This window comes from Cupriavidus cauae (assembly GCF_026210475.1).
GTDB lineage: Bacteria > Pseudomonadota > Gammaproteobacteria > Burkholderiales > Burkholderiaceae > Cupriavidus > Cupriavidus cauae.
This window is the reverse complement of sequence record NZ_CP080294.1, coordinates 684,732-741,675: the sequence shown is the minus strand read 5'-3', so window position 1 is coordinate 741,675 and position 56,944 is coordinate 684,732. Positions and strand designations below refer to the sequence as shown.

Below are 56,944 nucleotides of genomic sequence, written 5' to 3'. Positions count from 1 at the left end.
ATCACCGGCGGCAACGTGGTGCCGGTGGCGATCGTCGGGCAGAAGCGCGCCAAGGAATTGCCCAATGTGCCGACGGTCAAGGAAGCGGGTCTGGACGTGCCCGTGATGCCTGGCTGGTACGCCTTGCTCGGGCCGGCCAATATGGATGCCAAGGTGGTGGCTCGGCTGAATGCGTCCGTGCAGGCCTTCCTGTCGGATCCGCAGGTCAAGAGCAAGCTGGCGTCGCTCTATCTGGAGCCGCTGGCAGGGTCGGCCGAGGCGATCAAGCAGCGCGCCGTGACGGACGCCAAGGTGTGGGGCGAATTCATCAAGCGGCGCGGGATTCAGAACTCGTGACGGTCGGACAGCTCAAGGACGGCCATTCAAGGGGGCCATTCAAGGGCTATTCGAGGGGCTATTCAAGGGGTTATTTGAGCCCGCAGCCCGGCGGCGTCGAATAAGGTCGCTGTCGCCCCCCGCACGCGGGGGCCCGGTGACCTGACTTCGCACACCGCCGAACTTCCGCAGGGCCGGGGAAGACCAGCCTGTCGGGCGGCAGCGCCATACCGCTAACTCTGCAACTCCGGCACGTTGCCGGCTTCCTCGTGCACGGTCAGGCGATCGTCGACATCCTGTACGCCGGCGATGGCCCGCACGGCCGCGATCAGTGCCTCGTGTTCGGCCGACAGGATGTGTCCGCTCAACCAGACTCGCCCGCCGACCACGGCCACGTCGATCGCGCCGGGGTGGCCCACGAGACGGCCCATTTCCGCGCGAACGCGCTCGGCGATGGTGTTGTCATCGGCCGCGTGCTTGCCCAGGCCGGTCGCGCTACGTACCTTCGCCGCGATGCCCTGCATCCGGTCGGTGATCCGTTTTGCCTGCTTCTCCGCGAGATCCTGCATGTCGTGGCGGCTTGCCTCGGCCTTGTCGCGCAGCTCCGCGCGGCGCCGGCGGCCCGACTGCGGATCGAACAGGTACATGATCGCCGCGCCAACCGCCGCCGCGACCGCAAATGGCAGCAGGCCCGGCTTGCTGCCGTGCGTGTCGCGCTGCATGCCTTCCCGCCGCTCCTCGTGCATTCCGTCGTTCATTTGCGCCTCCTTGAGAACAATGGCTACACCCCCCGCCCGGCGGCGGGGAAGCGCTTAAAGCGGGGAGCATCAGGTGTGCCAGTTCGACGGTGCGGAAGGGGAGCCGGCGTGGTGGGCGAAAGCGGCGTGCGAGCTCGCAGATAAAGCGATCCGGCGCCCCGGCGGGGAGGTGAAATTTACCGATGGGGAAATCAGTGTTGCAGAGACGCCTGCAGAGGGGCCTGCAGAGGAAGCCTGCAGAGCGGGCCTGCAGAGGGGGCCTGCAGAGGGGGCCTGCAGAGGGGGGCTGCAGAGGGGGCCTGCAGAGGGGGCCTGCAGAAGGGCTGGTAGAAGGGCTGGCAAGAGGGCCGGCAGAAGCGCTGACAGAAGCGCTGGCAGAAGGATTTGCAGAGAGGCTTTAGGGACGCGGCTTCGCCGCGATTCGACGTGGTGCCGCCTTTTCCGCCTCATTGACCCCGTCGTTCTCCAATACTTCGGCCACGCGCGTCTTCAACATCGGCACCACCTCTTCACCGAACCACGCGTTCCGCTGGAACCACGCCACATTGCGCGGCGAGGGATGCGGCAGCGGAACATATCGCGGCCCATATTCCGCCCACGCCATCACGGTCTCGGTCAGCGACGGCTTGTTCGCGGCGCCGAGAAAATACCGCTGCGCATGGAGGCCGACGAGCAGCGTCAGCTCGATGTGCTCCAGCCCGGCCAGAATCCGGTCCATCCACATCGGCGCGCACTCCGGCCGCGGCGGCTTGTCGCCACTGGCAGCGCGGCCGGGATAGCAGAGGCCCATCGGCACGATGGCAAATCGGGTCGGGTCGTAGAACGTCTCGGCATCGACGCCCAGCCACTCACGCAGCCGCTTGCCGCTGGCGTCGTTCCATGGGATGCCAGTCTGGTGGACCTTCGTCCCCGGCGCCTGGCCGACGATCAGGATGCGGGATTGCGGCGAGGCCTGCAGTACAGGGCGGGCGCCGAGCGGCAAATCCGGTTCGCAGGCCCTGCAGGCCCGGACCTCGGAGAGCAGTGTGTCGAGATTGGTGATGCGTTGTGCCTTCATATCAAAGGAAGCTGCGCGGCGGTAGTTGCCGTAGAGGCGGTGGCTTCGGGGCCATCCAGCCTGGTTGCGCGACACTATCAATGTCGCGATAATCGGTTTTCGCGACACTACGCCCGCCTTTAATGTCGCGATTTACCCAATCCCGACATTAAGCGATGCCAAGACCCATCCCAACCCGGCAATACGAAGTCGTCCTGGACGTGGTGGCGCGCCACCCAGAAGGCGTCGGCATTGAGCAGATCGATGCGAGCCTGCACGAGGTTGCGACCAAGCGGACCCTGCAGCGGTGGTTGAACGATCTGATCTCGCAAGGATACCTGCGCCGCGAGCGGGCCGGCCGTGCGACGCGGTATCGGTTGGCGACGCTGGTCACCGCTGCGGGCAGCGTCAAGCTGGAGGTAAGGACCACCGGGCGGGACGGTCTTCGGGTGCCCCTGACCGCCGAGGCGGAATCGGTTCAGGCCCATGTACTGCAACCGCTGTCGCAGCGCAATCCGGTCGGCTACAACCTGGCGTTCCTCGACGGCTACCGTCCCAATCGAACGTTTTATCTTCCGGAGTCGATACGCGCGGAGCTGAAGGCGCAGGGCAGCGTGATCGATGCCCATGAGCCCGCCGGCACTTACGCGCGGCAAATCGCGAGCCGCTTGCTGATCGACCTGTCGTGGAACTCCAGTCGCCTGGAAGGCAACACGTATTCGTTGCTGGAAACCGAGCATCTGCTGTCCGTCGGCGAAGCCGCGGAAGGCAAGGACGCACTCGAAGCGCAGATGATCCTGAACCACAAGGAGGCCATCGAGTTCCTGTTGGCGGGCGCCGAGGACATCCAGTTCAACCGCTATACGATCCAGAATCTGCACGCGCTGCTTTCGGAGAACCTGCTGCCGGATCCCGGTGCCAGCGGGCGGCTGCGCACCATTGCCGTCGGCATCGGGCAAACGTCGTTCACGCCGTTGGACGGCCCGCAGCGGATAGCAGAATGCTTCGACCGCGTGCTGCTGACGGCGGCTGCCATCGAGGACCCGTTCGAGCAGGCGTTTTTCGCCATGGTCCATTTGCCTTATCTGCAGCCGTTCGAGGACGTCAATAAACGGGTCTCGCGGCTGGCCGCCAATATTCCGCTGATCCGGCAGAATCTGTGTCCGCTGTCCTTCGTCGACGTTCCGCAGCAGGTCTATATCAGCGCCATGCTGGCCGTCTATGAATTGAATCGAGTCGAGTTGCTGCGCGACGTGTTCGTATGGGCTTACCAGCGCTCATGCGCGCGCTACTCCGCTGTCCGCCAGTCGGTCGGGGAGCCCGACCCGTTCCGCATGCGATATCGAATCCAGATCGGCGAGACCGTTGCGCAGGTGGTGCGCATGCGGATGAACAAGGTCCAGGCCGTGGCCTTTATCCGAAGCCGCGCAGAGCAGTTGGCGGAGCAGGATCGCTCCCGCTTTGTCGAGGTTGTCGAAACGCAATTGATGACCTTGCATCTTGGCAGCATTGCGCGGTTCCGCTTGCGCCCGAGCGAATTCGAGAAATGGGCCGAAGTCTGGCAGTGAAATAACGCGCGGTCAGGCAATTCCCGAGCAGTTTCCGGGAAGTTTCCGGCAACCCGATATTGCAGGTTTTACAATCCGCGATATCGAGTGGCCGCGATGATTCCCCACGTAACAGGTTTCCAGCGACGGCATGCTTCTTGCCCCGCCCCGGTCATCAGCGAACCACCAAAAGGCCCGCATGAAGCCACGGCAAGACGGTCGCAAGGGAGGCAAGGCAATGAAACGCATCGGCGAGACCGCCCGGTTGCGCGACACTCTGGAATCGGCCGACGACAGGACGGCGGCCAGCGGGGCCGTGCCGGTGCCGCCGGCCGAAGCGCTGACCGGCGAGGTCTGGCGCAAGGGTGCGCGTGTCACGTTGCCCGTCAGGCAATTGCGGCCCACGCAAATGACGGTTGGCCTGTATCACGTCCAGAGCAAGATGGACGTCACCCTGCGCCATCAGGGCCGCAAGCAGATCGAGCTGATGGAGCGGCATCGCATCCATGTCGTGATCGGGCCCGGCCCGGCCTTCTACGTCATCGACCACCATCACTGGGCGCGCGCCTGGTATGAGCTCGGCATCGAAAGCGCGCCGGTGGTGATCAAGCACAACTGGAGCGCGCTGCCGCCCGATCGCTTCTGGCTCGAGATGGAGGCCCGGCATCTGGTCCATCCCTACGATCAATACGGCGAGCGGCAGGGGCTCGCCGCCCTGCCGCATTCGCTGGCCGAGATGCGCGACGATCCGTACCGCAGCCTGGAGGCCTTCGCCCAATTGGCCGGCGGCTACGACAAGGTCAAGCAGGCCTATCCCGATTTCCGCTGGGCCGATTTCTTCCGTCGCCACGTCGACGGGCGCCTGGATACCGTGCCCGGTTTCGCGCTGGCGCTCGCGCATGCCGTCAAGCTGGCGCGCAGCAGCAAGGCGCGCGGCTTGCCGGGTCATCTCGATGACCGGGAGGATGGCAAGTCTCGCGGCAAGGCTGGCGGCAAGGCGAAGCTCGGTTCCATCGGCAAGGACAAGGGCACCAAGTCCAGCAAGTCCGGCGGCTCCGGCAAGTCCGGCAAGTCCGACGGAAAGGCGTGATGACGGCGCGCGCGCAGGCGAGCACGATCGCGCCGGCGGCGGCCTTGCCCGAGCGCCTCGATGGGCTGCCCTGGTCGCGCTGGCACTGGCGCGTGGTGATCGCGCTCGGCGTGGCATGGGTGCTCGACGGTCTGGAGGTCACGCTGGTCGGCTCGCTCGGCGGCGTGCTGCAGCGGCCCGATACGCTGGGGCTGTCGGCCGCGCAATTCGGCTGGTCGGGTTCGATCTATATCGCCGGCGCGGTGCTCGGCGCGCTGATCTTCGGCCGCCTGACCGATCGCCTTGGCCGCAAGCGGCTGTTCCTGCTGACGCTGGCGGTCTATATGGGCGCGACGCTGGCGACCGCCTTCTCGCCGAACTTCGCGGTCTTTGCGCTATGCCGCTTCGTCACCTGCCTGGGTATCGGCGGCGAATACGCGGCGATCAATTCGGCGATCGACGAACTGGTGCCGGCACGCGTGCGCGGCCGCGTCAGCCTCGCGATCAATGGCAGCTTCTGGCTGGGCGCGGCACTCGGTGCGGGCCTGAGCCTGGTGCTGCTGGACCCGCGCGTGCTCGGTCCCGAACTGGGCTGGCGCGCGGGCTTCGCGCTGGGCGCGATCCTGGCCGTGGCGATCCTGCTGGTGCGGCGCGACGTGCCGGAGAGCCCGCGCTGGCTGCTGACGCATGGCCGCCCGGAAGAGGCGCTGCGGATCGTCGAGCGGATCGAGGCCGAGGTCTACGGGCATTCGGCGCATACCGCCCGCGACGACACCGTGCTGCGACAAATGCCGCGCACCGCGGGACAGGCGACGCCGTGGCGCGAGGTCGCCGACGTGATGCTGCATCGCTATCGGAGACGCACCGTGGTCGCGCTGGCGCTGATGATCTCGCAGGCCTTCTTCTACAACGCGATCTTCTTCACCTACGCGCTGGTGCTGACGCGCTTCTACGCCGTGCCCGATGCCCGCGTGGCGCTCTATCTGTTTCCCTTCGCGCTCGGCAACGTGCTTGGCCCATTGATCCTTGGCCCGCTGTTCGACCAGGTCGGCCGGCGCAGGATGATCGGCCTGACCTATTGCCTGTCCGGCGTGGGGCTGGCGCTGACCGGCTGGGCCTTCGTGCAGGGCTGGGTCGAGGCGCGCGGCTTGGCGCTGTGCTGGTCGGCGGTATTCTTCCTCGCGTCGGCCGCGGCAAGCTCCGCGTATCTGACGGTCAGCGAGGTCTTCCCGCTGGAAATCCGCGCACTGGCCATCTCGATCTTCTTTGCGATCGGCACCGGCGCCGGTGGATTCGTGGCGCCGGCGCTGTTCGGCATGCTGGTCGAAACGGGCAGCCGGGAAGCGGTGGCGATCGGTTATGCGATCGGCGCGGCGCTGGTGATCATCGCCGGTCTGCTGGCGTGGCGATACGCGGTCGACGCCGAACGCAAGCCGCTGGAGGCGGTGGCGGCGCCGCTGCGGCCGTATCGCGACTGAGCACGACTGAGTGCGACTGAGTGCGACTAAACGCGCCGGCACGCCGCCGCCACCATCACCAGCCGTTGTGCGCCGCGCCGCTATCCACGCGCCGGTGCGCGGCAAAGCGTTGCAGCAGGAAATCGACCAGCGCGCGCGTCTTCGCCGACAGGTGGCTGCGCGTCGGGAACACGATGTAGATATCGGCGTTCGGCAGGCTCCATTCCTTCAGCACCGGCTGCAGCTCTCCGCTGCGCAATAGCGGCGCCACATCCCATTCCGAACGCACCAGGATGCCATGCCCTTCGCGCGCCCAGCCCAGCGCCGATTCCCCGTCGTTGGTGCTCAGTGGGCCGCGCACCTTTACGGTCTCCTGCCGCGTGCCGCTGCGCAAATGCCAGGTGCCGAACGTCTCGTCGCTCTCGCGAATGAAGATGCACTGATGCCGCGTCAAGTCCTGCGGCGTGGCCGGCGTGCCGGCGGCCTTCAGATACGCAGGGGTGGCGCACAGCAGGCGGCGATTGTTTGCCAGCAGCCGCGCAGTCAGCCGCGCGTCCGGCAACTCGCCGAAGCGGATCGACGCATCGAAGCCCTGTTCGACCAGATTGACCGGGCGGTCGCTCAGATGCAGCTGCACCTCGACGCGCGGATGCAGCCGCGCGAAGGCGGACAGTGCAGGCGCGATATACCGCCGGCCGAAGCCAAGCGTCGCGCTGATCCGCAGCAGACCGTGCGGCGTCGCGCCGCTGCCCGCCACGGTGCGCTCCAGCGCCTCCAGTTCGGCGAGCACGCGCGCGCCTTCGACCAGATAGGTCTCGCCCTCGGGCGTCAGGCTGAGCCGGCGCGTGGTCCGTTGCAGCAGGCGCACGCCGAGGCGCCGCTCGAGCGCGGCCAGGCGCTTGCTGACCGCGGGGGGCGTGACGCCGAGTTGCTGCGCGGCGGCGGCCAGGCTGCCGTGCTTGTTGACGGTGGCGAAGAAGGCGAGATCGGAGAAGCCGTCCATGAAGGGTGGATCTGGTGGAGGGGGAGCCGAGCGACCGACGGGAGTGGTGATTCGTGAATCGCAGTTAATCAAGCATGATCCGGCCGGAAATTATGCTGGTTTTCATCAATGATACGATGCCTTCCACAACAAGACCAACAACGAAACCAATAACGAAATCAACAACGAACCCCCGAGTGGACGGAGACAACGATGAAACTGCAACTCCTTTGCGCCGGCCTGACGCTGGCTTTCGGTAGCACGGTCGTCGCCGCGGGCGCGTATGCGCAGGGCTATCCCGAGCGGCCGATCAAGCTGGTGGTGCCCTACGCGCCGGGCGGCAGCGCCGATATCGCGGCGCGGCTCGTCGCCGACGAATGGGCCAAGGCGCTCGGCGGCACCATCGTGATCGAGAACAAGGGCGGCGCCGGCGGCAATATCGGCGTCGATGCGGTCGCCAAGGCGGCCGGCGATGGCTACACGATCGGCCTGCAGACGGTGTCGCTGGCGATCAATCCGTCGCTGTTCGCGAAGATGCCGTACGACACGCAGAAGGACCTGGCGCCGATCGGCATGGTGGCGAGCTCCCAGCATGTGCTGGTGGTCAACAACCAGCTGCCGGCCAAGGACCTGAAGGGGCTGCTGTCGATGCTGAAGGCCCAGCCCGGCAAGTACACCTATGGATCGGCGGGCCCGGGCAGCACCTTCCACATGGCGGCCGAGTTGTTCAAGAGCGTGGCCAATGTGCCGATCGAACATATCCCGTATCGCGGTGGCGGTCCGGCGCTGATGGACACCATCGCCGGCCAGGTCAACATGAGCTTCCCGGTGCTGTCCGCCGCGCAGCAGCAGGTGCAGGCCGGCAAGCTGCGCGCGATCGGCGTGACCGGACCCAAGCGCTCGCCGCTGATGCCCGATGTGCCCACCATCGACGAGGCGGGCCTGCCGGGCTATGCCTTCGAGACGTGGTTCATGGTGTTCGCCCCGGCCGGCACGCCGCAGCCGGTGATTGCCAAGCTGAACGCCGCGCTCAATACCGCGTTGAACGCGCCGGCACTGAAGGCCCGCATGGTGCGCGAGGGCTTCGATCCGATGCCGTCCACGCCGGAGCAGGCCCGCGCCCGCCTCGCCAAGGAAATGCCGCTGTGGGCCAGGCTGATCAAGGAGCGCGGCATCTCGGCGGAGTAAGCCATAAGCCAGGCACATTGCCCGCGACAGGCGCCGCGGAACATCGCGGCATGACATATCGCCTCATTCGGAACCCTGCATGATTCCCCGCACGCTATATCGCAAGCTGGTCGATTCGCATACGGTCGCCAGACTGGACGACGACAACGTCCTGCTGTTCTGCGATCTGCATCTGATGAACGAGTACACCAGCCCGCAGGCCTTCGCCGGCCTGCACGAGCAGGGCCGGCCGGTGCTGATGCCGGGGCAGAACGTCGCCGTGGTCAGCCATATCATCCCGACGCATCCCGGCGCGATCCGCGTGATTGCCGACCCTGCGTCGGCCCTGCAGGCGAGCAACCTGAAGGCCAACTGCGACCGGCACGGGATTGCGCTGTTCGATACCAACGACAGGCTGCAGGGCATCGAGCATGTGGTCGCGCCCGAGCACGGCATGATCCGGCCCGGCATGGTGGTGATCTGCGGCGACAGCCATACCACCACCTATGGCGCGCTGGGTGCGCTCGGCTTCGGCATCGGCACCTCGGAGGTCGAGCATGTGCTGGCGACGCAGACGCTGGTCTACCGGCTGGCAAAGGACATGCGGATTCGCGTCGACGGCACGCTGCCGGCTGGCACCACGGCCAAGGACCTGGTACTGATGATCATCGGCCGGATCGGCGCGCAGGGCGCGCGCGGCTATGTGGTCGAGTTCTGCGGCAGCGCGATCGAATCGCTCAGCGTCGAGGCCCGCTTCACGCTGTGCAATATGGCGGTCGAGGCCGGCGCGCGCGGCGCGCTGATCGCGCCCGACGCCACCGCCATCGAGTACGTGCTGCAACGCGCGCCGGATATCGATGAGGAACTGCAGCCGCAGGCGCTTGCCGCCTGGCGCGCACTGCGCAGCGATGCCGACGCGGCCTTCGACGTCGAACACCGTTTTGATGCCAGCGACGTGGCGCCCCATGTCACCTGGGGCACCAGCCCGGATCAGGTCGTGCCGGTGGGCGGACGGATCCCCGATCCGCTGGAACAACCGGAGGGCCCCGCACGCCGCAGCACCGAGCAGGCGCTGTCCTATACGCGTCTGGAGCCCCGCGCGCCGATCGCCGGCACGCCGATCCAGCACGTATTCATCGGCTCCTGCACCAACGCCCGCATCGAGGACTTGCGTGCGGTGGCCCAGGTGGTGCGCGGCCGGCGCGTGGCGGACGGCGTACGCGCGATGGTGGTGCCCGGCTCGGGCGCGGTCAAGGCGCAGGCCGAGGCCGAGGGCATCGCCGCGCTGCTGATCGACGCCGGCTTCGAATGGCGGCAGCCGGGCTGCTCGATGTGCCTGGCGATGAACGACGACGTGCTGGAGGCCGGCGTGCGCTGCGCCTCGACCACCAACCGCAATTTCGAAGGCCGGCAGGGCAGGGGGGCGATCACCCATCTGATGAGCCCTGCGATGGCGGCCGCCGCCGCCGTGACTGGCCGCATCACCGATGTACGCGCACTGGAGCGCCACCATGACTGAAACGCTTCGTATCGACGGCAAGGCCGCGGCGATCCGCATCGAGAACCTGGACACCGACCAGATCATGCCGAAGCAGTTCCTGCGCGGCATCGACAAATCGGGGCTGGCGCAAGGGCTGCTGTACGACCTGCGCTTCGACGCGAAGGGCGAGCCGCGCGCCGACTTCGTGCTCAATCGCCCGCAATACGCCGGCACGTCGATCCTGATCGGCGGCTCCAACTTCGGTTGCGGCTCGAGCCGCGAGCATGCGGTCTGGGGTTTGCAGCAGTACGGCATCCGCGCGGTGATCGCGCCGAGCTTCGGCGAGATCTTCTATTCGAACGCGATGAACAACAGGCTGCTGCTGGTGATGCTGTCGCCGGAGCAGGTCGCCGCGCTGATGGAGATCGTCGAGGCCAGCGACGGTGGTCCGGTCGGCATCGACATCGAAGCGATGCGGCTGCACGCCGAGGGCCTCGATGCCGGCTTTACGCTGTCGGCGCGCCATCGCGAGATGTTCCTGCAGGGGCTGGACATCATCGGCCTGTCGCTGGCGTATCGGCAGCAAATCGAGGCCTTCGCCGAGCGGCGCTGGGCCGCCGAGCCTTGGACGCGCGACATCGCCGCGGTGACGCGCCGACGGCTCGGCGGTAGCGCCGGGTAAGCATCGATTGCCTGCCGCCTGCCTATACTCAATGCAGCCCGCCGGCCTTGACCGGTGTCGCGCCGGCGGCGCCTGGGCGGACCTCGATCCGCCATTTCATGCAGGCAGCGTCAGGAGGCAGCAATGGGACGCAAATATATCGATTGCCGGGAAATTCCCAGCGACACCAAGTGCACGGTGGCGATCAGCGCCGACAGCGAGGAAGAACTGCTGGAGGCCGCGGTGCAGCATGCGGTGGAGGTCCATCATCATGACGATTCGCCGCAGCTGCGCGAGCAGCTGAAGGCAGCCTTCAAGGAAGGCGCGCCGCCGGCATGATGGGCGCCGGCAGCGCCGATGGCGATCACGATGACCCGCCGGCTTCGAGCCGGCGGTTTCGTTTCTGCCGGCGCGACGTTGCGCGCGGCCGGTCTCTCAGGCCGGGGTCGCGGCGAGCGCGGCGTTTTCGCGCTTGAGCGTTTCGCGGGCGCTGGCGACGGCCCGCCGCCGCGCCGCCAGTTCCGCGGCGGCCGCGTCGAGCTCTGCCTGCATCGTGACGAGACGCGCGCGCACCAGCGTGGGCGACGGACCGCCGGCGGCCATGCGGGCGCGGACACCCTGCACCGGGTCCAGGCAGCGCTGCACCGCCTCTTCGCTCAGGCCGATCGCGCGGCCGATCTGCTGGCGCGCGGCGATGTCCACCATGTCGCTGGTGATGCGGTCGGCGGGCAGTTGCGCGTCCAGCGCCTGGCGCACCACGGCGCCGACGATATGGTGCGCCTCGCGGAATGACAGATCGGCCTCGCGCACCAGCGCATCGGCAAGATCGGTGGCCGCGGAGAAGTCCCGGCGCGCGCGCAGCAGCATATTGTCGCGCAGCGGCGTGGCCGAGCCGATCACCAGCGTCAGCAGCCGGGCGCTGCGCAAGCATTCGTCGGCGCATTCCCAGAAGCTGCGCATGCTCTCGCGGTTGCCGTCGCCGGTATGCGAGAAGTTGGTGCCCTTGACCGTCGACAACGCGGCGGTCAGCAGGCCGGTCAGATGCGCGCCCTTGCCCTTCAGGTATTCGAGCACGACCGGGTTCTTTTTCTGCGGCATGATGCTCGACGTCCCGGCCACGCTGTCGGGGAAGTCGATCAGGCCGAATTCCGGCGTCGACCAGACGAAATAGTCCTGTGCGATGCGGCTCCAGCCGACGGCGGCGATCGTCATCGCCGACATCATCTCCCAGGCGAAATCGCGCGATGCCACCGCGTCGAGCCCGTTGGCGACGCAGCGCGAGAACCCGAGCAACCGTGCGGTTTCCTCGCGCTGGATCGGGAAGGCGGTACCCGCGAGCGCACCGGCACCGAGCGGGCAGGCATCGAGCGCATCGAGTGCGCGCAGCAGCCGTTCGGCATCGCGGGCAAAGGCGTCGGCCAGACCGACGAGGTAATAGCCGTAGGTGATCGGCTGCGCCGCCTGCAGATGCGTGTAGCCCGGCATCACCGTGTCGGCGTGCTGCCGCGCCATCGTCAGCGTGGTCGCGCGCAAGGCCTGGATGGCCTCGAGCAGCGCCAGCCCGGCATCGCGGGCGCGCAGCCGATCATGCGTGGCGAGGATGTCGTTGCGGCTGCGTGCCACATGGAGCCGGCCGCCGGCGTCGGCGCCCGCGGTCTGCATCAGCTGCGCTTCGTAGTTGAAGTAGGCGTCTTCGCGCGCCGGGTCGAGCGGCACCGCGTCGGGGCCTGCGCGTTCGATCTCCTCCAACGCCCGCGCGATCCGCGCCGCCATCGCGCGCGGCACCAGCCCGGCGGCATGCAGCATCAGCAGATGGGCCTGGTTGATGTCGGTGAGATAAGAGAAACCGCTGGCGAAATCGCGGTTCAGCCGTGGCAGGTAGATCAGCTCGCACACTTCGGGAGCGGTGGCCTGCTGCAGGCGGCGGCTGACTTTGGAAGCGGTGTGGTTTGCGGTGCTGTTGGTGGCGCAGCTGGCGCTGTTGGCGCCGTAGGTGGTATCGATTGCGTTCGTGTCCATATGGCCCGGGGGGGATAGGGGAATTGGCATTGCGTTGTGGGCCAGTATGGAAATCGTCCTCCATATCGTCAAATCACAATCTGCGGTTGGCGCATACCAATTTGATATACCATCGCCACGCGCCTTCTCCACCACGACACGATGAACTTCAAGCAGATCGAAACCTTCCGCGCGGTGATGCTGGCGCGCTCGATGACCATCGCCGCGGAGCAACTCCATACCTCCCAACCGAACGTCAGCCGCGTGATCGCGCAGCTCGAGCGCGAGGCCGGCTTTCGCCTGTTCGAGCGCATTGCGGGCCGGCTGGTGCCGACCGTCGAGGGCGAGGCGCTGTTTCGTGATGTCGAGCGTGCCTTCGTCGGCCTGGATACGCTGCGCGATTCGGCGCGTGCGATCCGGCAGCTCGGCACGGGCGCACTGCGCATCGGCGCGGTGCCATCGATCGCGATGAGCGTGATGTCGCCTGCGATCCGCGAATTCCGCAAGCGGCATCCGGACGTCGCGATCTCCGTCCATACCAGCGATTCGCCGACGGTCGCCAAATGGACCGCGACGCGGTTCTGCGATTTCGGCCTGGTGTCCTACGTGGTCGATACGGCGGGCGTCGAGGCGACTTTGCTGCGCGATGTGCCGGGCGTCTGCATCGTGCCGGCCGATCACCGCCTCGCGCGCAAGCGCCGCATCGTGGCCAGCGATCTCGATGGCGAGACCTTTATCTCGCTGACCCATGGCGACGGCACGCGCGCCGCCATCGACGCCGCCTTCGTCCCCGATCGCCGCAAGCTGACGCTGGAGACGCCATACGCCGCGACGATCTGCACGATGGTCAGCATGGGTCTGGGCGTCAGCGTGGTGAATCCGGTGGTGATCCGGAGCCTGCGGATTGCCGGCGTCAAGGCGCTGCCGTTCGAGCCGGCGATCGTCTTCAACAGCTACGTGCTGCGCGCCCGGCAGCATCCGGAGCCGGCGCTGGCGCGGGCGTTTCTCGATTGCCTGCGGCGGGCGATCGGCTGAGTGCAAGACCGGCAGACGCCGCGGTCGCTACAATGACCCACGGTGATCCCACCGCCATCCGACCAACGCAACGGAATTCACGCCATGCCAAAACATATCGGCATCGTTGGCTGCTCCGCCGAGGGCGCCGCGCTGTGCTATCGGACCATTTGCGCCGAAGGCGCGCAGTTTCTCGGGCCGCACGGGCATCCCGAGATCTCGATGCATACGCCTTCGCTGGCCGACTATGTTGCCTGCCTGGATCGCGGCGACCTGCGCGGTGTCGGCGAGCTGATGCTCGATTCCGCCAACAAGCTGGCGCGGGCCGGCGCCGATTTCCTGATCTGTCCGGACAACACGATCCACCAGGGGTTCGAACATGTCGCGCCGCATTCTCCGCTGCCGTGGCTGCATATCGCCGAGGTGGTCGCGGACGAAGCGGCTCGGCGTGGTTATCGCAAGGTTGGCGTGACCGGTACCCGGTGGCTCGTCGACAGCGAGGTCTATCCGGAAAAACTGGCGGCGCGGGGCATCGAGGCGGTACGACCTGGTTTGCAGGAGCGCGCGGAAATCGGCCGGCTGATCATGGACGAGCTGGTCCGCGGCGTCCTGCGAACGGAAACCACCGCGTACTTCCAGAGCGTGATTGCAGGTCTGAAGGCACAGGGCTGCGAGGCGGTGGTGCTCGGCTGCACCGAGATTCCACTGATCATCAGCGATGCCAATTCGCCGCTGCCGACGCTCGACTCGACGCGGCTGTTGGCCGCGCTGCGTTGCGGCTCGCGGTGGAGCCGGACAAATGAAGCCCCATGTTGTGGCGTTCATGCCACAAATCTGCCGTCGCAGCGCGGGGTATTTGCAGCGGACTTGTTGCGTCGCAGCAGATGGTATATAGTCGAGTCTGTCTCCTCCACCACCTCGGTGGATTCCAGCCGCGCGAAACTTCGCGCGGTTTTTTTTCGCCCCCTACGAAGGCGGCGAGCCGTGCCTGGTCGGGTCGGTTTCCCCGGCGATTTCCGCATATCGTAAGACGCGCCGCGAGAATGGCGGCTTGCGGGCGTCACGCTGCACCACACCGGCGATCCGCCCGCACCATCGCGCGGCAAGCCCGCACCACCCCGGCGAATACACGGTCCCGGCCGTCAATTTATTGCGTTGCAACATCGAATCTCATAGAGTGGCTGAAACGTCGATTTCCGCTGCCCGATGCGTGTTGTATTCGCTGTGACCCGTCCTGTTTCCGCCGTCGCCGCCGCCATCCTCGCCACCGTTCGCGAGACGGCCATGAAAGCCCGCGCCGGGGGCCTGTGCCGCCGCGGCGCGGTCTATGGCGCGTCCTTCCTCGCCCTTGCCACGATGGGTTGGCTGGGCGCCGACCAGGGCCTGCTATGGTCGGCCACCGCTTCGATCTGGACTTGCCTTGCCGATCCGGGCGGCACCGCGCGAGACCGGTTGCCTCCGCTTGCCGCGGTGGGCGTCGGCGGGGCGCTCGCGAGCGCGCTCGGAGGAGCATTGGCCGGCAGCCCGATCGCCGCGTTACTGGTGCTGGTCTCGGCCGGCCTCGCCGCCGGCATGGTCGAACTGCGCGGCACGGCCGCTGCGTTGTCGGCCAAGTTGCTCTACGTGGTGTTGATCGCCGCCTGCCTGCAACCGGTTGGCGAGGCGAGCGCCGCCACATGGGCACTGGAACTGGGACGGGACTATCTGCTTGGTGGCGTGTTTGCCTGCGCGCTCTCGCTGGCGCTGCTGCCCTCGGCACGCGATACGCGGCCGCGGCCGCAGATGGTGGCGATCTTCGCGGCGCTGGAAGCGCTGGCCCGCACGCTCGCCGAAGCGACGCCACTCGCCGACGACCGCGACGCCAGTACGCAAAGCGATGCGCAGACCGACATCGGCAAGCGGCGCGTTCGCGAACGAATCGAGCAGGCGCGCGAACTGATCGCGACGCAACGTAGCTGGTTCGATCCGGCCACGTTGCTGCATTACCGTTATCTGATCGCGATGGCCGAGGCGGTGTTCGCCCTGCTGATCGTCGCTTCCGATCTGCGCGGCAGGCGCGGCCACGAACGGCTGCCGCTGCGCCACCTGCATCGCTGCCTCGACGATCTGCGCGAGCAGATCGAGCAGGGCCTGGCCCGCCATGCGGCCGATCTGCCCGCGCTGACGCGGTCGATGTATCTGCAGCTCAAGCGCCTGCACGGCCAGGTCGCCAATGCCAGCGCACCGCCGCTGTATCACGCCGCGCTGGCATCGCTGGCGCGCTTTCCCGACTTTGCCGCATGGCGCGCGTCTTTCCATTGGCCGCGCCGCTCGCTATGGATCGGCCTGCGCGCGTGGGGAACGACGCTGGCCGAGCTCGGTGCGCGCGATGCGCGCGTGACGCGCCACGCGGCCCGGCTGGCACTGGCCGGCGGCCTCAGCCTGCTGCCCGGTCTGGTCTGGCAGCTCGATCATGGCTACTGGGTCGCGGTGACCGTGATCATGGTGCTGAGCCCGCAGCTGCAGACCACGCGCCGTATTTCGCTGCAGCGCTTCGCCGGCTCGTTGGGCGGCGCGCTGCTGGCCTGCCTGGTGGGGCTGCTGCATCCCACCGCCCCAGTCGCGCTGGCGATCAGCGCGGTGTCGCTGTCCGCTGCCTATGTGGCCCGCCTTGCCGGCAGCCCGGGCCTGTTCGCACTGATGCTGACGCCGGCGGTGATCCTGTTTTCGTGGATCGGCGAACCTGCTTCCGACAGCAGCCACGTCGCGATGCTGCGCGGCGCCGATACCGCCTTCGGCTGCCTGATCGCGCTGGCGAGCTATCTGGTGCTCGCCCCGCGCGCCGAGCTGTCACGCGCCCGCCGCCGCGCGCGGGAAGCGGTGGCCATCCATGCGATCTATCTGCGGGCGGCCTTTGCGCAGGCACTGTCCGATGCCGAACTGGAACCGTCCGAGACGCGGCTGGAAGCGCTGCGCGTGGCCGCGGGCCGCGCATCGGTGCGCGCGGAACAGGCGCTCGAGCAGGCCGGCGCCGAACTGGGCCCGGCCATCGTGGCGGAATTCGCGCGGCTGCATGTGACCGTGCGGAAGATGGCGGCGCTGGCCGGCGTGATTCGCGCGGAGGCGGTCTGCAGCGAAGCGCCGGTACCGGCGAGCGCCGACACGCGGCGTTGGCTTGCGCAGGTGCAGGACGAACTGGCGACGCTGGCGGCGAGGCCAGGGGAGGCTGCAGCGACCGACATCGCCGTGAAGAGCGAAGACACCAAGCACGACGGCACCCATCAAGCCGCACCGCCATGGCGCGACCGCTTCCTGCTCGAACAGGGGGTGCTCGCCCGCCGCTATGCCGCGCAGGCGCACGCCGGCGTGACGGCGATCGCCACGATGGTTCCCGCGCGCGGCGGCCGCTGGCGCCGCGTCCTGGCGGCCGGCTGAACGGCTCATGAACGGCTCATGAACGGCTCATGAACGGCTCATGAACGGCTTCCTGGCCGGCATCGACCGGTTTCCGAGCGGCTTCCTGCCCAACCAGCAAAAAAGCCCGACGGCAGGTCGCCGTCGGGCTTCGGGAATTGCCGGCGTGAGGCCGGCATCGGACGCTATGGCGTACGCTTACGCGCCGATCGGCTTGCCGTCCTTGTGGCGAACCACGATGGTCGACGAGCGCGCCGGCAGGCTGGCGCTGGGCCATGCGCCGTTCGGGTGCTGGATGTTGATGAAGAACGTCGTCAGGTCCGGCGTGTAGGCGATGCCGGTGATCTCGCAGCCGTGCGGGCCCACCAGGAAGCGCTTGCACTCGCGGGTCTGCTGGTCGACGTAGTGCATCGAGTTGGCACCGAAGATGTCGGTCGTGCTGCTGCCGGTGCCGGCATCGGTCTGCACCCACAGGCGGCCCTTCGGATCGACGCGGATGCCGTCCGGGCTCGAGAAGGTGTCGCCGACGATGTTGCCCTTCAGGTTGTCCGCGGCCAGCGACGGGTCGCCGGCCAGCAGGAAGATTTCCCAGGTGAAGGTGGTCGCCAGCGGCGAGTCGCCCTGTTCCTTCCAGCGGATGATGTGGCCGTGCGGGTTGGTGGCGCGCGGGTTGGCCGCATCGGTGACGCGGCGGCCGCCGTTGTTGGTCAGCGTGCAGTAGACGGTCTTGTCCAGGCCCACGGTGATCCATTCCGGACGGTCCATCAGCGTGCCGCCGGCGACGCGGGCCGCGGCCTTGGTCTTGATCAGCACGTCGGCCTGGGTGTTGAAGTCCACCGTCGTCGGCGCCGGCGGCGTGGTCGACTGGGTGTAGTTGCCCGGATCGCTGGCGCCGGTGACCAGGCCGTTCTTGCCTTGGGTCAGCTCGACCCACTGGCCCGAGCCGTCGGCGTTGAACTTGGCCACGTACAGCGTGCCCTGGTCGAGCAGGTTGGCGTTGGCGGCGCGGTTGTTCGGATCGAAGGCATTGCTCGGGATGAACTTGTAGATGCAGCCCGGGGTGCCGTCGTCGCCCATGTAGAACGCCACGCGGTTGCTGGCGTCCGTCATGTACGCGGTGTTCTCGTGGTCGAAGCGGCCCATCGCGGTGCGCTTGGTCGGCGCGCCCAGCTGGTTCAGCGGGTCGATCTCGACCACCCAGCCGTAGCCTTCTTCCGGGTTCGACTGGTCGAGGTAGTTGTCGGTGGTCTCTTCGCAGGTCAGGTACGTGCCCCACGGCGTGGCGCCGCTCGAGCAGTTGTTCAGCGTGCCGACCACGCTGCCGCCGAGCGCGGCGGCAGCCGGGCCGCCCACCTTGTAGATGGTGTTGCCGGTATAGCGCTTGTTGTAGCGCGAGTCGCGCTTGACGCGCCACTTGCCGTCGACGAATTCGATTTCGATGATCGACACGCCGACCGACGACAGCGCGATGCGCTTCTGCTCGGCCGTGGCCGTGGCTTCGTCGTAGCTGGTCGGAAACAGGATGGCCGAATCCATCGCTTCGTGATTGATCGCCAGCAGGCCGCCCTTCTGCGGGTCGACGCCGGGGATCTCGAAGAAGTGCATGCCGTCGTGGTTGCCGCCGGCCTGGCGCTCGGTTTCCGCCGAGCTCTGGAATGAGCCGCTATAGCCGACCGAGCCGATTTCGACCGGATCGCCGGCGGAGAACAGGACCTCGTACGAGTAGTTCTCGGGCAGCGTCACCGTGTCGGCGGTGACCTTGTCCGCCACCGGGTTGAAGCCGATGCTGTAGTCCAGCGGCTGGCTCGGGGTCGGGCCGGGGGCCGGAGCCGGGGCCGGCGCGGGATCGTCGTCGCCACCGCAGGCAGCCAGCAGGCCGGTCGAACCGAAGACCGACAGCAGCGACAGGCTCAGGCCGCCGCGCAGGACCTTGCGACGGGGCGGGTTGGCGGCGACGATCTCTTCGAGCGTCTGGCCGGGAACGGTGATGTAGCCTTCAGCCGCACGGCGCGGCTCGCGCGCTTTATCGGTGATGTAAGACATGACGGGGGGACCTCCCTTTGTTGGTTTGAATGCCGGGCATCGCATCGCGGCCCTATCGAGGTCTTATCGAAGCCTTATCGAAGCGATATCGAGGGCAATCGAAGACATTTCGCGGCCGCATCGTGCCAATGCGATGAATGCAGCGGCAAGTGCAAATTGACGGCGAGGTGGATGCTAGGGGCGGTCCGTGACGTCGCGATGAAAAGATGTCTGATGCAATGGCATCAAGTGCGGCGGAAGGCGCGGCCGGCGGCCTTGGCGACGAAACTTCATCGGAATTTCATCGGCGTGTCATCGCGCCGTCATGCCGGCGTGTTTCAGCCGGCCTTGCGGAAGGTCAGGTTCAGGCGAAGCGTCCCCAGCAGCGGATGGTCGCCGTCGGCCAGTGGCGCGATGCCGTGATAGAAGAGCCGGCTCGGCCCGCCCCAGACGACGATATCGCCGTGCGCCACGCGGATGCGGGCGGGACGGTCGGCGCGTCGCGCGCCGCCGAACAGAAACACCGCCGGCAGTCCCAGCGAGACGGAAACGATCGGCGCATGCAGATCGCGCTCGTTGCGGTCCTGATGCAGCGACAGCCGCGTGCCGGGCGTATAGCGGTTGATCAGGCAGGCATCCGGTACAAAGCCGGGATACCCGGCCGCCGCCGCGGCCTCGCGCGCCAGTTCGACGAAGACCGCCGGCATCGCGGGCCAGGGCCGGCCGCTGTCCGGGTCGTTGGGGTCATAGCGATAGCCGCGCTCGTCCGACACCCAGCCGAGCGTGCCGCAATTGGTCATCGCCACCGACATGCGAAAGCCGCCGGGCGTGACCAGATGACGGAAGGGGGCTTGGGCGTGGACCTGTTCGATCGCCTGACGCAGCGCCGGCGCACGCGACAGCGCGAAGCCGCGCAGCACCACGGCACCCGGCCCGATCGCTTCGCTGTGTTCCCCGCCCCGGCTGTGAGGCTCGGGCAGGTTGTCGAACAGGTCGAAGGTCATGGGGGGACGGCGCGTGTCGATTCACTGGGAGAGGGAATGATACGCCGGCGGGTGGAGTCGCCCGCAGGTTGACTCCCCTCCCCCGCCCGCGGGAGAGGGGTTGGGGGAGAGGGAGCCCACCCAGCTGACTATCCGCCTGCTCAGGCGAACGTATCGACCTCACCCAGCGCCACGCGACGCGGCGCCGCCGGTGCCGTCGCCGTCTGGGCCGCGCCAGGCTGCTGGAACTCCGTCACGCCCTGGGCGAAACCCTGGCCGCGATGCTGCGGGGCCTGCTGTTGCCCCTGGCCCGGCTGGCCGGCGAACTGCTCGGCGCCGACCGAGGTCTGGCCGAGCTGGATGCCGCTGTCGGCCATCGCATGGCGCAGTTGGGGCAGGGCGGCTTCGACCGCCGCGCGCACGCTGGCGTGCGGCGAGACGAACTGGGCCTGGGCCTGGTCGTTGACCACATTGAGCACGACCTTCAGCGGACCAAGGTCGGGCGGGTTCAGTTGCAGTTCGGCGGTGTGGTTGCCCTGCGTGGTCAGGCGGACCATCTGCTGGCCCAGGGCCTGCGGCCACTGCGGATCGCCGACGCGCGGGGCCAGCGGCAGCGTGACTGCGGCTTGCGCGCCCGATTGCGCACCGAGCGTGGTGGCGGTGCCGTGCGCCAGCGGCGTGGCACCCTCGATCGGCGCGGCCACCGCGCCGTTGTCTTCACCCGGTGCCTTGGCGGCGGCCGACGCGGCCTGCAGGGCGGCCTGCAACGCGGCCGTCGGCGATACGGTGGTGCTGCTCGCCGCCGCAGCGGGCTGCTGTGCAGGGGCAGCGAACTGGCTGGCGGCGCCGTCGCGGCCGCCGGCAGCGCCGTCCTGCTTGCCGCCGGTGTCGGCGGATGCCTGCCCTTGCGCGGCGGTCAGCGCGGACCTGGCAGCCGCGTCGAACGACACGGCGGGCTTGCCGGCATCCGCATCGGCCGGCGTGGCGGGCTTGGCCGCGGCCGCGTCCGGCGCGGTGGTGGTCGTTGCCAGCGCCGCGCGTTGCGACGCGATGGTGTTCAGGGTGTCCTCGGCCACCGACGATGCAGCTTCTGGTGCGGGGGCCGCAGCCGGCAACTGGCCGGCGATGGCAGCGTTCGCCGCGACAGGCGTGGCCGTGCCAGCCGCCGGGCCCGTGCCGGCCGCGGCCGCAGCCGCCGCACCAGCCGGACCAGCCGCGGGCGCGGCCGGCAGCATCGCCCCCAGCAGCGTCGCGGCGGCCGCGGCTGCGGCGTTGTCGTGGGTGCCGGTCTCGTCGTCGGCCAGATCGGTGCTGTCCTTCCGGCCTTCGGCGGCGCCCTCGGCCTTGCCGGTGCTCCCCTGCGTCTTGCCGGCATCGGCGCCGGCGTCGGCCGGGTCCGCCTTCTTGCCGGTCTCGGCAGCGTTCTTGCCTGCGCTGTCGGCCGTTTTGCCGCTTTTGGCCGGCTGCTGCTGTTGGCTGGCCGCGCTCGCTTCGCCGGCCTGCGTCTGGCGTGCGCGCGCCAGGGCATCGCCGAACTCGCTCGCGCCCGAAGCGGGCTGCGGGTTGCGCGGAGCGTTGGCGGGTGCGGCGCCGCCGCTGACGATTTGGCTGATGTCGATCATCTGTACTTGCTGGCTTATTGGTTGTGTCCGCTGCCTACCTGCTGCCGGGACAGGCGCGCGGCGTACTCATCGGTGGCCCGCTGCTCGCGGCGCGCGGCAATCTGCTGCTCGCGCGACTCCGCACGCGCAATCAGCGTGTCGAACGAGTTCAGGCGCTGCTTCTGCTTCTGCCAGTTGGCGCGGCCGGCCAGCAGCTGCGATTCGGCCTTGGCGAGCGCCTCCGTCTGCTGGCGGATCGCGGCGTCGAGCGAATCGAGGAACTGGGAGAAGTCGTGCCAGCGCGCCGACGGCATGCCGTTCTGCATCAGGGCCTGCATGCGCGCGCGGTATTCCTGCCGGTACTGGGTCAGCGCGGCGAGCTGCTGCTCGGCCTGCGTGCGCTGGCCCTGCAGCCGTCCGAGTTCGCGCGCGGCGGTGTCGGTGTCGTTCTGGGCCAGGTCGGCCAGCGTGTTGAGCGGAGAGGTCTTAGCCATTTGCGCTCCTGTCGAAGAGCAGATGCAGTTGATCGATCGATTCGCCGTACCCCGCGCGCTCGTGAATGTCCTGCTGCAGGAAGGCTTCCATGCGCGGATGCAGGCGGATCGCCAGATCGAGTTCGGGATCGGCGCCCGGTACGTAGGCGCCGACGCTGATCAGATCGCGGTTGCGCTGGTAGCGCGACATCAATTGCTTGAAGCGGCGCACCGAGCCGAATTGTTCCGGCGAGATCAATGCGGTCATCGCGCGGCTGATCGAGGCCTCGACGTCGATCGCCGGATAGTGGCCGGCCTCGGCCAGGCTGCGCGACAGCACGATATGGCCGTCGAGGATCGCGCGCGCCGAGTCGGCGATCGGATCCTGCTGGTCGTCGCCCTCGGCCAGCACGGTATAGAAGGCGGTGATCGAGCCGCCGCCCTCGGCGCCGTTGCCGGCGCGCTCCACCAGGGTCGGCAGCTTGGCGAACACCGAAGGGGGGTAACCCTTGGTTGCCGGCGGCTCGCCGATGGCCAGCGCGATCTCGCGCTGGGCCATCGCATAGCGCGTCAGCGAATCCATGATCAGCAGCACATGGCGGCCCTGGTCGCGGAAATACTCGGCCAGGCGCGTCGCGTAGGCGGCGCCCTGCATGCGCAGCAGCGGCGAGGTGTCGGCCGGGGCGGCGACCACCACCGAGCGGGCGCGGCCCTCCTCGCCGAGGATGTTCTCGATGAAGTCCTTCACTTCGCGGCCGCGTTCGCCGATCAGGCCGACCACGATCACTTCGGCGCTGGTATAGCGCGCCATCATGCCGAGCAGCACGCTCTTGCCGACGCCGGAGCCCGCGAACAGGCCCATGCGCTGGCCGCGGCCGACGGTCAGCATGCCGTTGATCGCGCGCACGCCAACGTCGAGCACCGTATCGATCGGGGCGCGCGACAGCGGATTGATCTGCGATCCGGCCAGCGGTACTTCGCGCGCGGCCTGCAACGGGCCGAGGCCGTCCAGCGGCCGGCCCGCGGCGTCGAGCACGCGGCCGAGCAGCCCCTCGCCGACCGGCAGCCGCTTGGAGCCGGGCTCGCGCGGGGCGCTGTCGCCGCTGGGCAGCGGCGACGGTTCGAGCGGATAGACGCGCGCACCGGGCACCAGGCCCAGCACGTCCGATTGCGGCATCAGATAGAGGCGGTCGGCACCGAAGCCGACCACTTCGGCCTCGGCCATGCGCGGACCCTGGCCGCTCACGCCGGCATGGCCGGGGATTTCGATCAGGCAGTCGCTGCCGACCGGCAAGCGCAGGCCGACGGCCTCCAGCACCAGCCCGGCGGCGCGCGTCAGCCGCCCGCAGCTGCGCTTGCTGTCCAGCTCGGCCACGTTGGCGGCGGCGCCGGCCAGCGCATCGCGCCAGCGCTGGCCATGCAGCTGCGGCGCGCTGCTCGGGGCGGGGTTTGCCGCAGGGGCGGCAACGGGCTCACGCATCGGGCGCTTCCCAGAGATCGTTGCGGCCGAGGGCCTTGACCACGCGGCTCCAGCGCGTGGCCAGCGTCGCATCCAGCTCGCCGCTGGCGGCGCTGGCGATGCAGCCCCCGCGCGCGACCGTCGCATCGGCGCGCACCGACCAGCCGGCCGCTTCCAGCTCGCCGGCCAGGTGCATCTGTACCAGCTCGATATCGTCGGGATGGAGCAGCAGGCAGGGCGCGCCGGACAGCGCCGGCTCGTTGGCCATCAGCTCGCGCACGGCGGGCAGCAGCACGGCCGGGTTGTGCGCGACGGTGTCGTGCACCAGCTTGCGGGCGACGTCGAGCGCCAGCGCGATCAGCGTCTGGCCGACCTCGTCGTCGATGCGGCGCAGCGCGCCGGCGAAGGTGCCGGCCAGTTCCTGCAGGCGGGCGGCCTCCTGGCGCGCGGTCTCGAGGCCGCGCGCGTAGCCTTCGCGATGGCCGTCGCCATAGCCCTGGGTCTGGCCCTGCGTGTAGCCCTGGGCATAGCCTTCCTTGCGGGCGCCCTCGCGCATCGCGTCGAGCGCGGCGAAGTCGATCGGCGGCGGCGCGGGTTCCTCGGGGTCGGCTTCGAACTTCGGCGGCGGAGGCGGCGGCGCGTCGAAGGACGACATCTTCCAGCGGCGCCAGCCGTTGCTGTCGCTGCCTCGGCCGGCCTGCTTGCCGCCGGGCTGCGGCGCATCGGCGCCGAAGGCGTCGAAGCTCTCGAAACCCGCGCTGTCGCGGCCGCCACGCATGTTCAAGCCCGCGGAGTTGGCCGAGGGGGCCGAGGGGGCGGACGGGGCCGACGAAGCGGCGGACGCCGACGGCACGGCGGGTCGGGCCTGGGCGCGCGGCTCGTAGCGCGCGCCGAAGCCGTCGTCGCGATCGTTGTCGAGCGAGCCGCCGAGGTGGTGGCCCAGCGCCTGCCGCGCGTAGGGATTAGACATAGGCATCGTCGCCGGCTCCGATCTGGATTTCGCCGGCGTCGGCCAGGCGCCTTACCACCTGCAGGATGCTCTTCTGCTCGGCCTCGACCTGCGACACGCGCACCGGGCCCAGCGCTTCGAGGTCCTCGCGCAGCATCTCGCCCGCACGGGTCGACATGTTGCGGATGAACTTGTCGCGCAGTTCCTGCGGCGCGCCCTTGAGCGCGACGATCAGCGACTCGGTGGCGATTTCCTTCAGCACGCGCTGGATGCCGCGATCGTCCACTTCCAGCAGGTTCTCGAACAGGAACATCTCGTCGATGATCTTCTGCGCGAGGTCGCTGTCGTGCTGGCGCACGCCGGCGATCACCGCCTCCTCGTGCGTGGTGTTCATCAGGTTGATGATCTCGGCCGCGGTGCGGATGCCGCCCATGCGGCTGCGCTTCAGGCTCTGGCCGGCCAGCAGCTTGGTCAGCACGTCGGTCAGTTCCTGCAGCGCCCCCGGCTGCACGCCGCCGAACGTCGCGATCCGCAGCACCACGTCGTTGCGCAGGCGGTCGGTGAACAGCGCCAGCACCTCCGAGGACTTCTGGCGGTCCAGGTGGATCAGGATGGTGGCGATGATCTGCGGATGCTCGTCGCGGATCAGCTCGGCCACCGAGGTCGCGTCCATCCAGTTCAGCGAGTCGATGCCGCTGCCCGGGTCGCGCGATTCCAGGATGTCCTCGATCACCGACAGCGCGCGTTCCTCGCCCAGCGCCTTGTTCAGGACGCTCTTGATGAACGTGCTCGAATCCACCGACAGCGCCAGGAACTGCTCGGTCTCGCTGCGGAACTCGGCCAGCACGGCCGCCATTTCTTCTCGCGTGACGGCGTTCAGCGACGCCATGGCCGAGCCCAGCGTCTGCACTTCGCGCGGCGACAGGTGCTTGAACACCTCGGCCGCCGCATCCTCACCGAGCGACATCATCAGGATGGCGCTCTTCTGCAAGCCCTCACCGTTCATCGCTAGACATCCAGTTCTTGATCACACTGGCGACCAGACGCGGGTCGCGTTGCGCGGCGTCGCGCACCAGGGCGAGATCGCTTTCGTATTTGGCGGTCAGGCGCAGCACTTCCGGATCCGGCTGCTGTTCCTCGACCGGCAGCAGCACCGATTCGGCCGCGTTGGCCTCGGCGGGCGGCGGCAGCGGCGGCGCGGTGTACTTGCGCAGGATCGGCCGTGCCACCTTGAACCACACGAACAGGGCCAGCAGTGCCAGCAGCAGGTATTGCGCGGCGGTCTTGGCCAGCTCGATCATTTCGGGTTGCTTCCACAGCGGCAGTTCGGGTTTGATCTCCTCGCCGGAAGTGAACGGGCTGTTCACCACATTGAGCGAGTCGCCGCGCGCCGGCGAAAAGCCCATCGCCTCCTTGGCCAGGTTCTCGATCTGCGCCAGTTGCGCGGCGGTCAGCGGTTCGCTGGTGATCTTGCCGTTCGCGCCGGCCACCTGGCGATGGTTGACCACCACCGCCACCGACAGGCGGCGGATGCCGCCCGGTGCCTGCTGCACGTGGCGCACGGTGCGGTCCAGCTCGTAGTTGGTCGTCGAGTCGCGGCGGGCGCTGCTCGGGCCGGACTGGGCGCCGGCGAGCGCGGCCTGCGTGCTGGCGGTGCCGGCCTGCTGCCCCTGGGCCTGCTGGCCGGCCTGGCCTGGCTGGCCCGGCTGCCCTTGTTGGCCAGGCTGCTGCGTGACCACCGGCGCGGCGGCCTGCAGCGGCGGCTGGTTCGACAGCGCGCCCGGCACGCCGCCGACCGGCGAGCCGCCCTGCTGGTTCGACTCGCTGGTCTGCTGGCTGCGGATCGCCGCGCGGGTCGGGTCCTGGTTCGGCTTGAACGACTCGTCGGTGTGCTCGACGATGTTGAAGTCGACGTCCGCGGTGACCTGGGCCTTCACATTGCCCTGGCCGACGATCGGCGCGAGGATCGACTCGACGCGCTGCACATAGGTGCGCTCGAGCGTCTGCACATACTTGAGCTGCGTGGCATCGAGCATGCGCTCGTTGCTGCCGTTGCCCGACAGCAGGTTGCCGTGCTGGTCGACGATCGAGATCGATTTGGGCGTCAGCTCCGGCACGCTGGACGAGACCAGATGGCTGATCGCCGCTACCTGGCCCTCGTCGATGGCGCGGCCAGGATGCAGCGTCAGCACGATCGAGGCGGTCGGCTTCTGGCGCTCGCGCACGAACAGCGTGGGCTTCGGAATGGCCAGATGCACGCGCGCGGACTGCACCGCGGCGATCGATTCGATCGAGCGCGCGAGCTCGCCTTCGAGCCCGCGCTGGTAATTGACCTGTTCGGCGAACTGGCTGATGCCGAACTTCTGGTTGTCCATCAGCTCCATGCCGGCGTTGCCGCTCTTGGGCAGGCCCTGCGAGGCCAGCCGCAGCCGCATCTCATGGACCTTGTCGGCCGGCACCATCACCGCACCGCCGCCTTCGGCGAACTTGTACGGGATGTTCATCTGCTGCAGCGACGCGATCACCGCGCCGCCGTCGCGTTCGGACAGGTTGCTGTACAGCACCTTGTAGTCGGGGCTGCGCGACCACAGCACGCCGACCGCGATCGCCGCGGCCAGCGCGGCCCCGCCCAGCATCAGCGGCAGGCGCGGATTGCCCTTGAAGCGCTCGATCAATTCCGAGCGGTTGCCCAGCACAGCCGCGGCATTCATGCGCGGGCCTCCGTGTTGGCCGACCCGCCGAGCCGGCCGGGCAGGGGCGAACCTTGCCGGGGGCGCAATGCGCCGCCCTGGCGGTGGCCGATGTCGGCATGGCTCAGATCACGCAGCAGACAAAACACGCGTACTCTCCGCGATAGTTAAACAAAGGGGCGCCGGTGTCGTTAATGCATTCGCTGGCAGCAAACCAGGGATGCGGGTAGGGAGCGGCAAGGCGACAGCCCGCCAGACCCGGCACGGTAGCGATGATCGGTTACCGGGCGCACAGACAATCCGGGGAATAGGACGGCTTTTCGGTTCGATTTCGGCCTATGCCGGGCCGGATGCGGCAGGTACGCTTCGGCTGCTGGATTGGGCGGGGCCCGCGTTTGGCGTTCCCAAGCCCTTCCGATCGACCCATTCAGGGGTGCCGGCCTCGTTTCGGCGCCTCGCCAATCACGGAAAAGACAGACCGATGAGTTCGATTGCATCCATCGAAGGCATGCTGCAGCAGCTGCGCGGCCTGGCGCAGAGCGCGTCGGGCACGACTTCCCAGACCGCCCCGGCCGCCGCCTCTGGCTTCGCCGGCGAGCTGCAGCGCTCGCTGCAGAAGATCAGCGGCGCCCAGGAACGCGCCTACGGCCTGGCCGAGGCGTTCGAGCTGGGCAAGCCGGGCGTCGCGCTGAACGACGTGATGATCGAAATGCAGAAGGCCAGCATTTCGTTCCAGACGGGTGTGCAGGTGCGCAACCGGCTGGCGATGGCGTATCAGGAAGTGATGAATATGGCGGTGTAAGCGTCGTGCTTGCACGCGAAGGCGACCCTTGCGGTCGCCTTTATATTTTGATGACGGGCGAGAGCGCCCATGCGAAATGCCACCCCATTGCGCCGTTGTTCCGCGAATTGGCATCTCCGTCTGCTTGCTACGCTCGTTATGCCAATTTACCCCAGCATGTATGGGAAGCCTTCCGTGAACCTATCCGAGCCCGTCAACCCGCAACCGGCAGCGTCCCAAGATACGCTGTCGACCCCGCTCCGTACCATCTTCGGGAGTTCGCCCATGCAGCTGCGGGCGGCGGCGTATCTCTATGGCATCGATACCGTGCCATTGCCGCAAGCCCGCGTGCTGGAGTTGGGGTGTGGCGCCGGCCACAATCTATTCCCCTTTGCGTTAGCGTACCCGCAAGCGCAAGTCGTCGGAATCGATACCAATACGGACGATATCGCCGAGGCCGAGGCGACCGCACAAAAAATCGGTGCGAACAATGTCGACTTTCATGCGATAGGTCCGCTGGATCTGGGCGACGAATTCGGGCAATTCGACTACATCGTTGTCCACGAGGCCTACAGCAAGTTGCCGCGCGAATTCGGCGAGGCGCTGCTTGCCGTTTGTCGACGGCACCTATCGCCGCAAGGAATTGCGTTTGTCAGCTACCACACGCTGCCGGGCTGGAAAAGCGCGGAGGTGCTGCGCGACGCCATGCTGTTTGCCGGACACGGCGCCGAGGACATCGCGGACAATATCGCCGCCGCTCGGACAACCGTTACGCTGTTGGCGGACAGCATGGCTGCGTCCAATCCCATGTCCTCCACGTTGGCTCCCGTGCTGGAGTACGCGAAGAAGCTGAGCGACGACGAACTGGTAGCGGAGTTTCTCCACAATGCGGGCAACGTGTGTTACTTCATCGAATTTGCCAACGTTGCCGCGCAAAATGGACTACTTCATGTCGGTGACGCCGAGCCCGAACAGGAGATTGCGCTGACGTTCGGATCGAACGTCGCCTTGTTCAATAGCCTCACGGGATTCGGCCAATCCGCGGCGGTTCGGCAGCAGCACCTGGACTTTGCCGTCGGGCGACATTTTCGGCAAAGCATGCTTGTCCATGCCGACCGGGCGGAACAGGGCCTTTCGTCCCCCGATCTGTCCAGGTTGGATGAGCTTCGCTTTGCCGGCTGGTTCAAGCCATCCGCAACGGGGCACCGAGGCGCCGTGGCCGGCCGGCAGTATGTCAACCAGAGCGGACGCACGATGGTCACCGACGACCGCGGGGTGCAAACCGTCATGATGGCGCTGGCCGCGACATGGCCAGCATCCTGCGACATGGGACAACTGCTGCAGGTCTTTCCCGAGCATGTCTACGAAAGCGAGGAGACGGCCCGAAAGGCTGTGCGGCGCGCACTTGAAGCGCTGTTCCGCGCGGGAATGCTCCGGCTGTCGCGTGAAGCGACCCCTTATGAAACCGACACGCGTACCGCATTGAGCGTGCTTCCCAACTTGCGGGCATTGTTGGGCGACGCAAGCGGGGAACAGTCAGTCGCGACATGGTCGCTTTGGCACACGGCCGTCAATTTGACGCTGAAGCCGGACGAGATCGACGTGCTATTGCGGACAGGCGCCGCTTCCCCCGAGGATGTGGGCGACGCTTGCGCAGGATGGAGCGGGTCAGAACGGCGCGGCCTGATGGAGCGGATGCGCTGCGCGGGAATGCTCACCGGATCGATCCCTGCCTGGCTGACGTATTTCCGTACACAGATCGCCGACATGAGTTGCGACGATCCCAACTGGTGGCAATACCTTGATGCCATATGTCTGCACAGCACGCGCCTGGCTTCCAGCACGGACAAGCCAATGCTGGAAGCATCGTCGGGGGCGGCGGCTTCGGGCGCAATCCGGCAGGCGGCGGCCAAGGCGAGCAGTTTGCAATCCGCGCAGCGCTACCAAGAGGCCGAACACGTGGTACGCCAACTCTTGGATGAATACCCCAATACGGCGGAAGGTTGGCGAATGTTGTCCGCGATCCTGCAACAAGTTCAACGCGGCACGGAGGCGATTACCGCCATGGGACGGGCCATTGCGCTGCGTCCCCTGGATGCGTCTCTTCATGCCGAATTCAGCGATCTGCTTGCCCATTTCACTCATCTGGATCGGGCGCAACATGCCGCCTTGCGCGCGATAGGGCTGCAGCCTGATGTGGCTGCCCATCACAACAACCTGGCACGGATACTCCGGACTAGCGGGCAGCATCAGGCTGCGCTTCGTTGTCTCGAACATTCGCTGAAGCTGGACCCGGGACTCGCAAGTACGTACAACATTCTCGGTACCGTCAGTGGAGAAGCCGGACGGCCCGAAGAGGCGGAAGCGTATTACAGACGAGCCCTTGCATTGAATCCGGCCGGGGATCTCATTCACAGCAATCTATTGTTCCTGCTGACGCATCAGGGTCGACTGCGGCCAGATGAACTCGCTCGGGAGCATAGGGCATTCGGCGAAAATGCGACCAGTCTGGCGAGGCGCCTCGGTGTCCCACGTCTTAGCAATAGGCGGGAGCCTGCGCGTCGCTTGCGTGTGGGATTTGTCTCCGGTGACTTGCACAATCATTCGGTGATGAACTTTCTGGCACCGATCTGGCGGAACCTCGATCGGAACAGATTCTCCATCCATGTGTATCACACCGGCACCATCGAAGATCATGTGACCGATTCCGTGCGGATGTTGGCGCAAGACTGGCGTCGCGTCCGGGATCTTGACGTGGTCGAGTTGCGTGACCGCATCCGCAGCGACGGCATCGATGTTCTGTTCGATCTCTCAGGGCATACGGGTTCAAACCGATTGCTGGCTTTCGCTATGCGTGCTGCCCCGGTGCAGGTCAGCTGGATCGGCTATCCGGCGACCACGGGCCTGGCCGAAATGGACTATTACCTGATCGACCACCATGTTGCGCCGCCAGGGATGCTCGATGACCAGTTCACTGAAAAACTAGTGTACCTGCCGTCCGCCTTTACTTTCGACCCGCATCCGGCTAGTCCGGCAGTGGAGCCGCTTCCGGCGTTGCGAAACGGGTATATCACGTTCGGCAGCTTCAATCGCTACAACAAGATCAGTGACGATGTGCTCGAAACATGGGCGCAGATCCTGGCGAACGTGCCGAATGCGAGGATCCTTGTCGGGCATATGCCCGATGAGGCTGTGCCCGAACTGAAAGCACGATTCGCGCGCAATGGTGTAGCCAGCGAACGCATAGTCGTGCGCCCTCGCACCACTATGCCGACCTATCTTGCCTATCACAATGAAATCGACATTGGTCTCGACACGTTCCCCTACACCGGGGGCACGACGTCGTGCCACGCGGTATGGATGGGCGTGCCCGTGCTTACGATAGGCGGCGCCACCCGCATTGCACGTCAAACAGCCGGCGTACTCGGTCAAGCCGGGCTGCAGGAATGGGTCTGCAGCTCCAGGGAGGAGTTCGTCGAAAAGGCGACCAAGTGGGCCGGCGAGCTGGATCGTCTATCGGCTTTGCGTGCTGGCATGCGCAACACGCTGCAAGCTTCCCCGATGCTGCGGGCGGATTACGTCACGAGGGGCCTCGAGCAGGCAATACAAAAAATGTGGTCCATCTGGTGCGATGGGAAGCCGGCAACCAGCTTCGGGATTGCGCCATGACTCGGCCGGTCTACGTTACCCAGCCCTATCTGCCACCGCTGGATGAGTTCCTTCCGTATCTGCAGACCATCTGGGACAACGGAATCCTGACCAATGGCGGGCCGTTTCATCAACAGTTCGAGCGTGCATTGTGCGAGTACCTCGATGTCGAGCACCTGGCCCTCTTTGCCAATGGCACGCTCGCGCTCGTGACCGCGCTGCAGGCGCTGCGCATTACTGGTGAAGTCATTACGACGCCATACTCGTTTGCCGCGACGGCACATTCATTGCACTGGAATGGCATCAAGCCGGTCTTCGTCGACATTTGTCCCGAGACGCTGAACCTAGATCCGGCCAAGATCGAGGCTGCGATCACGCCGCAGACCACGGCAATCATGCCGGTTCACTGCTATGGACGCCCCTGCGATGTCGATGCTATCGAAAGACTGGCGGATAACTACAACCTGCGCGTCATCTACGACGCCGCGCACGCCTTCGGCGTAAGGACAGAACGAGGCAGTATCCTGAGGCACGGAGATCTTTCGGTGCTCAGCTTCCACGCAACAAAGGTATTCAATACCTTTGAGGGAGGGGCCATCGTCTGCCCCGATGCAAAGACCAAGCAGCGCATCGACCATCTGAAGAACTTTGGATTCGTCGATGAAGTTACCGTGGTCGCGCCGGGGATCAACGGCAAGATGAGCGAGGTCAATGCTGCCTTCGGGATGCTGCAGCTGCGGCATATCGACAAGGCGTTGGCACGACGTCGTGAGATAGACGAACGCTACCGCGAGCTCCTGTGCGATGTACCCGGCATCCAATGTCTTGACAAGCGACCGGCTACGTTTTCGAACCATGCCTACTTCCCGATCCTGGTATCGGGGCCGTATCCCTTGAGCCGGGACGCCCTGTACCAGTTGTTTCGGGAACATGGTATTTACGCGCGGCGCTATTTCTATCCGCTGATATCCGACTTTCCGATGTATCGCGGGTTGCCTTCGGCGGGAAGGAGCAATCTGCCGGTTGCTGCCGATGCCGCCTCGCGTGTGCTTTGCTTGCCGATCTTCCCGGCCTTGGGCGATCACGATATCGAGAGAATTGCCCGCATCATTGCTGATTGCCAATGACAACCGTCGCAATCATGCAGCCCTACTTTCTTCCGTACATCGGCTACTTCCAGCTGATACACGCGGTCGATGTCTTTGTCGTCTATGACAACATCAAGTACACAAAAAAGGGCTGGATCAACAGGAACCGCATTCTGAAGAACGGGGCCGATAGCGTGTTCACCCTGCCGCTCCAGCACGACTCCGATGCTCTGGATGTCCGCGATCGGGCTATCTCAGCGGAGTTCAACCGCACCAAGCTCCTGAACCAATTCCGGGAGTCATACCGTCGGGCGCCCCAGTTCGAGTCGGTCTGGCCAATGCTTGAACGTATCGTCATGGAGCCGACGACCGGGCTGTTTGACTACATCTTCCAGTCGATCGTTCACGTCTGTGAATATCTTGGCATCACGAGCCGGATGGTGGTGTCCTCGAATATCGCCATTGATCCCGGTCTCAAGGGGCAGGACAAGGTGATCGGGCTTTGCCGCGCGTTGAGCGCCAAGACATATCTCAACGCGATCGGAGGACGGGCGCTCTATTCGGACGAGGCGTTCCTGGAGCGCGGAATCGACCTCCGGTTCCTTCAGTCGGACTCCATCGAGTATCCGCAGTTCGCGCATCCGTTCGTTCCAAGCCTTTCCATCGTTGACGTATTGATGTTCAACCGGCCTGAAACCATTCGAGGCATGCTCGGCCGTTGGACGGCCGTGCGCGCCGTTCCCGCAGCCTGACCGCGTCAGCGGCGTCCAGTCGCCGTTCGCCAAGCAAGACAACCGATATATCGAGCCATGTTCCGCTGGAAAAAACTAGGCAAAGTCTTCTCTCCGCAGCATGTGACGGGCCGCTCCTGGCTCAAGGAATTCGCTCAGGCGCCTGCCACGCTGTTGATGGAAGACCGGTTGCGCGTCTATTTTTCCTGCCGGCCGGCGGCCGACGCCCATGGCCAGTACGTCAGTTATTCGGCCTATGTCGATCTGGACAGATCGGATCTGTTCAAAGTACGCCACGTGGCGGATCGACCGATATTGCAGCTCGGCGGCGTGGGAGCTTTTGACGAGTTCGGAATCTATCCGGTGTCGGTGATTCGCGACGATGGTGAAGTCCGTGCGTATTACGCCGGTTGGACGCGTTGCGAATCCGTGCCTTTCAACGTAGCCATTGGCTGCGCCATCAGCCGGGATGGCGGGTCGACGTTTGCCAGACTTGGGGCAGGGCCGGTGCTCGGTTATACGCTGGAGGAGCCGTTTGTACTAAGTGGCCCGAAGGTTCGCCGCTTCAATGGCCGATGGTATTTGTTCTATATCGCCGGACGGAAGTGGAAGATGGTCGATGGCCGTGCAGAGCCGGTCTACAAGATCCGGATGGCGACTTCGGACGATGGCGTCCGGTGGGAGCGACTCAACAAGGATCTGATCACGAACCGCATCGAGGAAGACGAGGCGCAGGCCAGTCCGGATGTGCTTTATGCCAATGGCAAGTACCACATGTTCTTCTGCTATCGCTACAGTGAACACTATCGTGGCAGGCGGAACGGCTATCGCATTGGATACGCGTCCAGTACCGACCTCGTCAATTGGGAGCGTGACGATAGCAAGGCGGGTATAGATGTGTCGGAGACTGGGTGGGACGCGGAGATGATCAGCTATCCGCACGTCTTCGAGTTGGACGGAAAGGTTTACATGGCATATCTCGGCGACCAGGTTGGACGCTACGGCTTCGGCATTGCGGAACTACAAGGGGAGTTGAAATAGTCATGAAGTGGAGAAAAGTCGGAAAAATATTCGATCCCTCCGAGCATGGCCTGCCCCCGGGTTGCGTGGGTTTCGCGCAATCGCCGCAGGCCCTGGTCTTCAGCGATTTTGTCCGCATCTATTTCTCGACGCGGGCCGTCGATCCGGCAAACGGCAAGTATCTAAGTCATGTTGCTTTCGTCGACATGTCGAGGAACCTGCGCGACGTTTTGCGGGTCTCCGACCACACGGTGATCCCGCTCGGCGGGCTCGGCGCCTTCGATGAGCATGGCATTTTCCCGATGCACGTACTTCGCCACGAAGGCGCCATCTACGGCTACACCTGCGGATGGAGCCGGCGTGTGTCTGTTTCGGTGGACACCGGCATCGGATTGGCGATCAGCCGCGATGGCGGTCTGACATTCGAGCGTGTCGGCGCGGGCCCAGTGCTGTCCGCCTCGCTGCATGAGCCATGCCTGGTAGGGGATGGCTTCGTCAAGGTCATCGATGGGGTGTTCCACATGTGGTACATCTTCGGCACCGGCTGGAAACGGTACGCCGCTGGCGCCGCGCCGGACCGGACGTACAAGATCGGGCACGCGACGTCGCTCAACGGGATCGATTGGGAAAAAGAAGAAGCGCGGCAGATCGTTCCCGACAGGCTGGGCCCGGACGAAAGCCAAGCGTTGCCAACGGTCATCGAGATCGACGGTCGCTACCACCTGTTCTTTTGCTATCGCGAGTCCTTCGATTTCAGGACAAATGCGGGGCGCGGATATCGCATCGGCCATGCCTGGTCCGATGACCTCTCCACCTGGACGCGCGACGACGCCAGCCCCTTGCTGGAGGGGACCACCGGAGACTGGGATGGCGAGATGCAATGCTATCCGCACGCGTTCGAATGCGAGGGACATGTCTTCCTGCTGTACAACGGCAATCAGTTCGGGCGCTACGGCTTCGGTTTGGCAGAGTTGGTGCGATGAGCGTCGTCTTCGCATCAAATCGCGCCACGGTGGCTCAGATCGCGCTGCATATGGCAGCTTGCGACCATGCCTTCTTGCCCCCCCTCAGTAGCCGTGTCGATCTGCGGACTTACGCATCGAAGATGGCGGCCCGTGCGCAGCGCATCGAGGCTTGGTCTGGCGGTGAGCTGATTGGGCTCGTGGCTGCCTATTGTGACGATTCGGCCAGGCAGAGAGCTTTCATTACCAACGTCAGCGTTCTGCCCGCTCACCATGGACGGGGTATCGGAAATTCGCTCGTTACCCGATGTCTCAGCTATTTGCGCTCCGTGCGTTTTGCGCGTGTTGAACTCCAGGTGAACCAGCACAACATGGCGGCGCTTGCGTTGTATGCGAAGCACGGATTCGAGATCTGCGAAAAAAACGGCTTGGCGCAACGCATGTCTCTTACACTCGAACAGGAAGTCGCATGAATCCGTCCCGTGACTACAATGCGGAAATCAGGGATACCGCAGACCATCAATACGCGTACAGCTTTGACTTGCATGTCATGCATCCCTTTATGATCAGGGCGTTTCAGCCGTTCTTTCGCCCGGGCCGTCTGCTGGAACTAGGCAGTTTCAGGGGCGACTTCACGCGCCGCTTTCTCGATTGTTTTGACGATATCACCTGCGTGGAGGCATCGAATGTCGCGATCGACGATGCCAGACGGAAACTAGATGGATCGGTCAAGCTCGTACATGGATTGATGGAGACCGTCGCGCTGCCCGCCCGCTACGACAATATCGTGATGACGCATGTACTCGAGCACATTGACGATCCGGCCGCGGTGCTGCGTCGTGTCAATGACGAATGGCTGGCCGAAGGCGGAAGGTTCTTTCTGGCTTGCCCCAATGCCAACGCCCCGTCGCGACAGATTGCGGTAAAGATGGGATTGATATCGCACTGTAGCGCTGTGACGCCCGCCGAGGCCGCGCATGGCCATCACCGCACCTACTCGCTTGATACGCTGGAGCGCGATGCCGTGGCGGCCGGCCTTCGGGTCGTGCATCGGTCGGGAGTCTTTTTCAAGGCACTGGCGAACTTTCAATGGGACCGATTGCTTGCGACCGACATCATTTCCCCTGAGTATCTGGAAGGATGTTATGCAATTGGCCAGCAGTATCCAGAGCTGTGTTCAACCATTTTCCTTGTCTGCGAGAAGGGTTGATCCGATCTGGACCATCGTCGAGCGGAGGATAGACGGCCCGTCCTGCACGCTTACTCATTCGATCCGCACAATCCCGGTATCGGCCTCCAGCCGATGCAGCCACGCCAGCAGTTCGGCCACCGCCGTGTAGAGCTGAGGCGGGATCTGGCTGTCGAGGTCGACCTGCATCAGCAGATTGACCAGCGTCGGGGAGTCGTGGACATAGACGCCGGCCTCGCGCGCCTGCGCGATGATCGAGTCGGCGATCAGGCCGTAGCCCTTGGCCACCACCCGCGGGGCGGCATCGTTCTGGCGGTACGACAGCGCGACCGCCGCGCCGCGGGGCGAGTCCTGCTGGCTCATGCGGTGCCCTCCGCGTCGGTGTCCCGGCGGATCGAGAAATGCAGCAGGTCGATGCCACGCGCGCCGAGGTTGTCGCGCAGCCGGCCCTGCGCGCTATCGAGCATCCGCACGATGCGGTCTTCCTGTACCGCCAGCCGGGTTTCCAGGCCGTTCGGCGTCAGCGTCAGGCGCGCTTCCACCGTTCCCAGCTGAGGCAGCTCCAGCACCAGGCGGCTTGACCATGTGCGCTCGTCCGCGGTGTCGCCGTGCTCGCCGGAGGACCCATGCTCCTGCTGCCGTTCGGCGATGTCCCATTGCATCGGCGTGCCGGGCCACGCTTCGCCGGCCCAGCGGAACTGCTGGGTGGCCAGCAGTTCGAGCTGCTGACGGACGATGCCTTCGGTATTCGGATGGATGGCGGGCGCGGCTTCCGCTTTCGCCAAGTTGGGCGTCGCGTCGGGCCGTGCCTGTGCGTCGTCGGTGGTCACGCTCAGCAGGGTCTGCGCGCCGGCCTGACGGGCGGCGTCGTTGGCGGCGGCCTGGTAGGCCTGCGCGGCCGCCTGCAGCGAGCGCGGGGTTTCGTTGCCGCGCGGGGCATCTGCGCCGCGCGCGCCGGTGTCGCCCGCAGTCGCGGCGGGATCGTCGGCGCTGGCTTCGGGTCCCCCGCTCGCGGCCGAGCGGGCGGCATTCAACGCGGCGTCGAGCACGGCCTGCGAGGGTTCGGCGGCAGCCAGCGCCTGGATCGCGCTGCTCAGGGCCTGGGCGTCGGTGGGCGAGGCGGGAAGCAGGTTCGGCAGGGGAGCCGTGCCCGCCGGTTGCATCGGCGCACCGGGCTGCTGTCCGTAGGGCCCCGTCGCGGACCCTGGAGTAGACGCGGCCCCACTCTGCAGTGCCCCGCCGGCGCCAGCCCCGGGATAGGGATGTCGGCCGATTCCCGCCTGCGGCTCGCGCGCCAGACTGGCCAACCCACGTTCGCCGGCGATCCATTGCGCGAGATGCGATTCATAGAACAGCCCGCTGTCCTGCACCAGATGCATCAGCGCCTGCCGTACCTGCGTGGTTCCCTCGGGCAGGCGCGTGGGCGGCACGGCCAGCAGCGGTCCGTCGCTGCGCAGCGGCGCGGCGGAGCCCTGCGCCAGCAAGGTAAGGATGGTACGGGCGGCGAAGCTCAGGGTTTCGCGGGTGGAGCCTGTCGGCGTGGTGGCCGGAGGCTGGCCCGGTGCGCCGGCGCGTACCGGCAGTTCGACGGCCCCGGTGGACGTGCCGTCGGATTGCCGCACCGTGGCGCCGCCGGGACTGGCGGTTGGAATCAGCGCGGCCAGCTTGTTGGCCGACACCTGCGCGCGCAGCGTGTTGGCATCGAGGCTTTGCCCTGACGGCGAACCGGGCGGCAGATGGATCGCGGTCATGGGGAGGGTTCCGGATGGTCCGCTGGGTCACCGGCTTGCCGGCGACGGCCAGCGGGACCCGGCATGGAGTCAGGCAGGGCTGCCGTAGGCGTGCGAAAGATTCTGGCGGCGGCGCGAGTCGCCCAGCAGCTGGCCCAGACGGGCCAGGTGCGGCAGCATCAGGTCGCGGATGCGGGCGTCGTACGCCAGGATCCGGTCGAGCAGCGCGTGGCGGCGCATCCGTTCTTCGGCCGAGACCGGAACGTTGTGCTCGAGCTCACGCAGGCGGTCCACGACGGCCAGGTAGACCTTCTGCACGTCGTTGAATGCGGTCCAGTTTTCCGCCTCGGCGGCTTCGAGCATCTGCTCGGACAGCACCAGCAGTTCCTCGTAGTTCAGCACGGTAGGAGAGACGTTGTGCATGATCAGTTCTCCTGCGCTTCGACGAGGACTTCGGACTGGCCGGGGACCGCCGCTTGCGCAGCGCTGTCGCCCGCTTCCGGTTCGCCGATCTGGGCCCATGCCGTCGCCAGGTTTTCCAGCAGCGCATCGACCTCGTTGAGCAGCGTGACATCGCTGCGCACATTGGCCAGCAGCAGGCGGCGGGTCATGTAGTCGTACAGCGCCTCGAGATTGGCGGCGATCTCTCCGCCGGTGCTGTGGTCCAGCACCGCGCGCAGGCCGTTGTCGACGATGTCGATCGCCTTCGAGATGGCCTGGCCGCGCCCCTGCACGTCGCCCGCATCGAGATGGAACTTGGCCCGTGCGATGGCCGAGCGCGCGCCGTCGTACAGCATGGCGATCAGCTTGTGCGGGCTGGCGCTCATGGCCCCGGTCTGCACGCCGACCCGGGCATAAGCGTTGATTGCTTGGCGCGCGTACATGATGGCGATCCTTGCCGTTGGTTACTTCTTGGTCTGGTTGGCGAGCGCTGCGAATTGCTGCGTCAGATAGCTGCTGGTCTGGTTCAGCTTGCTGACCAGCAGATCGAGCTGCGTGAACTGCGAGCGGTAGCGCTCGATGGTCGCGTTGACGCGGTCCTCGACCTGCGTGTAGCGGTCTTCCAGGTCCTTCAGCGTTTCGGTCAGGCCATCGGTGGCGACCTTGATCGCACCGTTGGTTTCATTCAGGTCGTCGATCGCGTCGGTGATCTGCTTGCCGTAGCCGCCGGCGCCGGTGGTGTGCGAGAACATCGAGGTCACGCCGCCCAGATTCTCGCTGATTGCCTTGGTCAGCTTCTTGTCGTCGACCTGCAGCGTGCCATCCTTGGTGAACGAGACGCCGATCTCCGACAGCGTAATGGTGCCGCCGTTGCCGTCCGGCTGCGGCACGTTCAGCATGCTGCGCAGGCTGGTCTGGATCGAGCGCAGCGTGCTGTCGCCGTTCAGCGCGGCGCTGCTGCCGGTGGTCGTGTCGAACGAGGTCAGCGACTTGGCGGTGCTCTGGATGTTGTTGTACGCGGTGACGAAACCCTGGATCGCGGCCTTGATCGCGTCGGTGTCGCGCGTCACGGTCAGGCTGGTGGTGCCGGTCTTGTTCAGCGTCAGCGTGACGCCCTGGGCCGCATCGGTGACGGTATTGCTCTGGCTGACGACGTCGATGCCGTTGATCTTCAGCTTGGCGTTGGTGGCCCGTACCGTTTCCTGCATGCCGCTCGGCTGCACCGCCTGGGTCGGATCGAAGCCGACCAGGTTGCTCAGCTCGGGGCTGTCCGCGGTAATCCGCATGCTGGACTTTTCGCCGGTGGTGTTCGAGGTCAGCACCAGCCGATAGGGCGTGCCGCTGCCGTCGTTGACGATGCTGGCGGTCACGCCGACGTTGGCCTGGTTGATCGCGTCGCGAATCCCTTGCAGCGTGTTCTGGCCCGGCTTGATCTCGACGGTCTTGGTGCGCGCGGCGTCGGCGGTGAAGCCCAGCGGATCGGTATAGCCGCCGGTACCTTCGTTGTAGCCCTGGCGTTCGCCGAATTCGAAGGTGATCTTGCCGGTGCCGATCGCGGTGGTCTGGCTGGCGACATTGGTGCCGACCAGCGATTGCGCCTGCGCGAGGCTGGTGACGTTGACCGAGTAGGTGCCCGGCACGGCGTTGGAGCCCGCCGCGGCCGTCATGATGTCGCCGGAACCGGCCACCGCCTTGGCGGCGCCAAAGGTCGCCGCATCGGCGAGCTTCTTCGCGGCGCTCTGGTAGGCCGACAGCACGCTGCTGAGCGTGCCGTAGGCGGAAAGCTTGGCTTGATAGCTCGAGGCCTGGGTCTCGAGCAGCTTCAGCGGCGCCTTTTCCGCGGTCTCGAGCTTCTCGAGCAGCGAGCCCAGTTCCAGTCCCGAGCCGATACCGATGTTGGAGATGGTAGCCATAGTTTTCTGCCTTTTTTATTCAGCTTGTCTACGTCAACACGTACCTAGAAACGCTTTGCAGGCAGCGAACTGCCTGCGAAGCATTCCCAGCGGAAGGCCGGGCCTTGCGGCCCGGCCTTCCGCGCCGTTGCGAATTAACGCAGCAGCGACAGCACGTTTTGCGTGGTCTGGTTGGCTTGGGCCAGCACCGAGGTACCAGCTTGCTGCAGGATCTGCGCGCGGGTCATGTTCGACACTTCCGTTGCGTAGTCAGCGTCCTGGATGCGCGAACGCGAAGCCGACAGGTTGGTCACCGTGGTGCCCAGGTTCGAGATCACCGAGTCGAAACGGTTTTGCACCGCACCCAGCGAGCTGCGCAGGGTGTCGACGTCAGCCAGCGCTGCGTCAAGCTTGGCCAGCGGGTTCGAGCTCGCGCCCGTGGTGATGCTGGACAGTTGGATGTTGGCGGTGTCGATCGCGAAGGCGGCGGTACCGGCGGTGGTCGTCACGTCGGCCGATTGCGGATCCAGAGCGATGTAGAACTCCTTCGCAACACCCGCTTCGACTTCGAAGCCCTTGGCCTTCAGCGTGCTGACTTCGGTCGCGTCGGCGGCCGTGATCGTCACGGTGGCGTACCAGTTGCCGTTGTCGTCCTTCTCGGCGGTGGCGGCCAGTGCCACGCTACCGGCGGCGATGCCCAGACGCGACGACAGGTCACCGGCGTTGGCTTCCGACACGGCGGTGGCGCTCACGTTGGTGGTGACACCGTAAGCAGCCTGGTAATCAGCGGCGACCAGAGCGGCCGGCGTGCCCTTCGGGCCCGACACGTTGAAGCCGTCCAGACCCAGGGTCTTGGCGGTGATTTCCTTCAGGTCGATGGCGATGATTTCGCCGTCGTTCGCGCCGACCTGGATGTTCATCTTGGTGTCCTTGGCCAGAACCTTGACGCCGTTGAACTGGGTCTGTTCCGAGACACGGTTGATTTCTTCCAGACGCTGCTTGATTTCGTCCTGGATCGATTGCAGGTCCGAAGCCGAGTTCGAGCCGGTCGCGGCTTGCACCGACAGTTCACGGATACGCTGCAGGTTGTTGTTGACTTCCGTCAGCGCGCCTTCGGTCGTCTGCGCCAGCGAGATGCCGTCGTTGGCGTTGCGCTGAGCCTGGGTCAGGCCCTTGATGTTGGCGGTGAAGCGGTTGGCAATCGCCTGACCAGCCGCGTCGTCCTTGGCGCTGTTGATACGCAGGCCCGAGGACAGGCGCTGGATCGCGGTGTTCAGCGCCGATTGCGACGTGTTCAGGTTGTTCTGAGTCATCAGAGACAACGAGTTGGTATTAATGACTTGCGCCATGGTACGACTCCTATTTGCAATGTTTTACGCATTCCGGCGGGTGCCGTAACGTTGGCTGCCTGCACTGCAGGGCGTGAAGTGCCTCCGTTGCCAAGGTTATCGACCGGGCTGCCGAAAGGTTTAGAGTGATCTTTCGGCGGTGGTGCGGAAAGCTGTCATTGCAAGGCTGCGGGCGGCTCCTGGCGGGGCTCAGGCGCGCCGGCGGGAGCGCGTGCGGGGCGTAAACAAGCGGACGAACTCGGGCGGCACCTCGTCCTGGGGCAGCTGGATCGGCTCCCCGTCCACGTTGTCCGGCGTGATCGCCGCGATCGCGTGCTTGTAGACGATCTGGGGCGCCGGGTCACCCGGGCCGGTGGCAAGCAACACCATATAGGCGTCGGCGCCGACCACGACTCCGTGCAGGCGCACGCCGCTGGTCAGGTGCAGCACCACCGGATGCCGGCTGGCGCGGTGAAAAGCCAGTTGTCGGTCCTGCAGCTGACGGCCCGGGCGAATACTTCTGATTTCCTGATACTTCACGACTTCTCCGGTCGAGCCCGATAGGGTTCTGTCGGCAGACAACGGTACGGGGATCAGGCACGAGCCGGCGCGGATGCGGCGTGACGGTATCCGTATTGGCGAGAGCCTGATCATGGCGAGGGATGAAACATTCGCTCTCGGTACCGGCGCGGGGGAAGCCATCGCGTGTCCTTGCGGCCGTGGCGCTTGTTGTTCGCGGATGTTCTGCCTCGACGGTCGGACTGGCGGTGCTGCCAGAAGAGAAGGGGAATACTTCGGCCCGGAGAGTAACAAATTTTTACAACTCGGGGATCGAAGGGGCTTGGTCAACCGTCTAGAGGTAAACCTCTAATTAAATACTTGCATACAACTGCCGATATACGAGGCGGTGCGCTGCCTGAAGTGCTTTTAGAGTCGCGCTGGTAGGGATGAGGTGCATCGAAAGCCGGTTTTCCTCCGAGTAGGTACTCACCTCGGCGCTTTTCGGCGTGTCGCCCGACGGTCTTTCCTTGTTTTATTTGTAAAACAAAGTAAGTGTCACTATCGGCATTTACCCTGATGGAAACTCTATTTACACCTCATCTAAGCACCGCTATAGTCGGCCACGAGCCAATCGGCTCTAGCAGTCCTGGAAAGCCTACGAGCACCCCGCGCGTGGGCTTCTTTTTTTTGCCCGCGTCCTGTGCAATGCCGGACGTCTTCGCCGCCTCAGGCGGAATACCGGATGCTCGGCGTCAATTGGACACCTGTCCCGTCTCGAGCGATCGGTGGAGTTGACGGGATTTTTACCCCTTGTTTTCCATTTGCATCCCATTTGGCCACGGCGCCTGTGCCCGCAGGCTGCTTCCTGACGTCTCCCGCTGACGCCCGGAATCCCGCCGCATCGGTTGGCCATCAAGAAAGCGCCCCCTTCTGCCGTTAGCGATGCACCGTCGCGCATGCGCGCGCGACGTCGACTACGAGAGAAAAGGGGGCGGTATGGGAGGATGGAAGCATTTCGGCATTGGCGCGCGCCTGGCGGCGGCCTTTGCCGCGATGGTGGCGCTGCTGGCCGTGGTGGCCGGCTTCGGCCTGATCGCGCTCGGCGACATGAACGCGTCGATGCGGACGACCGTCGAGCAGCGTCTGCTGAAGGTGATGGAACTCGATGGCGTCAAGGAGGGCGCGCAGGCCATCGGCATCATGGTGCGGGACGCGGTGCTGACCGAGGATCCGGCCGTGGTCCAGCAGAACGTCGGCCGCGTCAACGAGCGCCGCAAGCAGATGAGCACCACGCTCGACGAGCTTGCCAAGCTGATTGCCGCCACGGATAACGCCGGCCTCAAGAAGGTCTTCGACGAGCTCGGCAAGCACCGCGCCGCGTATAACACCCAGCTCGACCAGCTGCTGACCCAGTTGCAGGCGGGCGAGTTCGTCGCCGCGCGAGCGGGCCTGATTGTCACGCTGCCCGCCGCGCAGGCGGCGTACTTCGAGCGCCTCGACACGCTGATCGCCTCGGGCCGCAAGATGGCCGTCGACGCGGTGGAGCAGGCCCAGGCCGACTATCTGTTCACGCGCAATCTGCTGCTCGCGCTGGGCGCGGTGTCCGCCCTGTTGGCCGTCGGCCTGGCCGTGGCGATCACGCGCTCGATCGCCGGACCGGCGCGGCAGGCGCTGGCCGCGGCCGAGGCGCTGGCACAGGGCGACCTGGCCTTCGCCGTCCGCGCCAAGGGCGACGACGAGATGGGGCGGATGCTGAAGGCCATGCAGCGCGCCTTCGCGGAACTGTCCGTGCTGGTGCGCGGCATCCAGGGCGCCTCGGGCGCGATCGACGGCGCCACGCGGGAGATCGCCAAGGGCAACACCGACCTGTCGCAACGTACCGAGGAACAGGCGGCCTCGCTGCAGCAGACCGCGGCCTCGATGGAGCAACTGACCTCGACCGTGCGCCAGAACGCCGACAACGCCCGCCAGGCCAACCAGCTGGCCGTCAACGCCTCGGCCGTGGCCGCCGAGGGCGGACGCACGGTGCGCAGCGTGGTCGAGACGATGCAGGGCATCTCGCAGTCCTCGAGCAAGGTGGCCGAGATCATCGGCGTGATCGAGGGCATTGCCTTCCAGACCAATATCCTGGCGCTGAACGCCGCGGTCGAGGCCGCGCGCGCCGGCGAACAGGGGCGCGGCTTCAGCGTGGTGGCCGCCGAGGTGCGCAGCCTCGCGCAGCGCAGCGCCGCGGCGGCCAAGGAGATCGGCGAACTGATCAACCGCTCGGTGGAGCAGGTGGAAGTTGGCGCCCGCCAGGTCGAGCAGGCCGGCGGCACCATGGACGGCATCGTGGAAGCCGTTCGCCGCGTGACCGACATCATGGGCGAGATCTCCGCCGCCAGCGCCGAGCAGTCGACCGGCATCGAGCAGGTCAACCGCGCGATCGCGCAGATGGAAAGCGTGACGCAGCAGAACGCCGCGCTGGTCGAACAGGCGGCCGCCGCCGCCGAGAGCCTGCAACAGCAGGCCGCCGGACTGGTGCAGGACGCGGCCAAGTTCCGCGTCGAGGCTTCCCCGGCCGCCTTGCCGCGTGCCGCGGAACCGGCCCGGGAACGGGCGCTCGCCATGGCGGCGCCGTTGGGGAAGTCGTCGGCGCAAGGGGTCATGTCGACCGCGGCGCGGAGCGAGCCCGCTGCCGACAGGCGCCACCGCGAATCCAGAGCCGGCAGTGCCGCCGCAACGCCTGGGAAGGCCCGACCCGCGGCGCTACGGCCGTCCGCCTTGGCGACGGAAGCTTCCGGTGCTGGGGCCGACGACTGGCAGAGTTTCTGAACATATCTCGCCAGGCGAAAGCAGGCCGATGGCATAGCCCATAGCTCCCAGGGCCACTGCGATCCTCCGTTTGTCGCGCACAATCGACAAGCAAAGGAGGCCAGAAACGAATCGCGCTTTAATAGGCAATGCCATTCGCCAGAAACGAATGGCGCTTGGCTTGACGCAGCAGATGCTGGCCAGGATGGCCGACATCTCTCGACAGACCGTGAGCGGCATCGAGCATGGCCGTATCAACTTCACGCTCGATATGCTTGGTCGCTTGGGCGATATCCTGGGGCTAACGCTACAGGTTGCGGAGATTCATCCGAGGGCCATCGGGCCCTTGCGGAGTTCAGAGGGTAGCGAAAGCGTGCAGAAACGCACACTTTTAAGCAAGCGCCTACAATAGCCTCCTGTCCTTCATTAGAAAAGCCGGTCCGACCAGTGGGGTCGTGCACCGGCTATGTTGTTTCTCCTTGCCCGCCCGATGATCGCTCCCGCTCGTTCTGGTCTGCGCCTTGTCGGCGCGGCTGCCTCCATTGCGGCCTCCGCAGATTCTCCGACGTCGCCTGCGGCGTCATCCCTCCCGCCAAGGCCTCTTCACCCCGGCGAGCCGACCGGGTCTCCACCGGTCCCGGTGATGCAGGTCATCTTCGGCCTGATGCTGGCGATCCTGCTCGGTGCGCTCGAGCAGTCGATCGTGGCCGTGGTGCTGCCCGAGATCGCCCTGCGCCTGAACGGGTTCGACGTGATGGCCTGGGTCGTGTCGGCCTACCTGATTGCGTCGACGGTCGCCACGCCGATCTACGGCAAGCTGTCCGACGTGCTCGGCCGGCGCTCGGTGCTGTCGTTCGCGATCGTGCTGTTCCTGCTCGCCTCGATCGCCTGTGCGCTGGCGCAGACCATGCCGCAGTTGATCGTCGCGCGCATCCTGCAGGGGCTCGGCGGCGGCGGGCTGATCTCGGTATCGCAGGCCGCCATCGCCGACGTGGTGCCGCTGCGCGAGCGCGGCCGCTATCAGGGCTATGTCAGCGGCGTGTGGGCGGTCGCCAGCATGGCGGGCCCGGTGATCGGCGGCTACCTCGCGCACTATCTGTCGTGGCGCTGGATCTTCTGGATCAACCTGCCGCTGGCCCTGCTGGCGCTGGTGACGGTGCGCCGCGCGCTGCGCCATCTGCCGGCCGGCGGCGGCCGCAAGCATCGGATCGACTATCTCGGCGCGCTGCTGTTCGGCGGTGGGCTGACGGGCGTGCTGGTGTTCCTGACGCGCCTGGGCCAGGGGCACGATGTCTGGCGCGCCGATTCGCTGAGCCTGCTCGGCGGCGGCGTGGCGGCGCTGCTGCTGTTCGTCTGGCAGGAGCGCCGCGCGGCCGATCCGGTGATTCCCTTGGCGATGCTGCGCGTGCCGACGGTGGCGATCTGCTGCATCACGCTGTTCCTGTGCTTCTTCCAGTTGATCGCGATGTCGGTGCTGCTGCCGCTGCGCTTCCAGGTGGTCGGCGGCGCGCAAGCCGACAGCGCGGCGCTGCGGCTGGTGCCGCTGACGCTGGCGATTCCGTTCGGCGCCTTCATCGCCGGCCGGCTGATGACCTGGAGCGGCCGCTACAAGCCCTTGCAGCTGATCGGCGCAGGAGCCGCGCCGCTGGCGATTGCCGCGCTGGCCTTCGTCGATCCGAATGCGGTGGTGCTGACAGGGATCGTGATGGTGGCGCTGGGCCTGGCGATCGGCCTGCAACTACCGAGCGCGCTGGTGGCGACGCAGAACGCGGTGCCGCCGCAGCAGGTCGGCGTGGCCACCGCGCTGACGGCGTTCTCGCGGATGCTCGGTGGCGCGGTCGGCGTCGCGGTGCTGACCACCGTGCTGATCGCGCTGCTGCGCCACAGCGGCATGGCGGTCAGCCCGCTGCCCGGCGGCGAGGACGTGCTGATGCATCTGTTCCGCGAGGTGCTGTCGCTGGGCGATGGCGCCGAGGCGGCGCTGGTGCGGCAAACCGCGGAACGGTCCTTTCGTGCGCTGTTCCTCGCCAGCGCCGGGGTATCGCTGCTCGCGCCGCTGCTGGTCGTGCGGCTGCGCGAGGCGACGCTGCGCGGCAGTCCGGTCAAGGCGGCGGCGAGCGTCGAATAGCGGCCGAATCATCGGGGCGCGCCGCGTCATTCCAGGCGGCGCACCCCGATGCCCCATCTCGCTCAATCCCGCTCACTCCCGCCCAATTGCACTCAATCCGCGTCCCATCCCACCCGATCCCGCTCGATCAGTCCAGATCGACTACCTCCAGATCGACGACCCGGCCCGGGCAGAGGATATGGTGCGGATCGAGCGTCCGCTTCAGCAGGCGCATCACGGCCAGTTCCTCGGGCGTGCGCGAGCATCCAAGGAACGGCTTCTTGTGCGTGCCGATCCCGTGCTCGGCGGAAATGCTGCCGCCGAACTCCTGCACCACGCGGTAGACCACTTCGCTGATCTCGTGCTCCGGAAAGTCCGGCAGCGCGACCCCGGGCAGATAGACGCTGACATGCAGATTGCTGTCGCCGACGTGCCCGAAGTTCACCAGTTCGGCGGTCGACCACCGGTCCAGCACGGCGGCGCGCAGGGCCTGCGCGAACTCGCCGATCCGGCCGATCGGCAGGCTGACGTCGAACGCGGCGTTGGGCGCCCACATCACCGGAAACTCGGCCACCGCGTCGCGCAACTGCCAGAAGCTCTGCGCCTCCTTGTCGCTGGTCGCGACCGCCGCGTCCTGGATCAGGCCCGCATCCATCGCCGTCTCGAGCATCGACTCGAAGGCGGGCGCGTCCTGGCCGGCGTCGTCGCCCTGCAGGTCCAGCAACACGTAGAAGGGATGGCCCGCGGGCAGCGGCGCACGGACGCCCGACACGCGCGTGGTCACCAGCTCGTAGAAGTCGGCCCACATCACCTCGAACGCGGACAGCCTGCCGGCCAGCTTGCGCTGCGCATGGCGCAGCAGCTGCACCACGTCCTCGTAGCGGGACAGCGCGCACAGCGCGGTCTGCGTGCTGGCCGGCAGTGGCGCCAGCTTCAGCACCGCACGCGTGATCACGCCGAGCGTGCCTTCGCTGCCGATGAACAGCTGGCGCAGGTCGTAGCCCGCATTGTTCTTCAGCATCTTGTTCAGCGACGTCAGCACGGTGCCGTCGGCCAGCACCGCTTCGAGTCCCAGCACCTGGTCGCGCATCATGCCGTAGCGGATCACGCGATTGCCGCCGGCATTGGTGGCGATATTGCCGCCGATCTGGCAGCTGCCGCGCGCGCCAAGGTCCACCGGCAGCAGCCAGTTCGCCGCGCGCGCGGCCTCCTGCGCGGCCTGCAGCGTGGTGCCGGCCATCACGGTCATCGTGCCGGCCTGATCGTCGATCTCCTCGACCCCGCGCATCCGTTCCAGCGACAGCACCAGTTCGCCGCCGGCGGGCGTCGCGGCGCCGGCCAGTCCGGTCAATCCGCCCTGCGGCACCACCGCTTGCCGATGGCGATGGCAGATCGCCAGCACCGCGGACACCTCGGCGGTATTGCGCGGCCGCGCCACCGCGATCGGCGGCACCGGATCGAGCGGGGCGTACCAGTCCTTGCGAAAACGCGTCTCGATGGCGTCGCCGGTCTGCAGCCCGGCGGGGTCGAGCACGGCGGTGAGGTCGGACAGCAGGGCGTCACGGCGCGCGGCCGTGGAGGGGGTTTGAGTGATCGAGGTGGCCATGAACGGGTCTGGTTGCGGGATCGGTTGGACAAGGGGAAACGGCGCGATATTCGGCTCGGCGTTCGGCTTCGCACTCGGGCCGGCATTCGGCTCGGCTCGGCTCGGCTCGGCTCGGCTCGGCTCGGCTCGGCACGCGGCGGCGCGCTCACGCACCGCTCCACGCCTCGCGGTTGATCTTGACCGGCGATTCGCGCCGCGGCGCCTGCGTGCGAGCCAGATGCTCCATCGCCGGTTCGATGACCTCGGCGAGCTTGCGGAACGATGGCCCGATCTCTTCCTCGGGCACGCAGGCATAGCCCATCAGCAGGCCCTGCCGCGCCTGTGTCTCGTCGCTGTAGTAGCGCGACAGCGGCCGCGCACTCAGGCCCTGCGTGCGTGCCGCCATGCTGATGCCCAGATCGTCGGCGCCGGGCGGGAGATGCATCACCAGGTGCAGTCCGGCCTCGTGCGTGGAGGTGGGCCAGTCCGCGCCGAAGCGTTCCGCAATGGCCTCGCGCAGCAGGCTCTGCCGCTGCGCATAACGCAGTCGCACGCGCCGGATGTGGGTGGCGTAGTGCCCTTCCTCGATGAAGTCCGCCAGCACCGCCTGCTGGATCAGCTGCCCCTCGCGGAACAGCTCCGACAGCCCGATGGCGAAATGCGGGGCCAGCGGCTTGGGCAACACCATGAAGCCCATGCGGATGCCGGGAAACAGCGTCTTGGAAAACGTACCCATGTAGATCACGCGATCGTGCTCGTCGAGTCCTTGCAGCGACGCGAGCGGGCGGCCCTCGAAGCGGAATTCGCTGTCGTAGTCGTCCTCGACGATCCAGACCCCGCGCTGGCGCGCGTACTCGAGCAGCATGCGCCGGCGCGACAGGCTCATCACGGTGCCGAGCGGGTACTGGTGCGACGGCGTGGCGAAGATGAAGCGCGGCGGGTTCTGCAGCGTGGCCGCGTCCGGCGCGATGCCCTCGCCGTCGACCGGCACGGGAATCGGCTCCACGCCGGAGTTCGACAGCAGGCTGCGCGTGCCCCAGTAGCCGGGGTCTTCCATCCAGGCCTTGTCGCCGGGGTCCGCGAGCAGGCGCGCGATCAGGTCGATCGCCTGATGGATGCCCGTCGTCATGATGATCTGTTCGGGATCGCACCGTACGCCGCGCGCCAGGCGCAGATGCTCCGCGAGGACGCGGCGCAGCGGCAGATAGCCGCCGTTGTGCGCATAGGTCAGCAGCTCGGGACGCGGCTCGCGCCAATGCTTGTTCAGCAGGCGGTTCCACACCGCGCGGGGAAACAGCGAGACGTCGGGCACGCCGGCCATGAACGCACCCCATTGGCGATCGGACGCACCGGCATGCGACACCAGATGCTGGCCGCGCCGTGACAGCGCAAAGCGGTTCGGGTTTTGCTGCGCTGCAGGCACGGTGATGGTGCCATTCGCGGCGCCAACCTTGTGCAATGCACTATGGTCGGGAAAGGTGTGCGACACAAAGGTGCCACTTCCGGTCGATGCCGTGACGTAGCCCTCGGCCAACAGCTGCTCGTAGGCGTAGAGCACGGTGTTGCGCGAGACCCCGACCTCCTTGGCCAGCATCCGCGAAGCGGGCAGCTTGCACCCCGCGGGGATCGTACCGGCAAGGATTTCCTGGCGAATGATCTGATAGACCTGCCGGTTCATATGCGTGCCGGCCTTGTCGGCGCTGCCGTCGGCCGGCCGTTCCAGCCGTTGCAGCAGCAGCTCGGACAGAATGGACTCTTTCAAAATGGCTCCAGCAAAAACGGCAAATATGGACCTATCTATGGTGCCAACTGTGCGCTAATTTCCCACCCATCGCGTGCCGGTGCAAGCAGTTTTCACATCGGCGAGCCTCGCAGCACGGCGTTCAAAGGAGCCCCCATGCAAGATTCGGCAAGCCCACTCAGTACCTCTGACATCGCCGGCGCCGTGCGCGCGCTGTTGCCCTATATGGTCCAGACGCTGTCGGGCTTTGTCGCCGCCGCCAGCCCTTCGGGGCAGGAGCAACCCGCGGCGGAATTCATCGAGCAGGCCTTGCGCGATCTGGGACTCGAATCGGAGCGCATCCATCTGCGCGCCGATGCCATCCGCCATCTGCCGCTGTTCTCGCCGCCGTGCTGTCCCGATGGCGGCCGCTACAACCTGCTGGCCACGCATCGGCCCGCCGCGAAGGGTGGACGGTCGGTGCTGTTCAACGGCCATCTCGACGTGGTGCCCACCGGCCCCGAATCGATGTGGCGCAATCCGCCGTACACGCCGGTGGTCGAGGACGGCTGGCTCTATGGGCGCGGCGCCGGCGACATGAAGGCGGGCATCGTCTGCGCGCTGGCCGCGTTCAAGGCGCTGCGCGCGCTCGGCGTGCAGCCGGCCGGCGCGGTGGGCTTCAACGCGGTGCTCGAGGAAGAGAACACCGGCAACGGCGCGCTGGCCACCGTGGCGGCGCTGCGCAGCGCGGTCGGCGCCGGCAAGCTGGCCGCCTTCGATACCGTGATCATTCCCGAGCCGCTGGGCGAGGGCTTGATGAGCGCGCAGGTGGGCGTCTACTGGATGTTCATCGAGCTGACCGGAAAACCGGCCCACGCGGCCTACATGACCTCCGGCGTCAATCCGGTCGAGGCGGGCGTTGCCGTGATGGAAGACCTGCGCGAACTCGAGGCCGAGTGGAACCGGCCGGAAAACCGCCCGCCGGTGTACCGCGACCACGCGCACCCGATCAACTTCAACCTTGGCCAGATCCACGGCGGCGAATGGAATTCGTCGGTGCCGTGCACCTGCACGCTCGGCGTGCGCATCGGCTTCTATCCGCATATGGACATCGACGAGACCAAGGCCATCGTCGAGGCGCGCATCCGCGCCACCGTCGCGCGGCTGGCCAGCAATCTGGAACTCGTTGTCCGCTACGAGGGCTTCCATGCGCCGGGCTGCGAGTTCGATCTCGACGTGCCGAGCATGCAGGCGCTGGCCGAGGCCCATCGCAAGGTCCACGGCGGACCGGTCAAGCGCGAGGCGACCACCGCCACCACCGATGCGCGCCATTTCCGCCTGATGCTCGATACCCCGGTGACGTGCTACGGGCCGGTCGCCCGCAACATCCACGGCATCGACGAATCCGTGTCGCTCGACAGCATGGTGCGGGTGACCACCACGTTGGCGCAGTTCCTGCACGACTGGTGCGGTGTGGAGCCGATTGCCACGGCATGACGATCCAAGTGCAAGCAGTGCCCTCAGTACCCGCTGTTCACAACGACAAGGAAACGAGCCGATGAAACGAGTTACGACGCGCTTTCAACAGCGCCTGGCTTCGCTGGCGATCGCGGCGGCAGGCCTGTCCCTGTTGCCGCTGGCGCTGCCCGCCGGCAACGCCGCCGCACAGACCACCGGCGGCACGCTGTCCGGCATCGTGCAGCCCGAGCCGCCGATCCTGGTCAGCGCGCTCAATTCGCAGGCGCCGACGCAATACATCGCCGGCAAGATCTATCAGGGCCTGCTGACCTACACGCCGGACCTGAAGCCGCAGCCGGAGCTGGCCAAGTCGTGGAAGATCTCGCCCGACGGCCTGACCTACACCTTCGAGCTGCAGAGCGGCGTCAAGTGGCACGACGGCAAGCCGTTCACCTCGGCCGACGTGGTGTTCTCGATCGACAAGCTGCTGCGCGAGGTCCATGTGCGCACGCGCGCGGTGCTGAACAAGTACATGGCGTCGATCCGCGCGGTCAACGACACCACCGTCGAGATCAAGCTCAAGGAGCCGTTCCCGCCGTTCATCTCGATGTTCGAGACCGGCACCATGCCGATGATGCCCAAGCATCTGTACGAGGGCACCGACTACCGCAACAACCCGGCCAACCAGAAGCCGGTCGGCACCGGCCCCTTCATGTTCAAGGAGTGGAAGAAGGGCGCCTATATCAAGCTGGCCAAGAACCCGAACTACTGGAAGAAGGGCAAGCCGTACCTGGACGAGCTGGTCTTCTACGTGATCCCCGATTCGGCCTCGCGCGCGGTCGCGTTCGAAAAGGGCGACGTGCAGGTGCTGCGCGGCGGCGATGTCGACAACGTCGACGTCAAGCGCCTGCGCGCGCTGCCCAACGTCGAATACACCACCAAGGGCTGGGAGCTGTTCTCGCCGATGGCGAGCATGCTGATGAACCAGCGCAAGCCGCCGTTCGACAACGTCAAGGTGCGCCAGGCGGTCATGCATGCGCTGAACCGCAAGATGATCGTCAACAACATCTTCTTCGGCATGGGCAAGCCGGCGGTCAGCCCGTTCGCGTCCACCACGCTGTTCTTCGACAAGAACATGCCGGCGATGGACTTCAACCTGAAGAAGGCGCGCGACCTGATCAAGGAATCGGGCGTCAACGTCGGCCAGTATCCGATCAAGATCCTGGCCACCTCGTACGGCGCCAACTGGGACCGGCTCGACGAGTACGCCAAGCAGATGCTCGAGCAGCTCGGCTTCAAGGTCAGCATCGAATCGGCGGACGCCGGCACCTGGGCCGCGCGCGTCAGCAACTGGGACTTCGACCTGACCACCACCTACACCTACCAGTACGGCGATCCCGCGCTGGGCGTGGAGCGGCTGTACGTGGCGCGCAATATCGTCAAGGGCACGCCGTTCGCCAACGTGCAGGGCTACAACAACCCGAAGGCCGACGAACTGTGGGCCAAGGCGGGCGCCACCATGGACCCGGCCGAGCGCCAGAAGCTCTATAGCGAGGTGCAGCGGATCCTGGTCAACGACGTCGCCAACGCCAACCTGTTCGAGCTGGAGTTCCCCACGCTCTATCGCAAGAACGTCAAGAACCTGGTGACCACGGCGATCGGCCTGAACGAGTCGTTCGACAACGTCTCGATCGAGAAGAACTGAGCGCTGTAGCGCCATCCGAAGCGCCCCCGGTGTTCTCCCCTCTCCCGCCAGCGGGAGAGGGGCAGGGGGGAGGGTGACCGCCCCAACGAAGTGCTGTCCGCCGCCGATCGCCCGCGTGGAGCTTGCCGTGAATTTCCTTTCCTTCCTGATCTCGCGTCTTGGCAAGGCCATCGTGGTCGTGCTCGGCGTCGTCATCATCAATTTCTTCCTGATCCGCCTGGCGCCGGGCGATCCGGCCACCGTGATGGCGGGCGAGGCCGGCGCCGGCGATGCCGCCTTCGTCGGCCAGCTGCGCGAGCAGTTCGGCCTCGACAAGCCGCTGCTGACGCAACTCGGCATTTATCTGAAGGGCGTGGCCCAGCTGGACCTGGGCTATTCGTACCGCAACCATCTGCCGGTGCTGGACCTGATCCTCGACCGCCTGCCGGCGACCTTCCTGCTGATGAGCGGCGCCTTCGTCTTCTCGATCGTGCTGGGCGTGCTGCTCGGCGTGATCGCCGCGCGTACCCGCTACGAGAACCGCCGCCGCTGGATCGACAGCGCGGTGATGTCGGGCGCGCTGCTGCTGTATGCGACGCCGCTGTTCTGGCTGTCGCTGATGGCGATCATCCTGTTCTCGGTGGTGCTCGGCTGGCTGCCGGCCTTCGGCATGGAGACCATCGGCGCCGGCTACACCGGCATGGCGCGCGTCAAGGACGTGGCGCTGCACATGATCCTGCCGACGATCTCGCTCGGCTGCTTCTTCATGGCCGTCTATGTGCGGCTGACCCGCGCCTCGATGCTGGAGGTGATGGGCATGGACTACGTGAAAACCGCGCGCGCCAAGGGCGTTCCCGCCAACCGCGTGATCCGCGTGCACGTGCTGCGCAACGCGCTGCTGCCGGTGATTACCTTCGCCGGCATCCAGCTCGGCCAGATGGCCGGCGGCGCGGTGCTGACCGAGACGGTGTTCTCGTGGCCCGGCATCGGTCGGCTGATGTTCGATGCGCTGCTGCAGCGCGACTACCAGCTGCTGCTGGGCATCTTCTTCGTGACGTCGGCCCTCGTCGTCTTCTTCAACCTGCTGACCGACGTGCTCTATCGCTTCATCGATCCGCGCATCTCGGTCGGCGGCAAGGGAGCCACCGCATGAAAGCCTTCCTGCAACGCTATTGCCGCAACTACGGCGCGGTCATCGGCGCGCTGGTGCTGCTCGCCGTGATCGCCTTCGCGCTGTTCGCCCCGGTGCTGTACGAGGATTCGCCGTGGCTGATGGTGGCCGATCCGCTGGTGCACCCGTTCGCCGATCCGGCCTATCCGTTCGGCACCGACATGCTGGGCCGCGACATCACCGCCGGCATGCTGTACGGCGCGCGGGTATCGCTGCTGGTCGGTGTGATCTCCACCGCGGTCGCGCTGCTGTTCGGCATCCTGATCGGCGCGGTGGCCGGCTATTGCGGCGGCCGCATCGACGACGCGCTGATGCGCTTTACCGAGTTCTTCCAGACCATCCCGCAGCTGGCGATGGCGGTGGTGATCGTCGCGATCTTCAATCCGTCGATCTATTCGATCGTGGGTGCGATTTCGGTGGTGTCCTGGCCGCCGGTCGCGCGCCTGGTGCGCAGCGAATTCCTGTCGCTGAAGCAGCGCGAGTTCGTGCAGGCCGCGGTGGTGATCGGCCAGAAGCCGCTGCGCATCATCGCCACGCAGATCCTGCCCAATGCGATGTCGCCGATCATCGTGTCGGCCTCGTTCATGGTCGCCACCGCGATCCTGACGGAGTCCGCGCTGTCCTTCCTGGGCCTGGGCGACCGCAACATGATGAGCTGGGGCTTCATGATCGGCGCGGCCCGCACGATGATCCGCGAGGCATGGTGGATGAGCGTGTGGCCGGGCGTGGCGATCCTGCTGACGGTGCTGTCCATCAACCTGATCGGAGAAGGCTTGAACGACGCCATGAATCCGCAGCTGCGCCGCCGCGGCGAATGAGGGAGCCAGCCATGCCTGTCCAACCGATGCATCCTCAGCAAAGTTCCCACGGCGCCCACGGCGCCCATGCGGCGCAGGTTTCCGCGCCGCTGCTGTCGATCCGCGACCTGACCATCGCGCTGCCCAAGGGCGGCGACCGCCCCTACGCGGTGCGCGACATCTCGTACGACCTGCACGCCGGCGAGATCCTGTGCATCGTCGGCGAATCCGGTTCCGGCAAGTCGATGAGCGCCAACGCCATCATGGGGTTGCTGCCCACCTACCTGAAGCCGCAGGGCGGCCGCATCCTGTTCCGCGGCAAGGACCTGTTGGCGCAGGACGAAGCCACCTTGCTGGCGATGCGCGGCAAGGACATGGCGATGGTGTTCCAGGAGCCGCTGTCCGCGCTGAACCCCGTGATGACCGTCGGCGACCAGATCGCCGAGGTCATGCGCGTTCACCACGCCTATCCCGGCGAGGCGCGCATGCGCCGCGTGCTCGAGCTGCTCGACTTCGTCGGCCTGCCCGATCCGGCGACGCTGGTGCACAGCTATCCGTTCCGGCTCTCGGGCGGCCAGCGGCAGCGCGTGGTGATCGCGATGGCGCTGGCGCTCGAGCCCGCGCTGCTGATCGCCGACGAGCCGACCACCGCGCTGGACGTCACCACGCAGGCGCAGATCCTGGCGCTGATCAAGCGCATCCAGGCCGAGAAGGGCATGGGCGTGATGTTCGTCACCCACGATTTCGGCGTGGTGGCGGAGATCGCCGACCGCGTCGCCGTGATGGAGAAAGGCGTGCTGGTCGAGATGGGCACCGCGCAGCAGGTGCTGAACCACCCGCAGCACCCCTATACGCGCCGGCTGATCGGGGCGGTGCCGCACGGGCGCTGCGGCGAGGCGGACGGCCAGGCCGCGGAGACGGTGCTGGAGGTGCGCGACCTGCGCAAGACCTATGTGTCCGGCGGCGGCCTGTTCTCGCGCAAGCGCGTGGTGCATGCGGTCGACGGCGTCAGCTTCACCGTGCGGCGCGGCGAGACGCTGGGCATCGTTGGCGAGTCGGGCTCGGGCAAATCCACCATCGGCAAATGCCTGCTGCGGCTGACGGACATCGATGGCGGCACGCTGCTGTTCCAGGGCCAGGACATCGCGAAGCTGCCGGAGCGGCGCTTCCGGCCGCTGCGCAAGGACGTGCAGATGATCTTCCAGGACCCGTTCGCCTCGCTCAACCCGCGCCATACCGTGGGCCGGATCATCAGCGACGGGCC

The 56,944-nt window shown here is 66.4% G+C and carries 48 protein-coding genes (2 of these 48 only partly in view); 27 read left to right on the top strand and 21 right to left on the bottom strand.

Going from position 1 to position 56,944, the window contains the following annotated elements:
• On the top strand, positions 1-336 hold the end of the coding sequence (locus tag KZ686_RS18760; protein WP_265634857.1) for a Bug family tripartite tricarboxylate transporter substrate binding protein. 636 nt of this gene lie to the left of the window's left edge; the window shows 336 of its 972 coding nt (coding positions 637-972); its start codon lies off the left edge, out of view; the stop codon is at positions 334-336.
• Between the two features lie 212 nt (positions 337-548).
• Here KZ686_RS18760 and KZ686_RS18755 read toward each other — a convergent pair whose 3' ends face one another.
• Complete coding sequence (locus KZ686_RS18755; protein WP_265634854.1) at positions 549-1,037, bottom strand: YtxH domain-containing protein; 489 nt, start codon at positions 1,035-1,037, stop codon at positions 549-551.
• A gap of 433 nt (positions 1,038-1,470) precedes the next feature.
• Positions 1,471-2,130, bottom strand: coding sequence for a uracil-DNA glycosylase family protein (locus KZ686_RS18750; protein WP_265634852.1), 660 nt, complete (start codon positions 2,128-2,130; stop codon positions 1,471-1,473).
• 155 nt (positions 2,131-2,285) lie between these two features.
• Here KZ686_RS18750 and KZ686_RS18745 point away from each other — a divergent pair, with 155 nt between their 5' ends.
• From KZ686_RS18745 to KZ686_RS18735, 3 genes are all read left to right on the top strand, one after another.
• Positions 2,286-3,677: a Fic family protein gene (locus KZ686_RS18745; RefSeq protein ID WP_265634850.1), complete on the top strand. Its 1,392-nt coding sequence runs from the start codon at positions 2,286-2,288 to the stop codon at positions 3,675-3,677.
• Between the two features lie 217 nt (positions 3,678-3,894).
• On the top strand, positions 3,895-4,746 hold the full coding sequence (locus KZ686_RS18740; protein ID WP_265634848.1) for a ParB/Srx family N-terminal domain-containing protein: 852 nt from the start codon (positions 3,895-3,897) through the stop codon (positions 4,744-4,746).
• A complete protein-coding gene (locus KZ686_RS18735; protein WP_265634847.1) occupies positions 4,746-6,203 on the top strand; it encodes an MFS transporter in 1,458 nt (485 codons plus the stop codon). Before KZ686_RS18740 ends, KZ686_RS18735 begins: the two co-directional genes overlap by 1 nt.
• 55 nt (positions 6,204-6,258) lie before the next feature.
• On the opposite strand, the gene KZ686_RS18730 is transcribed toward KZ686_RS18735, so the two are convergent.
• The gene (locus KZ686_RS18730; RefSeq protein ID WP_149319488.1) at positions 6,259-7,185 is read right to left on the bottom strand and encodes a LysR substrate-binding domain-containing protein; all 927 of its coding nucleotides are present in this window, start codon (positions 7,183-7,185) and stop codon (positions 6,259-6,261) included.
• 192 nt (positions 7,186-7,377) lie between these two features.
• Between KZ686_RS18730 and KZ686_RS18725 the strand changes: the two genes are divergently transcribed.
• From KZ686_RS18725 to KZ686_RS18710, 4 genes are all read left to right on the top strand, one after another.
• Positions 7,378-8,352 (top strand): tripartite tricarboxylate transporter substrate binding protein, encoded by a 975-nt coding sequence (locus KZ686_RS18725; protein ID WP_265634844.1) that lies wholly within the window; start codon positions 7,378-7,380, stop codon positions 8,350-8,352.
• A 79-nt stretch (positions 8,353-8,431) separates the two neighbouring features.
• Complete coding sequence (gene leuC, locus KZ686_RS18720; RefSeq protein WP_226109353.1) at positions 8,432-9,850, top strand: 3-isopropylmalate dehydratase large subunit; 1,419 nt, start codon at positions 8,432-8,434, stop codon at positions 9,848-9,850.
• The gene (gene leuD, locus KZ686_RS18715) at positions 9,843-10,493 is read left to right on the top strand and encodes a 3-isopropylmalate dehydratase small subunit (RefSeq protein ID WP_265634840.1); all 651 of its coding nucleotides are present in this window, start codon (positions 9,843-9,845) and stop codon (positions 10,491-10,493) included. The genes leuC and leuD overlap by 8 nt, the downstream gene beginning before the upstream one ends.
• Positions 10,494-10,616: 123 nt before the next feature.
• Positions 10,617-10,811 carry a DUF1059 domain-containing protein gene (locus KZ686_RS18710; RefSeq protein WP_149319491.1) on the top strand — a complete coding sequence of 65 codons (195 nt, stop codon included), beginning with the start codon at positions 10,617-10,619 and terminating at the stop codon, positions 10,809-10,811.
• A 96-nt stretch (positions 10,812-10,907) separates the two neighbouring features.
• On the opposite strand, the gene argH is transcribed toward KZ686_RS18710, so the two are convergent.
• Positions 10,908-12,491 carry an argininosuccinate lyase gene (gene argH, locus KZ686_RS18705; protein WP_265634836.1) on the bottom strand — a complete coding sequence of 528 codons (1,584 nt, stop codon included), beginning with the start codon at positions 12,489-12,491 and terminating at the stop codon, positions 10,908-10,910.
• A 141-nt stretch (positions 12,492-12,632) separates the two neighbouring features.
• Between argH and KZ686_RS18700 the strand changes: the two genes are divergently transcribed.
• The 3 genes from KZ686_RS18700 (at position 12,633) to KZ686_RS18690 (ending at position 16,898) form a co-directional block, all read left to right on the top strand.
• Positions 12,633-13,505: a LysR family transcriptional regulator gene (locus KZ686_RS18700; RefSeq protein WP_265634834.1), complete on the top strand. Its 873-nt coding sequence runs from the start codon at positions 12,633-12,635 to the stop codon at positions 13,503-13,505.
• An 84-nt stretch (positions 13,506-13,589) separates the two neighbouring features.
• On the top strand, positions 13,590-14,513 hold the full coding sequence (locus KZ686_RS18695; protein ID WP_322784962.1) for an aspartate/glutamate racemase family protein: 924 nt from the start codon (positions 13,590-13,592) through the stop codon (positions 14,511-14,513).
• Between the two features lie 255 nt (positions 14,514-14,768).
• A complete protein-coding gene (locus KZ686_RS18690; protein WP_265634832.1) occupies positions 14,769-16,898 on the top strand; it encodes an FUSC family protein in 2,130 nt (709 codons plus the stop codon).
• 177 nt (positions 16,899-17,075) lie between these two features.
• Here KZ686_RS18690 and KZ686_RS18685 read toward each other — a convergent pair whose 3' ends face one another.
• The 8 genes from KZ686_RS18685 to fliF all read right to left on the bottom strand — a co-directional run bounded on the left by KZ686_RS18685 (position 17,076) and on the right by fliF (position 27,075).
• Entirely contained in the window at positions 17,076-18,920 is a 1,845-nt protein-coding gene (locus KZ686_RS18685; RefSeq protein ID WP_265634830.1) for a PhoX family protein, read from the bottom strand.
• Positions 18,921-19,237: 317 nt separating this feature from the next.
• Positions 19,238-19,903, bottom strand: coding sequence for a DNA oxidative demethylase AlkB (gene alkB / locus KZ686_RS18680; RefSeq protein WP_265634828.1), 666 nt, complete (start codon positions 19,901-19,903; stop codon positions 19,238-19,240).
• 140 nt (positions 19,904-20,043) lie between these two features.
• Positions 20,044-21,504: a flagellar hook-length control protein FliK gene (locus tag KZ686_RS18675; protein ID WP_265634826.1), complete on the bottom strand. Its 1,461-nt coding sequence runs from the start codon at positions 21,502-21,504 to the stop codon at positions 20,044-20,046.
• A 14-nt stretch (positions 21,505-21,518) separates the two neighbouring features.
• Positions 21,519-21,977: a flagellar export protein FliJ gene (fliJ, locus tag KZ686_RS18670; protein ID WP_149319499.1), complete on the bottom strand. Its 459-nt coding sequence runs from the start codon at positions 21,975-21,977 to the stop codon at positions 21,519-21,521.
• Positions 21,970-23,436, bottom strand: a complete 1,467-nt coding sequence (gene fliI / locus KZ686_RS18665) for a flagellar protein export ATPase FliI (protein WP_149319500.1) — start codon at positions 23,434-23,436, stop codon at positions 21,970-21,972. Before fliI ends, fliJ begins: the two co-directional genes overlap by 8 nt.
• Positions 23,429-24,193: a flagellar assembly protein FliH gene (gene fliH, locus KZ686_RS18660; protein WP_407648613.1), complete on the bottom strand. Its 765-nt coding sequence runs from the start codon at positions 24,191-24,193 to the stop codon at positions 23,429-23,431. The genes fliI and fliH overlap by 8 nt, the downstream gene beginning before the upstream one ends.
• Before the next feature lie 184 nt (positions 24,194-24,377).
• Positions 24,378-25,370 carry a flagellar motor switch protein FliG gene (gene fliG, locus KZ686_RS18655; RefSeq protein WP_023264265.1) on the bottom strand — a complete coding sequence of 331 codons (993 nt, stop codon included), beginning with the start codon at positions 25,368-25,370 and terminating at the stop codon, positions 24,378-24,380.
• A complete protein-coding gene (gene fliF, locus KZ686_RS18650) occupies positions 25,360-27,075 on the bottom strand; it encodes a flagellar basal-body MS-ring/collar protein FliF (protein ID WP_265634817.1) in 1,716 nt (571 codons plus the stop codon). The genes fliG and fliF overlap by 11 nt, the downstream gene beginning before the upstream one ends.
• A 460-nt stretch (positions 27,076-27,535) precedes the next feature.
• On the opposite strand from fliF, the gene fliE reads away from it, so the two are divergent.
• From fliE to KZ686_RS18610, 8 genes are all read left to right on the top strand, one after another.
• The gene (fliE, locus tag KZ686_RS18645; RefSeq protein WP_006577184.1) at positions 27,536-27,856 is read left to right on the top strand and encodes a flagellar hook-basal body complex protein FliE; all 321 of its coding nucleotides are present in this window, start codon (positions 27,536-27,538) and stop codon (positions 27,854-27,856) included.
• A 264-nt stretch (positions 27,857-28,120) separates the two neighbouring features.
• Positions 28,121-31,504 carry an O-linked N-acetylglucosamine transferase family protein gene (locus tag KZ686_RS18640; protein ID WP_265634814.1) on the top strand — a complete coding sequence of 1,128 codons (3,384 nt, stop codon included), beginning with the start codon at positions 28,121-28,123 and terminating at the stop codon, positions 31,502-31,504.
• A complete protein-coding gene (locus KZ686_RS18635; protein ID WP_265634812.1) occupies positions 31,501-32,610 on the top strand; it encodes a DegT/DnrJ/EryC1/StrS family aminotransferase in 1,110 nt (369 codons plus the stop codon). Before KZ686_RS18640 ends, KZ686_RS18635 begins: the two co-directional genes overlap by 4 nt.
• Positions 32,607-33,323, top strand: a complete 717-nt coding sequence (locus KZ686_RS18630; RefSeq protein ID WP_265634810.1) for a WbqC family protein — start codon at positions 32,607-32,609, stop codon at positions 33,321-33,323. Before KZ686_RS18635 ends, KZ686_RS18630 begins: the two co-directional genes overlap by 4 nt.
• A 57-nt stretch (positions 33,324-33,380) precedes the next feature.
• Positions 33,381-34,343, top strand: coding sequence for a glycoside hydrolase family protein (locus KZ686_RS18625; RefSeq protein WP_265634808.1), 963 nt, complete (start codon positions 33,381-33,383; stop codon positions 34,341-34,343).
• Between the two features lie 2 nt (positions 34,344-34,345).
• Complete coding sequence (locus tag KZ686_RS18620) at positions 34,346-35,305, top strand: glycoside hydrolase family protein (protein ID WP_265634806.1); 960 nt, start codon at positions 34,346-34,348, stop codon at positions 35,303-35,305.
• A complete protein-coding gene (locus KZ686_RS18615) occupies positions 35,302-35,757 on the top strand; it encodes a GNAT family N-acetyltransferase (RefSeq protein WP_265634804.1) in 456 nt (151 codons plus the stop codon). The genes KZ686_RS18620 and KZ686_RS18615 overlap by 4 nt, the downstream gene beginning before the upstream one ends.
• On the top strand, positions 35,754-36,494 hold the full coding sequence (locus KZ686_RS18610; RefSeq protein ID WP_265634802.1) for a class I SAM-dependent methyltransferase: 741 nt from the start codon (positions 35,754-35,756) through the stop codon (positions 36,492-36,494). The genes KZ686_RS18615 and KZ686_RS18610 overlap by 4 nt, the downstream gene beginning before the upstream one ends.
• A 54-nt stretch (positions 36,495-36,548) precedes the next feature.
• Here the strand turns inward: KZ686_RS18610 and KZ686_RS18605 are convergent, their stop codons facing one another.
• From KZ686_RS18605 to KZ686_RS18575, 7 genes are all read right to left on the bottom strand, one after another.
• Complete coding sequence (locus tag KZ686_RS18605; RefSeq protein WP_265634800.1) at positions 36,549-36,836, bottom strand: EscU/YscU/HrcU family type III secretion system export apparatus switch protein; 288 nt, start codon at positions 36,834-36,836, stop codon at positions 36,549-36,551.
• Positions 36,833-38,224, bottom strand: coding sequence for a flagellar hook-length control protein FliK (locus KZ686_RS18600; protein WP_265634798.1), 1,392 nt, complete (start codon positions 38,222-38,224; stop codon positions 36,833-36,835). Before KZ686_RS18600 ends, KZ686_RS18605 begins: the two co-directional genes overlap by 4 nt.
• 69 nt (positions 38,225-38,293) lie before the next feature.
• Positions 38,294-38,626 carry a flagellar protein FliT gene (locus tag KZ686_RS18595; protein WP_187829270.1) on the bottom strand — a complete coding sequence of 111 codons (333 nt, stop codon included), beginning with the start codon at positions 38,624-38,626 and terminating at the stop codon, positions 38,294-38,296.
• A 2-nt stretch (positions 38,627-38,628) separates the two neighbouring features.
• The gene (gene fliS, locus KZ686_RS18590; protein ID WP_149319507.1) at positions 38,629-39,087 is read right to left on the bottom strand and encodes a flagellar export chaperone FliS; all 459 of its coding nucleotides are present in this window, start codon (positions 39,085-39,087) and stop codon (positions 38,629-38,631) included.
• Positions 39,088-39,108: 21 nt separating this feature from the next.
• A complete protein-coding gene (gene fliD, locus KZ686_RS18585; protein ID WP_149319508.1) occupies positions 39,109-40,557 on the bottom strand; it encodes a flagellar filament capping protein FliD in 1,449 nt (482 codons plus the stop codon).
• A gap of 134 nt (positions 40,558-40,691) precedes the next feature.
• Positions 40,692-41,885 carry a FliC/FljB family flagellin gene (locus KZ686_RS18580; protein WP_265634793.1) on the bottom strand — a complete coding sequence of 398 codons (1,194 nt, stop codon included), beginning with the start codon at positions 41,883-41,885 and terminating at the stop codon, positions 40,692-40,694.
• A 189-nt stretch (positions 41,886-42,074) separates the two neighbouring features.
• Positions 42,075-42,404: an RNA chaperone Hfq gene (locus KZ686_RS18575; protein ID WP_265634791.1), complete on the bottom strand. Its 330-nt coding sequence runs from the start codon at positions 42,402-42,404 to the stop codon at positions 42,075-42,077.
• A gap of 903 nt (positions 42,405-43,307) precedes the next feature.
• On the opposite strand from KZ686_RS18575, the gene KZ686_RS18570 reads away from it, so the two are divergent.
• The 3 genes from KZ686_RS18570 to KZ686_RS18560 all read left to right on the top strand — a co-directional run bounded on the left by KZ686_RS18570 (position 43,308) and on the right by KZ686_RS18560 (position 47,286).
• Positions 43,308-45,179, top strand: coding sequence for a methyl-accepting chemotaxis protein (locus KZ686_RS18570; RefSeq protein WP_322784961.1), 1,872 nt, complete (start codon positions 43,308-43,310; stop codon positions 45,177-45,179).
• A 148-nt stretch (positions 45,180-45,327) separates the two neighbouring features.
• Positions 45,328-45,570 carry a helix-turn-helix transcriptional regulator gene (locus KZ686_RS18565; RefSeq protein WP_322784966.1) on the top strand — a complete coding sequence of 81 codons (243 nt, stop codon included), beginning with the start codon at positions 45,328-45,330 and terminating at the stop codon, positions 45,568-45,570.
• Between the two features lie 231 nt (positions 45,571-45,801).
• Entirely contained in the window at positions 45,802-47,286 is a 1,485-nt protein-coding gene (locus KZ686_RS18560; RefSeq protein WP_265634789.1) for an MDR family MFS transporter, read from the top strand.
• A 127-nt stretch (positions 47,287-47,413) separates the two neighbouring features.
• Here KZ686_RS18560 and KZ686_RS18555 read toward each other — a convergent pair whose 3' ends face one another.
• On the bottom strand, positions 47,414-48,871 hold the full coding sequence (locus KZ686_RS18555) for an FAD-binding oxidoreductase (protein ID WP_265634787.1): 1,458 nt from the start codon (positions 48,869-48,871) through the stop codon (positions 47,414-47,416).
• Positions 48,872-49,016: 145 nt separating this feature from the next.
• Complete coding sequence (pdxR, locus tag KZ686_RS18550) at positions 49,017-50,612, bottom strand: MocR-like pyridoxine biosynthesis transcription factor PdxR (protein WP_190286291.1); 1,596 nt, start codon at positions 50,610-50,612, stop codon at positions 49,017-49,019.
• Positions 50,613-50,747: 135 nt separating this feature from the next.
• On the opposite strand from pdxR, the gene KZ686_RS18545 reads away from it, so the two are divergent.
• The 5 genes from KZ686_RS18545 to KZ686_RS18525 form a co-directional block, all read left to right on the top strand.
• Positions 50,748-52,067, top strand: a complete 1,320-nt coding sequence (locus tag KZ686_RS18545; RefSeq protein WP_265634784.1) for an ArgE/DapE family deacylase — start codon at positions 50,748-50,750, stop codon at positions 52,065-52,067.
• Positions 52,068-52,128: 61 nt separating this feature from the next.
• Positions 52,129-53,733, top strand: coding sequence for an ABC transporter substrate-binding protein (locus KZ686_RS18540; protein ID WP_265634782.1), 1,605 nt, complete (start codon positions 52,129-52,131; stop codon positions 53,731-53,733).
• Between the two features lie 127 nt (positions 53,734-53,860).
• Positions 53,861-54,865 carry an ABC transporter permease gene (locus tag KZ686_RS18535; protein ID WP_226109322.1) on the top strand — a complete coding sequence of 335 codons (1,005 nt, stop codon included), beginning with the start codon at positions 53,861-53,863 and terminating at the stop codon, positions 54,863-54,865.
• Positions 54,862-55,701 carry an ABC transporter permease gene (locus KZ686_RS18530; protein WP_226109320.1) on the top strand — a complete coding sequence of 280 codons (840 nt, stop codon included), beginning with the start codon at positions 54,862-54,864 and terminating at the stop codon, positions 55,699-55,701. The genes KZ686_RS18535 and KZ686_RS18530 overlap by 4 nt, the downstream gene beginning before the upstream one ends.
• A gap of 26 nt (positions 55,702-55,727) precedes the next feature.
• Positions 55,728-56,944: the 5' portion of an ABC transporter ATP-binding protein gene (locus KZ686_RS18525; RefSeq protein ID WP_407648611.1), read on the top strand. The gene runs 460 nt beyond the window's last position; the window shows 1,217 of its 1,677 coding nt (coding positions 1-1,217); its start codon is at positions 55,728-55,730; its stop codon lies beyond the right edge, outside the window.

What these genes read in the sequence shown, in the direction of transcription:
- KZ686_RS18755 (WP_265634854.1), bottom strand. Translation starts at nt 1,037, where the DNA reads ATGCAGCGCGACACGCACGGCAGCAAGCCGGGCCTGCTGCCATTTGCG.
- KZ686_RS18750 (WP_265634852.1), bottom strand. Translation starts at nt 2,130, where the DNA reads ATGAAGGCACAACGCATCACCAATCTCGACACACTGCTCTCCGAGGTC.
- KZ686_RS18745 (WP_265634850.1), top strand. Translation starts at nt 2,286, where the DNA reads ATGCCAAGACCCATCCCAACCCGGCAATACGAAGTCGTCCTGGACGTG.
- KZ686_RS18740 (WP_265634848.1), top strand. Translation starts at nt 3,895, where the DNA reads ATGAAACGCATCGGCGAGACCGCCCGGTTGCGCGACACTCTGGAATCG.
- KZ686_RS18735 (WP_265634847.1), top strand. Translation starts at nt 4,746, where the DNA reads ATGACGGCGCGCGCGCAGGCGAGCACGATCGCGCCGGCGGCGGCCTTG.
- KZ686_RS18730 (WP_149319488.1), bottom strand. Translation starts at nt 7,185, where the DNA reads ATGGACGGCTTCTCCGATCTCGCCTTCTTCGCCACCGTCAACAAGCAC.
- KZ686_RS18725 (WP_265634844.1), top strand. Translation starts at nt 7,378, where the DNA reads ATGAAACTGCAACTCCTTTGCGCCGGCCTGACGCTGGCTTTCGGTAGC.
- leuC (WP_226109353.1), top strand. Translation starts at nt 8,432, where the DNA reads ATGATTCCCCGCACGCTATATCGCAAGCTGGTCGATTCGCATACGGTC.
- leuD (WP_265634840.1), top strand. Translation starts at nt 9,843, where the DNA reads ATGACTGAAACGCTTCGTATCGACGGCAAGGCCGCGGCGATCCGCATC.
- KZ686_RS18710 (WP_149319491.1), top strand. Translation starts at nt 10,617, where the DNA reads ATGGGACGCAAATATATCGATTGCCGGGAAATTCCCAGCGACACCAAG.
- argH (WP_265634836.1), bottom strand. Translation starts at nt 12,491, where the DNA reads ATGGACACGAACGCAATCGATACCACCTACGGCGCCAACAGCGCCAGC.
- KZ686_RS18700 (WP_265634834.1), top strand. Translation starts at nt 12,633, where the DNA reads ATGAACTTCAAGCAGATCGAAACCTTCCGCGCGGTGATGCTGGCGCGC.
- KZ686_RS18695 (WP_322784962.1), top strand. Translation starts at nt 13,590, where the DNA reads ATGCCAAAACATATCGGCATCGTTGGCTGCTCCGCCGAGGGCGCCGCG.
- KZ686_RS18690 (WP_265634832.1), top strand. Translation starts at nt 14,769, where the DNA reads ATGAAAGCCCGCGCCGGGGGCCTGTGCCGCCGCGGCGCGGTCTATGGC.
- KZ686_RS18685 (WP_265634830.1), bottom strand. Translation starts at nt 18,920, where the DNA reads ATGTCTTACATCACCGATAAAGCGCGCGAGCCGCGCCGTGCGGCTGAA.
- alkB (WP_265634828.1), bottom strand. Translation starts at nt 19,903, where the DNA reads ATGACCTTCGACCTGTTCGACAACCTGCCCGAGCCTCACAGCCGGGGC.
- KZ686_RS18675 (WP_265634826.1), bottom strand. Translation starts at nt 21,504, where the DNA reads ATGATCGACATCAGCCAAATCGTCAGCGGCGGCGCCGCACCCGCCAAC.
- fliJ (WP_149319499.1), bottom strand. Translation starts at nt 21,977, where the DNA reads ATGGCTAAGACCTCTCCGCTCAACACGCTGGCCGACCTGGCCCAGAAC.
- fliI (WP_149319500.1), bottom strand. Translation starts at nt 23,436, where the DNA reads ATGCGTGAGCCCGTTGCCGCCCCTGCGGCAAACCCCGCCCCGAGCAGC.
- fliH (WP_407648613.1), bottom strand. Translation starts at nt 24,193, where the DNA reads ATGCGTGGCGGCCGCGACAGCGCGGGTTTCGAGAGCTTCGACGCCTTC.
- fliG (WP_023264265.1), bottom strand. Translation starts at nt 25,370, where the DNA reads ATGAACGGTGAGGGCTTGCAGAAGAGCGCCATCCTGATGATGTCGCTC.
- fliF (WP_265634817.1), bottom strand. Translation starts at nt 27,075, where the DNA reads ATGAATGCCGCGGCTGTGCTGGGCAACCGCTCGGAATTGATCGAGCGC.
- fliE (WP_006577184.1), top strand. Translation starts at nt 27,536, where the DNA reads ATGAGTTCGATTGCATCCATCGAAGGCATGCTGCAGCAGCTGCGCGGC.
- KZ686_RS18640 (WP_265634814.1), top strand. Translation starts at nt 28,121, where the DNA reads ATGCAGCTGCGGGCGGCGGCGTATCTCTATGGCATCGATACCGTGCCA.
- KZ686_RS18635 (WP_265634812.1), top strand. Translation starts at nt 31,501, where the DNA reads ATGACTCGGCCGGTCTACGTTACCCAGCCCTATCTGCCACCGCTGGAT.
- KZ686_RS18630 (WP_265634810.1), top strand. Translation starts at nt 32,607, where the DNA reads ATGACAACCGTCGCAATCATGCAGCCCTACTTTCTTCCGTACATCGGC.
- KZ686_RS18625 (WP_265634808.1), top strand. Translation starts at nt 33,381, where the DNA reads ATGTTCCGCTGGAAAAAACTAGGCAAAGTCTTCTCTCCGCAGCATGTG.
- KZ686_RS18620 (WP_265634806.1), top strand. Translation starts at nt 34,346, where the DNA reads ATGAAGTGGAGAAAAGTCGGAAAAATATTCGATCCCTCCGAGCATGGC.
- KZ686_RS18615 (WP_265634804.1), top strand. Translation starts at nt 35,302, where the DNA reads ATGAGCGTCGTCTTCGCATCAAATCGCGCCACGGTGGCTCAGATCGCG.
- KZ686_RS18610 (WP_265634802.1), top strand. Translation starts at nt 35,754, where the DNA reads ATGAATCCGTCCCGTGACTACAATGCGGAAATCAGGGATACCGCAGAC.
- KZ686_RS18605 (WP_265634800.1), bottom strand. Translation starts at nt 36,836, where the DNA reads ATGAGCCAGCAGGACTCGCCCCGCGGCGCGGCGGTCGCGCTGTCGTAC.
- KZ686_RS18600 (WP_265634798.1), bottom strand. Translation starts at nt 38,224, where the DNA reads ATGACCGCGATCCATCTGCCGCCCGGTTCGCCGTCAGGGCAAAGCCTC.
- KZ686_RS18595 (WP_187829270.1), bottom strand. Translation starts at nt 38,626, where the DNA reads ATGCACAACGTCTCTCCTACCGTGCTGAACTACGAGGAACTGCTGGTG.
- fliS (WP_149319507.1), bottom strand. Translation starts at nt 39,087, where the DNA reads ATGTACGCGCGCCAAGCAATCAACGCTTATGCCCGGGTCGGCGTGCAG.
- fliD (WP_149319508.1), bottom strand. Translation starts at nt 40,557, where the DNA reads ATGGCTACCATCTCCAACATCGGTATCGGCTCGGGACTGGAACTGGGC.
- KZ686_RS18580 (WP_265634793.1), bottom strand. Translation starts at nt 41,885, where the DNA reads ATGGCGCAAGTCATTAATACCAACTCGTTGTCTCTGATGACTCAGAAC.
- KZ686_RS18570 (WP_322784961.1), top strand. Translation starts at nt 43,308, where the DNA reads ATGCACCGTCGCGCATGCGCGCGCGACGTCGACTACGAGAGAAAAGGG.
- KZ686_RS18565 (WP_322784966.1), top strand. Translation starts at nt 45,328, where the DNA reads ATGGCGCTTGGCTTGACGCAGCAGATGCTGGCCAGGATGGCCGACATC.
- KZ686_RS18560 (WP_265634789.1), top strand. Translation starts at nt 45,802, where the DNA reads ATGCAGGTCATCTTCGGCCTGATGCTGGCGATCCTGCTCGGTGCGCTC.
- KZ686_RS18555 (WP_265634787.1), bottom strand. Translation starts at nt 48,871, where the DNA reads ATGGCCACCTCGATCACTCAAACCCCCTCCACGGCCGCGCGCCGTGAC.
- KZ686_RS18545 (WP_265634784.1), top strand. Translation starts at nt 50,748, where the DNA reads ATGCAAGATTCGGCAAGCCCACTCAGTACCTCTGACATCGCCGGCGCC.
- KZ686_RS18540 (WP_265634782.1), top strand. Translation starts at nt 52,129, where the DNA reads ATGAAACGAGTTACGACGCGCTTTCAACAGCGCCTGGCTTCGCTGGCG.
- KZ686_RS18530 (WP_226109320.1), top strand. Translation starts at nt 54,862, where the DNA reads ATGAAAGCCTTCCTGCAACGCTATTGCCGCAACTACGGCGCGGTCATC.